We start from the raw sequence: 57,671 nt of genomic DNA on the forward strand, positions 1-57,671 counted from the left end.
CATCGATTGGCGGCACGGCCCAGAATTCGCTCCTCCCCACTTTGTTGGAGCTTGCAAAAACCCAGCGTCTTTCGCTGGTGGACCTGCTGAAATTCGCAGAAACGTTGACGGCGCAAGGCAAACGCCAGGAGGCGGCAGAGCTCTACAAGAGCTGGCTCGCCTTCAACGATCCCCATCCCGGCCAGCACATGGTCTGCTTCAACTTCTCCGTTCTGTTGCGGCAGATGAACGATCTTGCCGGTGCCGTGACTGCCATGCAGGCGGCGTTGAAGCATGATCCGATGTTCGGCCCCGCCCACATCAATCTCGGCCTGGCCTATGAGGATGCCGGAATGGCGACGCTTGCCATTCAGCAGTGGCAGGGCTTTGCAGAGAAAACATCTGAAACGACGCCGGATCAGCTGCTCTATCGTCATCTGGCGCTCCAGCATATCGGTCGTGTCATGGAAAATGCCGGACTGATGGAGGAGGCGGAGGCAGCCCTTTGGCAGGCCATGGAGCTTCGCCCGCACAAGCTGGAATCCGGACAGCATTGGAGCGCTTTGCGCCAGCGCCAATGCAAATGGCCGATCCTGGTGCCCTCCAATCACGTCACCCAGCGCCAGATGATCGACGCCATGCCGCCGCTCACGCTTGGCTGCTATGCCGACGATCCGATCTTTCAGCTGGCCAACGCCCATCAATACGGCAAGACGCTCATTGGGAGACCGGATATCCGAAACGTCCCCCGCGCCACCGTCCGGCAGAAAACGGGCACCGGCCAGAGGCTGCGTGTTGGTTACGTGTCGTCAGACCTGCGCGATCACGCCGTTGGCTTTGCGCTGAGGGAAGTGCTGGAACTGCATGACAAGGCACGCGTCGAAATCTACGCGTATTACTGCGGAGAAGCCGTTGCCAACGATCCGACACAAACGCGGATGAAGGCGGTCGTGGATTGCTGGCGAGATGTCGCCGCGCTCTCCGACGAAGCAGCCGCGCGGCAGATCGCAAGCGACGAGATCGATATTCTGATCGACGTGAATGGTTACACCAAGCACGCCCGTACCAAGATTTTCGCCTATCGCCCCGCGCCCGTCATCGTCAATTTCTGTGGCTACCCGGGCTCCATGGCGACACCTTTCCACCAGTACATGATCGCCGACGAGGTGATCGTGCCTGAGGAAAGCGAGATCTACTATTCGGAAAAGGTGTTGCGGATTGCCTGCAATCAGCCGCTCGACCGAAAGCGCGTTATTGCCGAGCGCCCGTCTCGCCAGGAAGCGGGCTTGCCGGAAGACACGTTTGTCTTCGCCTGCTTCAACGGCATGCAGAAGATCACACCATCCACATTCGCGCAGTGGATGCGCATTTTGAATGAAACGCCGGGCAGCATCCTGTGGCTTTTGACCGGTAGCGATAAGACCGATCAGCGCCTGCGCGATCTGGCAGAGGCCGCCGGGATTGCGCCGGAGCGTCTGCTCTTCGCGCCGAAAGCCCCGAACGCGATGCACCTCGCCCGCATCGCGGTGGCAGATCTCTTCCTCGATACGTTCCCTTATGGTGCTCACTCGACCGCAGCGGATGCGTTGACCGTCGGTCTTCCGGTTCTGACATTCCCCGGCAAGTCTTTCCCGGCGCGCTTCTGCAGCAGCGTCGTCGCCGCGACGGGATGTTCCGAGCTTATCTGCACTGACCCCGAGGATTACGTTGCCAAGGCCATCGCCTTCGCAAAGAAGCCGGCGAGCTTGAAGGCCGTCAGGAAGAAGCTGGGCGCGGAACGGGAAAAGAGTGTTCTGCGCGATATTCCCGCCACCGCGCGAAGGCTCGAAGACCTTTATTGGCAGATGCAGGGCGAAGCCGAACGGGGCGAAACACCTGTCCCCGATCTTCGCAATCTCGATGTCTACTACGAGATCGGCAGCGAGCTTGTGTCGGAAAATCTCGACTTCGTCGATGAGGCTTCGTACCGCGATCGCTACCTTCAAAAGCTGCGGGAGTGGGACGCTTTCTCGCCCATCCAGCATGACAACCGCTTGTGGACCACGCAAGCATCCGCCACCGCTTGAACAGAGGCAGAGCCGCCGTGTCCCGACAGAAGATTGCAATCGTAGGCGCCGGGCTCTCCGGTGCGGTCATCGGCCGTGAGTTGGCGGAAGCAGGGCACGAGGTCGTAATTTTCGACCGGCGGGATCACATTGCGGGCAACTGCCATACCGAGCGCGATGCAGAGACCGGCGTGATGGTCCACGTCTACGGTCCGCATATTTTCCATACCGACGATGCCGAAGTCTGGGATTACGTCAATCGCTTCCAGACCTTCAAGCCCTACAAGAACCGGGTGAAGACCACGAGCCGCGACCAGGTTTTTTCCCTGCCGGTCAACCTGCACACGATCAACCAGTTTTTCGGCAAGACCCTGCGCCCGGATGAGGCGAAGGCCTTCATCGAGGAGCAGGCCGATACGTCGATTACCGATCCGCAGACCTTCGAGGAGCAGGCGCTGCGCTTTGTGGGCCGCGACCTCTATGAGGCCTTCTTCGAAGGCTACACGCAAAAGCAGTGGGGTTGCTCACCGAAGGATTTGCCAGCCTCCATTCTCAAGCGGCTGCCGGTCCGCTTCAACTATGACGACGACTATTTCTTCCACAAATTCCAAGGCATGCCGGAAAACGGCTACACCGAAATGGTGGACGGCATCCTCGATCATCCGGACATCACCGTCAGGCTGAAGACCAGCTTCGATCGGGCGGACACGGGCGACTATGACCACACCTTCTATTCGGGTGCGCTGGACGGCTACTTCGACTATGCGAAAGGCCGCCTCGGCTATCGAACGCTGGACTTCGAACGTTTCACCTACGACGGCGACTATCAGGGCTGCGCGGTGATGAATTACGGGGAAACCTCCGTCCCCTACACCCGCATCACCGAACACAAGCATTTCTCGCCATGGGAAAAGCATGACGGATCGGTGTGCTACCGTGAATACGCTCGCGAATGCGGACCGGACGACACACCATACTACCCCATCAGGCTGGTGAAGGAAAAAGAACAGCTAGCCGACTACGTCGCTCTCGCGAACGCCGAAGAGGGCATCAGCTTCGTGGGACGTCTGGGAACCTATCGATATCTCGACATGGACGTGACGATCCGTGAAGCGCTGGATACTGCAAGGCTTTTCCTCGACCTCCACGACAAGCAAGAGAGGATGCCGGCCTTCCTGAACCCACCGCTGTAATGGAAGTCGTGCTTCGGAAAGCTGACAGTTTCGCACAAGGAACTACACCTAGGATTGTCACAGCCGGACGTATTCCGTCGATGGGATGTATCCGAGGTAGAAAAGAGGGCATGCTGCCCGTTTGAGCTTTGGTCAGGTTTATCAATGACATCGATCGTATCTTCGCTGAGCGTCAACCAGATCAGAAGTCTTACGACAAAAGCAATCGAGGACTGGAACACCGAAGACATCTCCTTTCTTACCTCCCAGCAGATACGAGCGCTGTCGTCCGAGCAGGTTGCAGCACTGGAGACGGTGGATCTAAAGGCCTTCAAGCCTGACCAGCTTGCCGCTGTCTCGACCAACGCCATTATCGGTCTGACGCTTACGCAACTTGCGGTCCTCGATAGCATCTCGATTGCAAGCCTTACCGGACGGCAAGTCGGCGCCCTGACAACCGAGCAAGTGGAAGGGCTGACGAGCGCGCAGGCCGAAGCTTTGACCGCATCTCAAGTCGCATCGATGACGTCCGATCAATTGGCGGCGATGAGCCCGGACGACATCAAGACATTCTCCATCGAGGATATCGCGGCAATCTCCAGCCGTGCGATTCCGGGGCTGAAACCTGAATTGCTGAAGGTCTTATCTCCAGAGAAGATCGCGGCAATCAGTCAGAAGGCTATTCCGCGTCTGGCGATCGAACAACTCGAAGCCCTGAGCGAGTCTCAGGTGAAGGCTCTTACATCGCTACAGCTGGGGGCACTGAGGCCCACGCAGCTTGCGGCATTCGATGCCGATGATATCGTCAATCTGACGTCCGGTGCCATCCAGGGCCTCTCTACGACCGCCATAGCGTCGTTGTCGACGGAGCAGATCGGTGCTCTCTCCACCGCTCAGCTGGCAGCTCTAACCTCATCGCAAGTCAAGGCTCTGACCTCTACTCAGGTGGCGGCCTTAAGCGCGAACTCTGTCGCCGCCTTCACCACTGGACAGATTCCAGCGCTATCCTCCCGCGCGATGACTGGACTGACCGCCGAACAGCTTGAAAAACTTTCAACGGCGCAGGTCGAGGCCTTCGCGTCGCTTCAGGTCAAGGCATTAAATTCCGATCAGATTGCGGCGCTCACATCGGCGCAGATCAACACTTTCTCGGCTGCCGACATGGCCGCCATCAACGGTGCCGCAGTTGCCGGCCTCAGCCCGACCATTCTTGAAAATCTCACGAAAGAGAATATTGCCGCGTTGAGTAGCGCGGCATTTTCCAAGCTCAGCACCGATCAGATCGATGCACTGACGTCAACGCAACTGGGGGCCATCACCAGCAGCCAGCTTGGGGCGATGTCCTCCGCTCAGGTTGCCGTGCTCGGATCGGCCAAGATCCAGTCGCTCCAAGCGACTGCCATCGGTTCGCTTTCCGCCAAGGCCATGCCAGGACTGAGCATTGAAGTCATCAAGGCTTTGACGACGGCACAAATCGGAGGTTTGAGCACGACGATTATATCGCGCCTGTCCTCCGACCAGATTGGCGCGCTTTCGACCGACCAGGTCGAAGCCTTGACCGCGCTGCAGATCAAGGTCCTCAGCTCCAGCCAAATGACGGCGCTTCACGCCGATGATATTCAGACATTCACCCCCGATGAGATCGCTGTAATTTCCTCAAGAGGGATACTCGGCGTCAGCACCGCAGCCATTGGAGCTTTGACTCCAGAACAGGTCGCGAAGCTGTCAAGCTCAGCCTTTTCAGCCTTATCGACCGACCAGCTCAAGGCGTTGACATCGACGCAGCTCCAAGCACTCACTGCCGTCCAGCTCAATGCTCTGAAGGCGGCTCAGATCAAGTCGCTTGCGGCTGAAGACATCGCGGCTCTTACCACCGCGCAGGTCGCCGCGCTCAGCACAGAAGCCGTTGCAAATCTGACCACCGATCAGGTTGCCAACCTGGAGACGGCGCAGCTTGAGGCGCTTACGTCCGTTCAGGTCAGGGCTATGACCTCTGCCCAGCTTTCGGTTCTGGATGGAGCGAGTATCAATGCCTTCTCCACGGCGGATATCAACGCGATCAGTGCCCGGACCATTCTAGGGTTGCGCCCTGACGCCATCGCCCTGTTGACGCCGGACCGCGTGGCCGCTCTGGCAACCGCCGCCGTGGCGGCGCTAACGACGGAACAGGTCGAAGCACTGTCCGCCACGCAACTCTTCAAACTCTCGTCATCTCAAGTCGCCGTCCTGAGCTCTGCACAAGTCGAGGCATTGAAACCGGACCAGGTCAAAGATGTCTGGTTGCCCGCCGAAGGCGCAGGAAAGCCGGTTCAGATCGCCGGCCTCTCCACCGCAGCCCTCGCCGCCTTGAGCACCAAGGCAGTGCCGGGCCTGTCTACCGACTTGATTGCGGCGCTGACGACAAACCAGATAGCGGGCCTGAACCCGAGCGCGGTTGCAAAACTGACGCCCGAACAAATGACCAGCTTGTCGAGCGCCCAAATCGCTGCCCTTTCGAAAGAGCAGATGAGCGCCCTGGGGTCGGGCCAACTCGGAGCTTTGACGCCTGCATTCATCGCAAAGCTGACCACCGACCAGATCACATCACTGACCGGCACGGCGCTGAAGGGATTGAGCTCCGAGCAGATCGTCGCGTGGTCGCCGGCTCAGGTGTCTGCGCTGTCACCGGGGCAGATTGCGGCATTGACATCCACCCAACTGGCAGGTCTTGGTACGGAAGATATCGCCGCCATCTCGACCGCGGGCATACAGGCTTTCGGGGCAGGGGCAATCGCCGGTCTTTCGAAAGAGGTGATTGCCGCTCTGTCCACAGAGAAGCTGGCATTGCTGAGCACCGGGGCTATCGCGACATTGACGGCACAGCAGGTCGCCACGCTCTCGACCGCGCAGTTAGACGCCTTGACGACGCGGCAGATCTCCGCACTTGGTTCAGAGCAGACTGCGGCGTTGGGACTTGATGACATTGCCACATTTTCTACGGGCGACATGGCCGCATTGTCGGCGTCTGGCCTTTCCGGGCTGTCGAGCGCTCTGATCGCCTCGCTGACAAGCGACAAGATCGCCGCCCTCTCGACAGGCGCTATCGCGGCACTGACCGCTGGCCAAGTCGAAGCACTTAAAACGAGCCAGCTGGCAGCGCTGACCATCAACCAGGTTTCCGCGTTAAGTTCCGTTCAAACTGCTGCGTTGAGTTCTGCAGGCCTTGCGGCACTTTCCACCGATCAGATTGCAGCGTTGAAAACGAGCGCCGTCACCAATCTCCCTGGCGATCATATCTCTGCGTTGACAACCGCGCAGCTTGCGGTTCTCACAACATCCCAGATATCTGCCTTCACGTCGTCGCATATTGCGGCGTTAGGGACGGCCCAGGTCGCATCTCTCTCGGAAGCCCAAATCGCGGCGATCAATACGGCTGCCATCGCCGCCCTTTCCGCAAGGCAGGTCGCCGCTCTCAAACCCAATCAGGCGGAAGCACTGACGACCCGTCAGGTCGCAGCCCTTTCTGCCGACCAGCTTGAAGCATTCGGCGCAGATGACATCGCCAAGTTTTCGACAGGCGATATTGCGGCCATCGGATCGAGCGCGATCAGCAGTCTCTCTACAGCTGTCGTCGCAGCGCTGACCACGGCCCAGGTGACGGCATTGAACGCCAGCGCTTTCGGCAATCTGACGACGAAGCAGGTTTCGGTGCTGACGACAGCCCAGACCGGCGCGTTGACGACAAAGCAAATCGCATCGCTTTCGGCTGACCAGATTAAAGTTCTGAGCACCGACCACATCGCGTCGCTGTCGGCAGCGCAGGTGACGGCTTTGAGCACCAATGGTGTATCGGGGCTCACGGCCACGCAAATGGCTAAACTGACCACACTTCAGGCGGAAGCGCTGACCGCTGTTCAGGTCGGCGCGTTGACGTCGGCGCAACTGGCCGTTCTCGGCAAGGAGGCCATGGCCAAGTTCTCGACGGCCGATATCGGTGCCATCGCACCCGGCACGATCGGTGGGCTTTCGACCGCCATTATCGCCGAACTGACGACTGGTCAGATCGCAGCGCTGGGAACCGCGGCGGTGTCGTCTCTCACCACTGGCCAGATCGGCGCGCTGACGACCGGCCAAGTTGCCGCCTTGTCCACGAGGCAGGTCGCGGCATTGACGTCACAGCAGATCGCAGCACTCGGATCGGACGATATCAGTGCGCTGTCCGCCGCCGCCCTTGGGGCAATCAATGGGTCGGCGGTTGCTGGTCTCTCCACCGATGCGATGTCGAAACTGCCAACCGAAGATCTGGCGGCGATCAGCCCTGCCGGGATATCCGGATTGACGACGGGCCAGATCGCTGCGTTGTCCTCCGACCAACTGAAGTCGCTGACCACCCGGCAGGTGGCAGCCTTGTCTTCCCGGCAGGTTGCGGCATTGGGTACAGCGGGTATTGCTCTCCTCGATGCTTACCAGATCGCCTCCATCAACAAGGATGCTGTACCTGGCCTTTCCTCCGCTCAGGTCGAAAAGCTGACTGCCGTCCAGGCCGAAGCGCTGACGAGCCTGCAGGTGAGTGCGCTCAGTTCCTCGCAAGTTGCGGCGCTGTCTGTTGATAACATCAAAGCGTTTTCGTTGAGAGACATCGCGGCTTTCTCTGCAGCCGCCATTGTGGGCCTGCCACCGGCAACCCTTGCCGCGTTGCCAGCTGGAACCATCGCTGCTTTGTCCACTGCCAGCGTCTCAGGTTTGACCACAGCCCAGGTTGCGGCGCTCAGCGTGGCCCAGGTTGGCAGCCTGACGGCGTCGCAGGTCGGCGCTCTCGGATCGCGCCAAATCGGCGTTCTTGGCACGGCCAGCATTGCAGCGCTCAGCACATCACAGATCGCCGCATTGAACGACGCCAGCGTCTCGGGTTTAACCGCAGCGCAGATTTCAAGCTTCACCACGGAGCAAGTCGAAGCGCTCAAAACATCACAGGTGGCACAGTTTAGCTCGACGCAGGTCGCGGCTCTCGGAACGGATGACTTGGCCGTTCTCTCAACCGCAGAGCTTGCGGCACTGAGTTCGAGTGCAATCCTGGGCCTCTCGACCACGGCACTTGCCAGCCTGTCCGCCGACCGCATTGCCGTTTTAGGAACGACCGGGGGCATTCAGGGCCTCTCCACAGGCCAGATGGCTTCACTGACCTCCGCCCAGCTCGCCGGCTTGACGACGGCGCAGATCGCGTCGCTTGGCTCCAGACAGGTTGCGGCCATCTCCACGGCCAACATGGCAGCGCTAACGACTGCGCAAATCGCGGCTCTGAGCACGACCGGTATCACAGGCCTGTCTTCCGACCAGATTGCCGCCCTGAGCACGAGCCAGGTCGAGGCATTCAACACCGCGCAGGTCGGTGCCTTTAGTTCCCTTCAAGTCGGCGCTCTCGGAACAGACGATATCGGCGTCTTCTCGACCGCAGAATTGGCGGCGTTGACATCGTCGGCTGTTGCTGGCCTCTCCACCGGCACCCTTGCCAGCCTTTCCGCCGATCGCATTGCGACACTCGGAACGGCCAGCGTTGCCGGCCTCTCGACCGCTCAAATAGCAGTCTTGAAGAAAGAGCAACTCGAAGCTCTCACCACGGCTCAGATCGGCGCTCTCGGCTCACGCCAAATCTCCGTTCTCGGCACCGCAAGCATCGGCTCCCTTTCTCGCGAGCAGATAGGCGCATTGAGCACTGCGGCCATCTCGGGTCTTTCTTCGGCAGCCATCGCGGCACTGTCGGCCGACCAGGTTGAAGCGCTCAACCCCGCACAGGTCGGCGCATTGACCTCCACGCAGATCGCAGCCATGGGGACGGACGATATCGCGCGCTTCTCGACCGAAGACCTCGCGGCGCTGACATCCAGTGCCATAGCGGGCTTGTCGACGGACGCGATTGCTCTTCTCTCGCCAGACAGGGTCGGCGCTCTGAGTGCTGGCGGAATTGCCGGACTGACGACGCTTCAGATCAAAGCGATGAGTGTCGATCAGGTCGAGGCTTTCACCCCAACCCAGGTGACCGCTCTCGGATCGCGACAGATTGGTGCTCTGAGCGCTGCCCAGTTGCGCGCCTTCTCGACGGCGGACGTCGGCGCGATAAGTGCGACGGGTATTGCTGGTCTGTCGACGGAAACGATAGCCGGGCTCTCGGCTGAGACCATTGCTGCGCTGAGCACGCTCGGCATTTCCGGCCTGTCTACCACGCAGCTTTCGGCGTTCTCCCACGATCATTTCGTCGGTCTTTCTACCGGCCAGATCGGCGCTTTGTCGTCCAAGCAGATCGCCAGCCTGAAGACGGCGGATCTGTCAGCGCTTTCCACTGCCCAGATTCTGGCACTCAGCACCGGGAGCATCCCGGGGCTCACCAGCGAGCAGGTGGGGGCGCTCAGCCTCGAACAGGTGCACGCACTATCGACAACGCAGATCAACGCCCTGACATCTGGCGCCATTGCCGGATTGACATCCCAGATGCTCGATACCTTTACCCCTGAGAGACTGTCCGCGATCAACGCCTCCGCCATTGCGGGCCTGTCGACCGGCTTTATCGCTTCGCTGTCGACCGGTGAAGTCGCAGGCCTCGCAACGGCGGCGATCGCCGGGCTGACCAGCAAGCAGATCGCTGCCATGGCGCCCGATCAAATCGGTGCCCTCTCGACGGGTCAGATCGCGGCACTGAGCGCCGATGGTCTCGCCGGTATCTCCTCCGCCGGGATGGCGACATTCTCCACCGCTGACATTGCGGCAATCAGCACAGGTGCGATCCGCGGTCTTTCCACGGCGCTTATCGCCTCCCTGACCAGCGCGGACATTGCGGTTCTCAGCCCAAGCCAGATCGGCAATCTCGGCTATAACCAGATCGTGGCGATGAGTACGGGCCAGATTGCTACGCTGACCACCGCGCAGATTGGCGGTCTGAATGCAGTTCAGGCCGCAGCGCTTGGCACCGACGACATCGCACTTCTCTCGACGGAGGAGATCGTCGCCTTGAGCAGCGGCGCGGTGTCTGGCCTGACGACAGGCGCAATCTCATCGCTGACCACCAGCCAGAGCGAGGCTTTGACGCCCGCGCAAGTCGGGGCTTTGACCGCCGCACAGGTCGCGTCGCTTTCCAAGGAGAATATTGCCAAGTTTTCGACCGAGGACATTGCCGCTTTCAGTTCCAGCGGCGTCGCAGGGCTTTCCACCCAGACACTGGTCAGCCTCTCCAGTGCCCAGGTCACGGCACTTCTCAACACGCACATGCGTGCCTTGACATCCGATCAGGTCGCAGCCGTCATCTCCACCTATTTGGCCGCCTAAAAAGGCGCTTTCAGCGGCTTTATTCCCGCCCTCCACCCGGAGGGCGGCATCAGTTACAGCATCGGCCCGGAAATCGGACGCGATTTTCGGAAAGCACGATGCGCAGACTTAAGGAGATAGAGCGTCCTTTGCGCGTCCATCAGGACGCAGGGCGTTCTATGAGAAATCCTCGCGCAAGCTTCGTCCTCTAGGGTGGCATCGGGACCAGAAGGTCTCGAACCCATGAATGACGGTGCGGAACAGAATGAATCTGTTAAATCAACTCCCTCAGGTTTTTAAAAACTTCGCGGCCTTAGGCCAGACGCGGCTTTTGGTGCTGGGTGGTGTGGGCGTTCTGTCCATGGCAATCATTCTCGCTGCAGCTCTTTATGTGAACAAGCCGGCCTATGAGACGCTTTATGTCGGCCTGGAAACCATGGATCTGAACAAGATCAGCATTGCGCTTGCCGAGTCCAATGTCGATTTTCAGGTTGGCTCGGATGGAACGAGCATCCAGGTTCCAGTTGGCATGACGAGCAAGGCTCGTCTGCTTTTGGCCGAACGCGGCCTGCCCGACAGCGCCAATGCCGGTTACGAACTGTTCGACCATGTCGGCTCTCTGGGTCTCACATCCTTCATGCAGGAAGTGACGCGGGTGCGCGCCCTCGAAGGCGAGATCGGTCGCTCGATCCAGCAGATCGACGGGATTGCGGCCGCCCGAGTTCACATCGTCATGCCCGAGGTCGGCAACTTCCGGCGGGGGGAACAGAAGCCCACTGCCTCCGTCATGATCCGGGCGAGCGCGTCCGCGGGCCGAAAGGCCTCCGCTTCCATTCGGCACCTCGTTGCATCCGCAGTGCCCGGCCTTGAAGTCGATGACGTGACCCTTCTTGACTCCACCGGCCAGCTTCTGGCATCGGGCGACGATGTCAGCAACGGCGCGATGAGCCGGTCGTTGACGCTGGCGCAGAACGTTCAGCAGGAACTCGAGACAAAGATCGACAAGGCGCTTGCGCCCTTCCTCGGCATGGACAATTTCCGCTCGAGCGTGACCGCGTCGCTTAACACCGACAGCCAGCAGATCCAGGAAACCGTCTACGATCCGAACTCGCGTGTCGAGCGTTCCGTTCGCTCCACGAAGGAAGATCAGAAATCCCAGGAAACTCAGCAGGATTCCGCAGCCACGGTCGAGCAGAACGTACCACAGGCGGCTCCACAGAGCGGTGGCGCCGGTCCGAAGTCGTCCGATGAGACGGCCAAGAAGGAAGAGCAGACCAACTACGAAATCAACTCCAAAACCGTGGCCACCGTTCGCAACGGCTATTCGATCGACAAGATTTCCGTCGCGGTCGTGGTCAACAAGGGCCGCCTTGCGAAGATGATCGGCGATCCGGCCGACCAGGCCAAGATCGACGCCTATCTTGCGGAGATGCAGAAGATCGTTACCTCTGCTGCCGGTACCTCGACCGAGCGTGGTGACGTGGTGACGATCACTGCCATGGACTTCCTTGAGACGCAGCTTCTGGACGAGGCTGTTGCCGGCCCAGGCTTCACCGAAGTGTTGAGCCGCAACTCCGCTGGCATCATCAACTCACTCGCCTTCGTCGCGGTCGCCTTCCTAGTCGTCTGGCTTGGTGTCCGTCCGGTCGTCCGCTCCATGTCGGCCGGTGGGGCTCCTGCCTCCGCGGAACTGGCGCAGGATTCGGCCGGGCTCGAACTGCCGGACTTCTCTCCTGCCATGGGTGGTGGCGCTGCCGGGGGCCTCATGGAAGGCTTCGGAGCGGACTTCGGCTTCGACAGTACCGACGATCTTCTTGGTGGGGACACGGGCGAGGGCGACTTCAACCGCCGGGTCCGCGAAGGGCCGGAACGCAGACTTTCGCGCATGGTGGAAATCAGCGAAGAACGCGCTGCCAAGATCCTCCGCAAATGGGCAGTGGAAAAAGCAGCATGATAAGAATAAAGGCTGGATCAACTCCGGCCTTTTTCGTTTATTCGAAAATTCTTGCTGTAGGCGTATGGCGGATGTGATTTAGTATTTGTTCATCAAATCGCCGATTTCAGGTGGGGTATGTTGAAAAGGCGGATGTGCGCAAATTCGAACAGGTATATGTTCAGGGTTGTAGTGCACGCGAAAAAGAGTGGATAGGTCGTTACAGACGGGTACATTTCTTCAAGCGTCTCCTAGACTACAACGATTCGGTCGCCAGGGGTGTTCGTCAAAAGCGGCGCTTCTGAATGGAAATGAGTTCCATCCCGTTTAGGCATCCCCGTCCGGGGAACGAGAGGGCGTAGGCTATTGAAAGTGGATGTCGATATTCGCAGGCTGTCTGCCGCGCCAGCTGAAACGATTGCGAGGCCCTTGCCACGCAACCAGCTCATTCGCAAGATTGCAGCCGCAGCGGCGGAAAGTGACATCATTGGTGCGATGGAGCATCTGACATCCTATGTCGGCGCTTCGCACTATCTGTTGTCGCGTGAAGACCTCCTGCAGGAGGCAAGCCTCAGCTTCATCGTCACTTCCGACTGGCCCTTCGATCTGGTGCGCAAGCTTGCCAACGAATTGACCGGGACACAGAGCCGATCCAGTGAAATGGAGAAATGCCTTTCCCTGCTCAAGCCACGCGTGCTGTCTCTTCCCGACGATGCGGTCGCGCCAGCAGGGATCGATCGCCAGTACTGGACGATTACCTTTTGCGTTGGACGCATCCGCTTCTCGCTGCTTTTGATGTTTGCCGAAGGCGTTCTGCCGGCAGAAGATCGGCTTCGTGAAGCTGGAATGCTGGCCGGTTACTTTGCAAGCTTCGGCATCGTCGAAGGCACGAAGACCGAGCGCGATATCGATCTGACAGAAAGAGAGCTTGAATGCCTCTTCTGGATTGCCGAAGGCAAGACCAGCGATGAAATGGCCATGATCCTTGGCATCTCGCGCAACACCATCAACAACTACATCACCAGCGTCATGCGCAAGACAGCAACCAAGACCCGCTCGGAGGCCATTGCCTACGCGGTCCGTAACAACCTTGTCTAAAGGGCGCATCATGGGTTTCGTCAAGGATTTGAGCAATGAGGGATCGGGTCAGCCGATAGCGTCGAAGACCATTCCCTCCGTGACGCGCTCCGACCTCTTCCCCAAGCTGGTTGCCATGCAGAGAAGTCTTGGCGCCAAAAACTTCATCGTTCTGCGTGCCGTTGCAGCCGGATTCCCCAACAAAAGGAAGCTCTCCTGCGAACTTGAAAATCTTGGTCTGGCTGCCGGCGAACAAAGCGCTCAGCTGGTTAAGATCCTCGGCGAACGTCTGCTCGATCATCTTGAATCGTCCCTGCTCCCCGTCGCCTGGACGAGCGAGCAAGAATCGGGCTTCGCCGATCTGCCGGACGTTCCCGCCCTTCTCATTCGCCTCGACAACGAGAATCTCGGATATTCCGGTGTCGGCTTTCCCGTGCGGCTTGGCACGATGGGCAACGGCTTCGTGATTTTTTGCGGTGGCAACCTGTTGCTCGACAATGAACTCATGCTGGAGCAGCACGTCAAATCCACGCAGATCATGATTGATCTCCTGGCCATGGATGAGCGTCGCGTCTCGCCGTCGGAGGCACTCAGCGAGCGCGAAGTCGCATGCCTGCAACTGGCAGGCGATGGCAGGATCAGCGAAGAAATAGCAACCAAGCTTGGTCTGTCCGTTCACACGGTCAATGCCTACCTCGGCTCCGCGACCATCAAGCTGGATTCCGTCAATCGCATCCAGGCGATCGCCAAGGCTATCCGGCTTGGTTTTATTCACTGATACGCGTCGCAGTGTGCCGTCGAGGCTAAGTCTCGTTCCGTTGGTACAGTCAACTGAGCGCCCGACACGTCTGCAGACATGGCTTGAAAAGCCGTTGGTGCTGTGCTTTGCGTGAAACACGCGCACCGCGCGGAATCATAATTTTTTGACGATAGTCATTCTTTTTCGCATCACGCGTTGGTGCGTTCGAAGACATTTAGACGTGAAATCAGCCCGTTAGAGTTGATCCAAAATCGCGTTCGCTTAGCCTAGGCTGTTGTAGAATTCCCTGAAAATTAATCCTTTTGCTTCAAATTGCCTAAACTCGTTAAGATTGGGGTTTAGCAATGGGGCGTTTCGTTTCGAGATCCATCGTGGTGCAGATTGTATGTCTGGCCATCGGTCTCATCTTCCTTGGTATCGTTGCCGTCGGTGCTTCGACCTATGTGCGGTTGAAAGAAGACGTCATGCAGACGGCTTTGATGGATACGGAACGTGCCGTCCGCAGCATGGCCATCCTCTATGAGATGAAGGTCGGCGGAACCACGCTCGCGATCGAAAACGGTGAGTTGAAATCGGTCAGCCGTCCCAGCATCGGCACCTTGCTCGACTTTGACCTGGTGGATCGTGTCGGTATGGCAAATGGTGGCGTGGCAACCGTTTTCCAGGCGCAGGGCACGGATTTCCTTCGTGTCTCGACCAGCCTGAAGAATGAAAAGGGCGAGCGCGCCGTTGGCACCAAGCTTGCCGTCGACGGTGCTGCTTATGCGAAGATCACCAAGGGTGAGTCCTACTTCGGTCCCGCAACTCTGTTCGGCCGCGACTACATGTCGGGCTATATGCCGGTTTTGTCCAAAAAGGGAGCACCGGTCGGTATTCTTTTCGTCGGCGTGCCCTTGGAGTTCTACCAGGGCCATATTGACGGTTTGCGCAACATGATCCTCGTCGTCGGTGCGGCTGTCATGCTTGCTTTCAGCATTCTCGGCTACTTCGTGATCAAGCGCAGCATGCGCCCTCTCGGTAACCTGACGGATGCGATCAGATCCCTGTCTCAGGGCAAGCTCGATACCGACATTCCTTACATGGAGCGGAAGAACGAGTTCGGCGATATTGCTCGGGCCTTGGAAGTCTTCCGCGACAATGCACGCGAGAAGCTTCGAATCGAAGGCCAGAGCGTGGAAGAGCGTGCTCAGGCGGAAGCCGAACGGTCTCGCAACGATGCCGAGAAGCTAGACACCGATCGCCAGATCGAATTTGCTGTCGGCCAGCTGGCAGCCGGTCTCGCGCGCCTGTCCGATGGCGATCTCACCCAGACGCTCGACGTACCTTTCTCCGGTCGTCTCGAACAGCTTCGGGTGGACTTCAACACTTCGCTCGCCAACCTGAAGGATGTGCTTCAGCAGGTGCGTGAGCGCACCTTCATCATTCAGAACAATGGCGCCGAGATGCGCAAATCATCGGATGATCTGTCGCGCCGCACCGAATCGCAAGCCGCGTCGCTGGAACAGACCGCCGCCGCCGTCGAGGAAATCACGGTCACCGTGAAATCCTCCGCTGAACGTGCCCGGGAAGCCAACAAGGCCGTTCGCATCACGCAGGAAAGCGCCGACAACTCCGGCTCGGTCGTCAAGAACGCTGTCGATGCCATGGGTCGCATCGAGGAAGCGTCGCAGAAGATCGAACAGATCATCGAAGTCATCGACGACATTGCCTTCCAGACCAACCTTCTCGCGCTGAATGCCGGCATCGAAGCTGCGCGTGCAGGCGAAGCGGGCAAGGGCTTCGCCGTCGTCGCGCAGGAAGTGCGTGAACTCGCCCAGCGTTCGGCAGACGCCGCTCACGAAATCAAGGCGCTGATCAACCAGTCGACGCAGGAGGTCAATTCCGGTTCGCTGCTGGTGCAGGAAGCAGGTCAGGTTCTCTCCTCGATCAGCCAGCAGATCGTGACCGTCAGCAAGCATGTCGAAACCATTGCCACGGCCACCAATGACCAGGCGTCTGCGCTTCAGGAGGTCAACAGCTCCGTCAACCAGATGGATCAGATGACCCAGCAAAACGCTGCCATGGCGGAAGAGTCGAGCGCGGCAAGCCAGATGCTCGCCGATGAAGTCGAAGCACTGCTTGGTCTCCTCCAGCGGTTCCGCATGGAGCAGTCTCACGCCGGCGCTGCGCGACATAGCCAGTATGGCCGGGCAGCCTGAACAAACGTGAGACCTTAACAATAGGAGCCGCCCTTCGTCTGCAGGGCGGTTTTTTTGTGAGCGCGTGCCGGTGCAGTGATCATTTGCGCGCCGGGATAGTCTACTCCGCTGCGGCTCGGCGGGTATTGAAGACCTGGGTGACGTAAGCACGTAGCGCCGCGGGGCGCACTGGCTTGTGCTGAACGCCGATACCGTGCTTCTCGGCCTCCGCGCGGACCTCCGGGGTACGGTCGGCCGTTATCAGCAGGGCAGGGATCTGCGCCTTCAGCCTTTCGCGCAGATGCAGGATGAGATCGATACCGGTGCCTTCAGCCAGATGATAGTCGGCGACGACCAGATCGGGAATGCCCACTTTGCCGAGAACGGCATCGAGATCTTCCTCTGAGGCCGCTTGCGAGACTTCGCAGCCCCAACCGCTCAGCAGCACCGACATGCCCTCGAGGATCTTTGGCTCATTATCGATGCAGAGAATATGAAAGCCGGAGAGTTGTGTCTGTTGAGGGGACGCGGTCGCAACGCCCGCCTCCTTGCCCCGTTTGGTGCTCTGCGCTTCGCGCGGCAACTGCACCTGGAACGAGGTGCCTCTGCCGACGACTGAGGACAGCTGGACGGGGTGATGCAGCACCCGCGAAAGTCGATCGACGATCGAAAGGCCGAGACCGAGACCCGCCGCCGCCTTCATGCCTCCATCAAGCCGGGTGAACTCCTTGAAGATCGTCCGGAACTTCGAGGCGGGAATGCCCATGCCCGAATCCATCACCTGGATCACCACATCGCCTCCGCGACGGCGCGCGCCGACCAGCACCTTGCCTGACATCGTGTATTTGATGGCATTGGAAACCAGGTTCTGGATGAGGCGGCGCAGCAGATTGATGTCTGAGCGCACCATCAAGGACGTTGGCATCACCACGAATTCGAGGTTCTTCTCGCGCGCCATGGGCGCAAAATCGGTTTCGATACGCTTTAAGAGGTCGTTCAGCGGCACGCTTGCCATGCGCGGTTTCATCGAGCCGGTATCGAGGCGAGAAATATCCAGTACTGCGCCCAGGATCGTCTCGACCGATTCCAGCGCGGAGTCGATATTCTGTACCAGATTGGTATTTTCCGAATGGCCGATACGCTCCACGAGCGCCGAGGAATAAAGCCGTGCGGCGTTAAGCGGCTGCAGGATATCGTGACCCGCTGCCGCGAAGAACCGCGTTTTGCCGATATTGGCCTCATCGGCAGCCGCGCGCGCCTCCGCCAGCTCGCGATTGACCCGCGTAAGTTCGCCGGTGCGTTCCGCCACGCGTTGCTCCAGCGTCTCGTTGGCCTGTTTGAGCGCTTGGTCACTTGCAACACGCTGCGTGATATCGGTGAAGGTCGCAACCACGCCCTTGTCCGGCATGGCGTTGGAGCGCACCTCAATAATGCGTGCGCCGCCACTCAGCACCAGGGAGAAGGGGCGATCCATTGTCAGGAACTGATTGATACGTTCGCCATGATCGCCAGGCTCGATATCCCCACGCTCTTCCAAAAGCGCGACGATCTCCCCAAGCGGCAGGCCGACGCGGCCGAAATGCTCCGGCAGGTCGAGAAGGGTGCGAAAGCGTCTGTTCCAGATCGTCAACTGCTGCGAGGCGTCGAAGACCGCGATCCCCTGATCCATCTGCGCCAGGGCGGTTTGCAGCATATCCTGATTATATTGCAGGGCCTCGCTCGCCTGGTCCAGCAGCCAAGCCGTGTCGGCGCTGGTGTCCTCTGCCTTTTGCAGGATGAGGGACAGCACCAGACGCGCTGAGGAGGAGCCGATGGCGCTTCCCAACAGTTGCTCGGAAAAATGGATCAGCGCCATATCGGCCGGCTGCTCATCCTCCAGCTTTCGACCGGCAGTCTTCTCGTAGGCGGAGAGCGAGCGGAGCATCCGCTCTTCGCCAAGATAACGGGCGACCGCGCTTTTCAAGTCCCCGACGCTGACGCGCGTCTTCCACCCGCGCGTGGCAAATTGCGATTTTGAGTGGCGCTTGACGAAGATGCCGGACTGGATGCGCTCGACGGGACGAGGGTTTCGCGAAAGCGAGCCGAGCACGAAGGCGAGCGTATTGATAAGCAGGCTGAGCGTCACGGCATTGACGAGCGGATCGGCGCCGGGCCCGCTGAACATCTCGGTTCCGGGAAAAATGAAGCTCAAAACGCCCGCAGCGACGTAGGAGTAATCGGGGCCACCAAGGCTCGGCAGAAAGAGAAGATAGGCCCAGACGAGGAAGCCGGAGCTGAGGCCGGCGATCGCGCCGCGCGCATTGGCCCGCCGCCAGAGCAATCCGCCGAAAAGCGATGGCGCCATCTGCGCGATAGCCGCGAAGGCCAGCAATCCGATGGAGGCGAGACCCGATGTGCTGTCTGCTGCCCGGTAGTAGAAATAGCCAAGCAGCAGCACGACGAAGATCGCGGTGCGGCGGATATTGAGGAGCGTCTTGGCGAAGTCGTCGCTGTGGGGCGAACGGGTCAGCAGCTTCTGTCGCAGGAAGATCGGCATCAGGATATCGTTGGACACCATGATCGACAGCGCCACCGAAGCGACGATCACCATTGCCGTGGCCGCAGAGAAACCGCCGATGAAGGTGATCAGCGAAACGACCGGCATGCCGTTAAACAGCGGCAGTTGCAGGACATAAAGGTCGGCATTGCCATTATTTCCGATCGTCAGGAGGCCGGCGACCGCAATCGGGAGGACGAAAATGTTGATGGCAATCAGATAGAGCGGCAGCAGAAAACCTGCGGTACGCAGTTCCTTCGGTGTGCGGTTTTCCACCACCGTGACATGGAATTGCCGCGGCAAGAGGATGATGGCAAAGCCAGAGAGAAGCGTCAGAACAATCCAGCGGCTGATCGGCGTCTGGTAGGAGACCGCTTCCATCACTTGGGTATTTTCGGCAGCAAGCCGCCAGAGCTCCGCCGGCCCGTCGAAAAGAAAGAAGACGACGTAGACGCCCGCGGTGCAGATAGCCAACAGCTTGACGACCGATTCCATCGAGATCGCCAGGATCAACCCGTCCTGATGTTCCGTCGCATCGGTATGGCGCGTGCCGAACATGATGGCGAAGCCTGCCATCACCACCGTCACGATGAGGGGAAGGTCGAGGAAATGGAGATTGCCGCTGCCGATGCCATAATCGCGCGGGTCCACCATGGTCGCGACCGAACTCGAGACCGCCTTCAGCTGAAGCGCGATATAGGGGACGGCGCCGACCAGCGCGATGATCGATACGATCATGGCAACGGTCGGGTTCTTGCCATAGCGCGCCGCGATGAAGTCCGCGACCGAGGTCAGTTTCTCGGCCTTCGCCAGTTCCACGATACGCCGGATGATGGGCATTCCCAGCGTGAAGGCCAGGATCGGGCCGGTATAGATGCCGAGAAATTCAAGCCCGCGTTCGGAGGCAAGACCCACGCCACCGAAATAGGTCCAGGACGTGCAATAGATCGCAAGGCTGAGCGCATAGACGATAGGCCGCCCCTTGTTGGGAGCGGTCTTGCGTCGTCCCTTGCGGTCGCCGTAACTCGCTACTGCAAAGAGCAGCAGAATATAGGCGAAAGCCGAGACGAATATGATCCACCCAGGCAGCAATGCAGTGTCCCCTCCACACAATCCCAAGAAGCTTATGACACTTCCAGTGAAATGAGAATTGGCACCGCATTGGCATAAAGTTCAACAGACAGGCACAGGGTAGGAAATCAACCGGCAGATGCATGGAACGAAATACACGGATCGCGCGTCATAATACCTGCACAATGGCAACCGGACTGCTATTGTGAGAGCGTCGGTGGCGTCTCGTCCCGGCAGGCAAGAGGGCTTCAAGAGGGACATCTTCATGCTCAACGAATTCAAGACATTCATCGCGCGCGGCAACGTCATGGACCTGGCCGTCGGCGTCATCATCGGTGCGGCGTTCAGCAAGATCGTCGATTCCGTCGTCAACGACCTGATCATGCCGCTCGTCGGCGCTATTTTCGGCGGTTTCGATTTCTCGAACTACTTCATTCCGCTGAGTTCTTCCGTAACCGCCACATCGCTGGCCGCCGCGCGTGAGCAGGGCGCGGTTATCGCTTACGGCAACTTCATCACCATCGTCATCAACTTCCTTATCCTGGCCTGGATCATCTTTCTCATGGTCAAGGGCGTGAACAAGATCCGCGCCTCCGTCGAGCGTGACAAGCTGGAAGAGAAGAAGGCGCCGGCCCCGCCGCCGGAGGATATCAAGCTGCTGAGCGAGATTCGCGATCTGTTGAAGACGCAGCAAGGCTCGGCCAGCTAGCCTCCATCCATCAGCAAAATCCGTGGTTTCTTCACGGAATATCATGCAAAGGGTGCAAGCGATGCGTTAAGAAGGCACTCGAACGGAGTGCCTTCTATGTCGGTTTTGAACAGTCTCAGTGTCCGCTCTCTGGCAGCGCCGGAAAGTGGTATCGTCGAGGTCAAGAAATACGCCCATGCCCGCGAAAATCTTCTGCCCCTGTGGGTGGGTGAGGGCGATCTTCCCACGCCGGACTTCATCTCGAAGGCCGCCGTTGATGCGCTGAATGCCGGTGAGACATTTTACACCTGGCAGCGCGGCATTCCGGAGCTTCGCGACGCGCTTGGCCGCTATTATCAGCGGCATTTCGGCGCTTTGCTGTCGCCTGAGCACTTCTACGTCACCGGATCTGGGATGCAGGCCATCGTGCTGGCGGTTCAGGCCCTGACCTCGCCTGGCGATGAAATGATCTACCTGACGCCGACATGGCCGAACATCGTATCCGCGATCGGGATCGCCGGTGCCAAGGCCGTGCCGGTCGGGATCGACTTCACCCAGGGCAAATGGGACATCGATCTCGGCAAACTCGAAAGCGCCATCACCCCGAAGACCAAGGCGCTGTTCATCAATACGCCATCCAATCCGACCGGCTGGACGGCAACCGATAATAATCTGCGCGATATTCTGGCACTGGCGAGAAAGCATGGTCTATGGATCGTGGCTGACGAGATCTATGCGCTCTATCACTATGCAGGTGGCCGCGCGCCATCCTTCCTCGACATCATGGAAGAGGGCGACCGAATCATCTTCGCAAATTCCTTTTCCAAGAACTGGTCGATGACCGGCTGGCGCGTCGGGTGGCTGGTGGCCCCGCCGGAAATCGGTCAGGTAATCGAAAACCTGATCCAGTATTCCACGTCGGGTGTTGCGCAGTTCATGCAGCGCGGCGCAATTGCAGCACTTGACCATGGCGATGAGTTCCTGGCGAAGAATTTTGCTCGCGCTGCGCAGTCTCGCGACATTCTCTGCGACGCGCTGATTGCCACCAATCGGGTCGAAACCCTCAAGCCGGATGGCGCGCTTTACGCATTCCTGAAGATCGATGGCGTGACGGATACGCGCGCGGCGGCCTTTGACATCGTCGATAAGGTCGGCGTTGGACTGGCGCCGGGCAACGCATTTGGCGCGGGCGGAGAACTCTTCCTGCGCGCCTGCTTCCTGCGTGATCCGGCGCAGATTGCCGATGCCGCAGAGAGACTGTCGGACTACATCTTGAAGAAGTCAGCGTGAGGTTTTCACACCTGAGTTAACGACCCGCAACCACGATTACAGCATCGTCCCGGACATCGAAATCGATGTTCGGGACGATGTTTAGAATCAAAAAGCGAGATTCATCCTTTGTGCGGTCGAAGGACACACAACGCTCTATCGCACAGGACAAAAGAGGCGCATCGTCCCATGCACCTCGTCTGTCGTCTGAGGATGAAAATACTATACGGGTGTAACGGTCAGGATTTTAGTGCGCTGCATTCATCGCAGCGGAGTCCGCATTCTTGTAGAAGGTGGCGTAGCGCAGGCTATCGGCCAGGAAAGCGGTATTCTCGTTCGGATCGGTGGAGGGATTCTGGAAGTTGATGTAGTTGATATTGACGCCGGCATGGTCCTTGCCGAGCATCAACTGCGCATAGATCGTGACACCTTTCGGCTTGATCTCGAGATCGAGCGTGATCTCAGGATAGGTGTCCCAGTCAAGCGTGTAGTCGCCCCCGATGCCGAAGTGAACAGTACCCGGGTGGAAGTAGAGTTCGGCCGCCGAATCCACGAGATCCGACAAGCTATTGTAATATTCAAACTTTAAAAGAGATATCAGATCAGCAGCGTCAATCAGACGAAGCTCGGCCGCTACGGGACCGATTGCGCGTGCAACTATCTCTTCTCGTTGAGCCGAATATGGGCATTTTTTCATATCGATCAGTTTACCCGTCTTTTGTTCTGACGTGCGGCGTAAACCTTGTGAATGAGTTCCGCCACAGCCTTATAAAATACTGACGGAATGACGCTATCGACCGAGACTTGCGCAAACATGGAGCGAGCGAGCGGCGGGTCCTCAAAAATTGGTATATTGTGTTCCGTGGCGATCTCTCTGATGCGTAGAGCAATCAGATCCTGGCCCTTTGCGACGACGATCGGTGCATCGCTCTCTTCCTTGACGTAGCGCAATGCCACGGCATAGTGGGTCGGGTTGGTGATGATGAGCGTGGCTCTTGGAACGCTGTCGATCATGCGGCGGCGGGCGCGATCGCGCGCAATTGAGCGCTGGCGGGCCTTGACGACCGGATCGCCCTGCGACTGCTTGTGCTCGTCCTTGACTTCTTGCTTGGTCATTCTGAGGTTGCTGTACCAGCGATGATTGGTCCAGAAATAGTCGGCGACCGCGAGGATGCCCGTCGAAAAGAGAATGACGATCATCATCTTCTTCAACGCTTCGTAGCCTGTCGGAACGATCATTTGAGGGTCGGTGTTGAGCGCGTTGAGAAGCCGGAAATAATCCCCCTTCAACACCATTGTCATGATGATGGCGACGATGGCGACCTTGAACAGCGATTTGCCGAACATCACCAGACCGTCGACGCTGTAGATTCGCTTGAAGCCTTTAACGGGCGAGATCCGCTCGGCCTTCGGGGTGATTCGATCGAGAACGAATTGCGGAAGGTTCTGAGCAAAAGACTGGCCGAGGCCGAAAATGATGAACATGATCGCCGCCGGCAGAAGCAGCGAGCCTGCTTCCTTTGCGAGATGGAGGCCGAGGGACACGAGATCGCCGGCCGTATTCAGGCGCCACTGTTCCGGCCGCTCGATCACGTCCTTCAGGGATTCGCCGAGGCGCCTTGCGCCATCCGGCGCAAAGAAAACGAGATAGACGTAGAAAGCGAGCGAAGACGCAAACAGAGACGCTTCTGTTGACGCGGGGACGTTACCCTTCTCGACCGCGTCGCGTAGTTTTTTCTCTGATGGTTCTTCTGTTTTGCTGTCTTTGTCGTCGTCTGCCAAGGCAAGACCTCCCTAAGGCATATCGCGCAAAATCTTCAGCGGTTTTGCGATAACGGAATGCGTTAAGACAAAGACTTGACCGTCAGACGCGAACATAAAGATCGCGGGACGCTCAAACTGAAAAAACCCGCCTTGTCCTGGCAGGTCTATGAAAGAAGGTACAGTTTTGGAAGACGACCTGCAAGACGGCAGCGTCCTGCAGCAAGTGTTATCAACTGGGAAGCTTATGCTGCTGCTGGCTCACCCTCGGCTGGAGCAGCTTCCTTGAGGACGATCTGACCGGAATTGGCCATGCGAATGGCTTCCTGCGCCACGGTGCGGCGTGCCACTGCAACTTCGCGGGTGTTGATGTTCGGACCGCCGGCAGAAAGGTCGGACTCGATCATGCGGCGCTGGCGTGGGCTGATGCTCGACAGCACACATTCCTTGATTTCCGTCGTGGCGCCGCGCAGCGCCATGGTGAGGACATCGCTGGTAATATCGCTGAGAAGCGTAACACGGCTGCGCTGCGGCATGTACATGAGGTCTTCGAAGAGGAAGATCTTCGGCTTGACCTTGTTCGCCGATTCTCGGCTGAGGGTTTCGAGCGAGCTGAGAAGGGTATCGACCTGGGGTTTTTCCAGTTCGTTCATCAGGTCTGCGACCTTGATGGAGCCGGTCGCGTTGCGTTCTGCCTCGACCTCGGCGATCAGCGCCAAGACGCGCTTTTCGATGATCTGCGCGGCAGTCGGGCTGACTTCCTTCATGTTCACCGTACGGTTCATAATGTCCGCACGCTGTTCGTCAGGAATGGTCAGCAGAACCTTGGCACCGAAGGAGGACGGCAGCATCGAAAGGATATAGGCGATTGTCTGCGGATGCTCGCGCATCACATACTTGCCGATGAATTGCGGATCGGAATCCTGCAGCTGATCCCAGATGGATGTCTCGAATGCCTGGAACGCCGCACGACGGCCAAGAAGGCCGTCCACTTCGTCTGGCGTGAGCCCTTCTTCGAGGATGGCTTCGATCGCCTTGGCATTGTCCATGAGACCGGTTCCCTCGGTGAAGAGGTCCTCGAACTCGGCAACGATCTGGGCAAGTTCGTCCGGAGGGATGACACGAAGAGTCTGAGCGGAATTGATGATGGTCTGAAGCTCGGCCTGGGTGAAAAACTTCAACAGTTTTCCAGCCACGCCCTTGCCCATTGCCAGGAGCACGGCGGCAGCCTTTTCAGCCTGAGACAACGGTTTCCCTAAGACCGGGTTACCGAAATCCTCAAAGTCCATCATGGTCTTTCCTCTCCGTCCCCACAGGGATCAGGTCTTCTTAGTACTCAGCACTTCGATCAGCTTCACACCGAAACGTGTATCGTCGTCTTCCAGAACGGTAATCTCGCCGCGTGCAATGCAACGACCGTTCACCATGATCTCAACAGGTTCGCCGATTCGTCGATCGAGCGCAATTGTTGCTCCCTCTTCCAGGCCCATCAGACCTGATACCAGCATGCGGCTGGTTCCCAAAACGATCTGGACATCGATCGGGATGTCCATGATCAGGTCCAGATTATCCGCCAGTCCGCTGCCAAGCGGCGCTGCGGAAGCGGTTGCGCCCGCGTCAAAGCCAAACGCGTCGAGGTCATCGCCCAGCGGGCTTGCAGCGGCGCCATCAAAGTCGCCGAAATCGCCGAAGCTGGAGAGCGAACCATCCGCGTCGCTTTTCAAGACGTCGCGCAGCCCACCGATAGCTTGATCCAGCTCGCCCGTGTCATCGAGCGAAGGCATCAGGTCGTCGTCGGTTACAGGGGTCTTTTTCGTAGCCATGCGATAATTATTCCTTTTGAAACTTGCGTCAGCCTGCCTAAAACCTAAGGTAGTATTGAGCGATCTCAACCCATCAGGTGTCTTAGGATTTCGTCATCCGTAGAGACGTTGTTCTTGACCCGAACCGTGTAGCGGTCCCCGGCTCGCCCAAACTCGCAATTGTACATTTTTGCTCCGTTTGCGCTTACTTCGACGCAGATATCATCCTGCTTCGCGTCCCGGAAAGGAATGACGTCTCCTTCCACGAGTCGTGATATCGTCTTCAGTGTCAGTGTCTGCAGTCTGATCTTCGCCTCAAGCGTCACCTGGGACCGCTTGACCTGCTCGGAAATCATCTCCATCCACTCTTCTTGCTTCTTCAAGGCTCCAGCCGAAGGCTTCGGCGTGACGATCTTCGTCTTGAGAAGGGTGCGCTGAGGAATAATCAGCGCAAATTCAGAGGTCACCTTGCCGATTGTGATCGTCGACCGGATCAGCATGCCGAATTGGCCGAACATGGCCTCCTCATAGGTGCTCTTTCCGGTTGCATTGAAGGGTGGCTCGATCGTCACTTCGAAGCCACCGGGCGCGTTGACCGCAGAGCGCAGCACGCCAGCGATTCGGTCGAGGATCAGAGCTGCAAGATCAAGCTCGATCGCCGACAGCGCGCGGACTTCTGGTTCCATGATCGTATCGGGAGCAGCCCCCAGCATGCGCTCCATCAAAGCCATGACGAATGCGTTGCCGACACCCAGCATGAAGTTGTTGCACCAGTTGCGAAGCGAACAATCCGCGACAGCATAATCCTTGCCGAGCTTCGCAATGAGATCGGTCATGAGGCCGGATTCGCAAGCCTCATAATCCACCTCGATGGTGATGCCGGTCTGGCTGTGAAAAACATCGGGAAGGAATGTGCCATAGACCTGGCCAATCTCGTTGCCGATCTTGGTGACGGTCTTGCTGTCACCAAGCCCACCGGTGAGCTTGGCAAGCAAGGAGGGTTCCATTCCCAAGGAAGAGCTGTGGTCCGCAGCAATCGCCATATCAAGCCGCCTTCTGGTCGCCGCCAGGGTTCATCATTTCCTGCTCGACCGCGTCGATGGACGGACGCTCGTAACCGGAAATCGTCTTTCGTCCATATTCCAGCGCGACCTGCGGAACCGAGCCGTTCATATAGGCGATCAGGGTCTGCTTCACGATGACATACAGTCTGTGCTGCTTCGAGCGCACGATTTTCACCTGAGAAGCGAGAGGGTTACAGATCGAATAGGAAAGCAGAATCCCGAGCATGGTGCCCACGAGCGCGGCACCGATCAGGCCACCGAGAACCGCAGGCGGCTCGTTGATCTTACCCATCGCCTTGATAACACCGAGAACGGCCGCGACGATACCGATGGCCGGAAAGGAGTCGCCCATCGCGGTGATCGCGTTGTATGGCTTTAGCTTGTCGTAGAGGATCGTTTCGATTTCCTCGTCCATCAGCGCTTCGATCTCATGGCTGCGGGCGTTGCCGATGATGATCAGGCGGACATAGTCGCAGATGAAGGCTGTCAGTTCCTTGTTCTTGAGAACCGACGGAGCCGTCTGGAAAATGGAGGATTCTTCCGGATTGTCGATATGGGCTTCGATCTCGTTGCGCGACTTCGTGCGCAGATCGCGCATCAGCCCGTAGAGAACGCCCAGCACGTCGAGATAGTGACGTTCCTTCGGCACCGCGAATTTAAAGGCTTCGCCAAGCGCCTTGCCTGAATCCTTCACCACCTTCATCGGGTTGGACATGATGAAGCCGCCGAGACCCGCACCGCCGATGATCACGAGCTCGAACGGCTGAACAAGGACGTCCAGATGGCCGCCCATGGCCATGAAGCCGCCGAGAATACAGCCGAAAGTAATAACCAGTCCAATAACGATATTCATCTGACGCTCACACCTGCAGCCAATTTTCCTCCTGAATGGTTAGGCATCATGCCTTGCGCGAGGCTGGCTTTGAGGTGTTTCGCGGCATGGACCACATTGTCTGAAACGTCATCGCGTCATGTTGTGGCGCTCTGGCGTCGTTGGCGCTGCTCATTCTTTGCAGGCTGGTCGCAGAGCCGAACCCAAAAGTTTCGCGCAAGCAAACCCCTCTAGGTCTTGAAGCCATGATGCGCCGAGTTTGGCCGCACGTCCTTGGCTGGAAGTCCGAACAGGAGAACGACATGCAATCTGGTATCTATGTTGGTATTTCGTCCCAGATCGCCTTGGAACGCCGCCTGACGACCATCGCGGATAACATCGCCAATATGAATACGGTCGGCTTTCGTGGCACCGAGGTGAAGTTCAACCAGGTCATGGCGGAGACGAAGAACGATTTGCGTGCCAATATCGCCTTCGTGACGCAGGGCAACGACTATCTGTCGACCGTCAATGGCGAAGTCGAGCGGACAGGAAACCCCTTCGATTTTGCCGTCAAGGGCGATGCATGGTTCGCCATCAACACGCCGTCCGGTCAGGTCCTCACACGTGATGGCCGCTTCTCCATGTCGACGACGGGCGAACTGATTTCGACCAAGGGCTATCCGGTTCTCGATCCGGGCGGTGCGCCGATCCAGCTCAATCTCGCTGCAGGTGAGCCAACGGTCGGCTCGGACGGTCGTATTACCCAGAATGGCAGGACGATGGGCCAAATCGGCTTGTTCACCGCTGATGCGAAAAAGGGTTTTGTTCGCTATGAAAACAGCGGCGTGATCTTCTCTCAGGCGCCACAGCCCGTCGTGGATGCAGATAGAGCCGGCGTCGTGCAGGGCTTTCTGGAATCCTCCAACATCAACGGCGTCTCGCAGATGACGCAGCTTATTCAGGTCAATCGGGCGTTTGAAGGCATTTCGTCGATGATGAAATCGACCGAGGAGAACCTGTCCCAGGCGTTGCGCACGCTGGGCGGCGGTCAGTAATCGGCATGAACCCCAATGGATAGCCAACCGCAGCCTTCGCCGTTTCACAAACTGGATGCCCTCGCGCAGATCGCGGCCGCTCAACTGGCCTCTGGCGCGCCCGTTTCGCACGGTGGGCGTGTGCGCACAATCGCTGCCGGGCACTACACGGTCAATGGGCTTTCGGAACATGTAAGGCTTGGCGAGTTTGTCGTACACAAAAGCGCGACGGGCCTGCATCTGGGCGAGGTGGTGCGCGTCGAACCGGACCTCATCTATGTCTGCCCCATCGAACCTGGCGAGCCGATCGGCGTCAACGACGTCGTGCTGAGAGAGGGCGAATTTCGTGTTCAGCCCGACGATAGCTGGTGCGGTCGCACCATCAATTCGCTGTGCAAACCGATCGATGGTAAGGGCCCCCTGATGAAAGGTGCGCGCAAGCGCTCCGTCATGGCCTTGCCGCCACCGTCCATGAGCCGAAGCCGCGTCATTTCCGGCTTCCGGACCGGGGTGAAGGCGATCGATATTTTCACTCCGCTGTGTTTGGGCCAGCGTCTAGGTGTCTTTGCCGGATCGGGCGTGGGTAAATCCACCTTGCTCTCCATGCTCGCCAAGGCGGATGCCTTCGACAAGGTGGTCATCGCACTGGTCGGCGAACGCGGTCGTGAAGTTCGGGAATTCATTGAAGACACGCTCGGCGACAATATGAGGAAGTCGATTGCCGTTGTCGCCACCAGCGATGAAAGCCCCATGCTGCGAAAGATGGCACCGCTCGTGGCAATGACCATTGCCGAGCATTTTCGCGACAAGGGCGAGAATGTCCTCTTCATTGCCGACAGCATCACCCGTTTTGCCCATGCCATCCGCGAGGTGGCGATCGCTGCCGGCGAACCGCCGATCGCGCGTGGATATCCGGCTTCTGTCTTCACCGAACTTCCAAAGCTTCTGGAACGGGCAGGGCCAGGCGAGGAGGGGACAGGAACGGTTACCGCCATCATCTCAATCCTGGTGGACGGCGACAATCACAACGATCCGATTGCGGACTCCACACGCGGCATTCTCGACGGTCACATCGTGCTTGATCGCTCGCTCGCCGATGAGGGGCGTTATCCGCCGATCAATCCGCTGGCATCCATCTCGCGTCTTTCCCACAAGGCCTGGACGCCCGATCAGCAGAAGCTGGTCTCGCGGCTGAAATCGCTCATTCACAATTTCGAGGAAACAAAGGATCTGCGCCTCATCGGCGGATATCGGCCGGGCGTCGATGCCGAACTCGATATGGCGGTCAAGCAGGTACCCTTTGTCTATGAAGTTCTCAAGCAGTCTCCGGGCGATCCGACGGTGATCGACGCCTACGCAGAACTGGCAAATGCGCTGAGAAATGCGCCCGTTAACAACCAGGCGGCTGCACAGCGGCGAGGACCCTGATCATGAAGTTCAAAAAGCGCGACAAGACCACCACCGCGGCCGATGCCGCCAGACAATTCGATCGGGTGCTGACGGGCGGGCTTATTGCCGTTGCGGCAGCCGCAGCGGCGCTCCCCTGGTACGTTTTCCTCAATCCGGAGAAATTCGGCATGAGCGGCCGGGGTTGGGAAGCGTTGATGAACGTCCCACAACGCGGCGGCGGCGATGGGGAGGCGGTCATTCCCCATGGCGACGACTCCGCCGCCATCGAACCGAAGGATGCGGTCGTTGATAACGTCATTACCGCGACGGTTCCCGCTATCGACAAGGATATCATTTCAGACAGTTCAGCGGTGCAGCAGCCCTTCCCGGGTGGCGTGAACTTCAAGCTCTTGCATGTCTCGAACGGACGGGCGCTGATCGAGGACAAGTCAGGCATGTTCCTGGTGCAGATTGGCTCGATCCTGCCAGATGAGAGCAAGCTTCTCTCAATGACCAAAGTGGACGGACGATGGAAGATCGTGACGTCTGCCGGCGAGCTTTACTCCGAATAACGTCGGAGGCGACGGACGACAAAGATCGTCCGACCACATCGGAGCGCAAATAGCCCGATCGCCGGAAAGTACAACTCGTAAATCTACAGAAGATGGAGCGCCGTTAACACCGACCGCCTATTCGCATAAGAGAAGACGGGTCTTTTAAGATCACATGAAAAAAGGCCGCTTCTTCGAGGCGGCCTTTTTCGTGTTCGGCGTTATCGTTCGAGGAAAGGGCCGTCGCGCTTTGGAAGCGCGGGGACGTCGAAATGATCCGGTTCGGCCCCCTGCTTGGCGCGCTCGACCATCATCTCATACGCACTCTCAAGGTGACGGCAGAAGCGCTCCGCATCGAAGAGGGGCGTGACAAAGCGATTTGTCGCGACCCGCTCGCGGACCTCTTTGAGGCGATCGGGATTCTGGGCATAGAACACCGCCTGGTTAACATAGTCCTCTTCGTCCTCAGCCACGAGTTCCGGAGTGCCGATGGCATTCAACAGACTTTCGCTGACGCGTGAAGCGAAGTTCGTTCCCTTGACGGTGAGGACAGGCAGGCCCGACCAGAGCTGTTCCGAGGTCGTCGTATGGCCATTCACCGGGAAGGTATCGAGACCGAGATCGGCGGCTGTGATACGATTGAGGTGAAGCTCGAAGTCCAACTTGCCCATCAGGAAGACGCGCTTGGCGGGGATGCCGTTCTCATTGAACTTCTTCATGATGTTCACGGCGCTGACCTGGCTGTTATGCAGCACCCAGATGACGCTGTCTGGCACCTTTTTCAGGATATCGCACCACAAATCCATCACGCGCGGCGTGATTTTGCGGTTGGCGTTGAAAGAGGCAAAGACGAAGGCGTCTTCAGGCAGCCCGACTTCTGCGCGCGTCACCTGTTTTGCCAGGGGGCGATTGACAGGATCGTTCGGCTGATAGGTCTCGGGTAAGCGCACGAACTTCTCGTGATAGAAGGGCTTCGAGCTGTCCGGCAGCACATAGTGGTCGCCGACGGCATAATCCAGATCGATATTGACGACCGAGCCCGGGAAGCCGATCCATGCCACCTGAAGGGGGGCGGCGCCCATGTTCAGGATTGCCGTGCGGTTGCCTGCAGTGTGACCCTTCAGGTCCACCATGATGTCGATGTTGCGTGACCGCATCTCCGCATGCGCCTGTTCATCCGTCATGTCGCGGATGGTGACGACATCGCCCCAGAGGCTGCGATCGGCCTCGTTCGTACCAAGAAGCTTAGGATCGGAGTGGCAGAAGAGCGTGACTTCGAAACGATCGCGGTCATGCAATTCCAGGACCCGGCGGATCAGCTTCATCGTCGCGTGCTTGTCGAAGAAGTCCGAGGAAAGATAACCGATGCGGATCTTCTTGCCCCATTCATGCGGCATCGCGCGACGGCGCTCTTTTATGTCGGGGGTGAAGACCGGCGTGTTCGAGCGCGCCAGCTGATTGATGTACTCGTCGCCGCTCCAGTGAAGATTGAAGAAGGTGCCGTCGAGCGAAACGAAGGACGTATCGCCTGCCGCAACAGCGGCATCGATGATCGGCTGATGTTTCTCGATATTGTCGAACTTGCTGTGTTCACGGCTGAACACCAGATACATGAGACGAACCGGGTTGTTGCGCGGCAGTTTGGACAACAGAACGCGCGCCGTTTCGATGTCGCTTGGATCGAAAAGATCCCATGTCGTGATGGCGATACGCGCACCGAGTTTGATGTGCTCGATATCCTCGCTTTTCATCAGGATGCTTTTTAGCGTGCGGGCGATACGATTTTCGCCACGTTCGATCAACAGCGAACCGACGATATAGGCAATATCCGGATGTTTGTGAAAACGGTGAATGAGCTTGTTGGAAAGGGCGAGTGCCCTGTCCTTCTGGTCGCACTCGTAGAAGAGCTTGATGCTTTCAACCAGGTAGGTCTCTGCATCCAGCCCGTTTTGCTGATAGGCAAGTTCGTAGGACGTTGCGGCCTGTTCTTTCAGTCCGAGTTGCAGCAGCGTTTTGGCAAGCAGGGCATAGGTGCGCGCATCACGGTTGATGTCGATCAGCCGGTTCAACGTCCTCAGCGCGTCTGTGTAGCGCCCTGTCTTGAAGTGCTTGGAGGCGGCTGAATAGCTGATTTCGTTTAACATGGATACGTTGCGTCCTCTTGCTCGGCAGGTCTTTTTGGGGCGCGGCCGATCTGCGGCGATAGAAAAATTCACCAAACGCTACAGGATGAACCTTGCTCGAAACGGGACACCTTCACGTGGCTTTCCCAGTCTGAGGAAGGGCTTTCACACGGGGTTAACCATAGGTCCGGGAAGGGGGGATTCGATCGTTCAAATTAAGAAGTTGGCAATCGTTGAGGGTCATTTTCATCCTCACGTGACGGGTTTGGTGTCCTTCAGAAAATGGACCCGAGTGGCATGAGGCCGAACCGTTTACGCCGGTGGAATCCGGCATGTCCCTCTCATGTATCTCGTTAAAAGGGGCAATCATGTCTAGCATTAACTTCAACTCCAGCGCGACGAACGCTCTCCAGACTCTGCGCGACGTCAACAGCAAGCTGCAGAACACACAGAACACCGTTTCTACCGGTCTGAAAGTTTCGTCCGCCAAGGATAACGTTGCCTACTGGTCGATCTCCACCACCATGAAGTCCGACAACAAGGCGCTCGGCGCTGCGACGGACGCTCTGGGCGTCGGCGCTGCAAAGGTCGACACGGCGTATGCCGCAATGGATAGCGCGATCGACGTCGTCAACGAGATCAAGTCCAAGCTGGTCACAGCGAGCGAAAGCTCTGTCGACAAGGATCAGGTCAACCTTGAAATCGGTAAGCTGCAGGAGCAGCTAACGGCGATTGGCCAGGCTGCATCCTTCAACGGCGAAAACTGGATGGTCACCTCGACCAAGACGACCGTTGTCGATGGCTTCATTCGCAAGGAAGACGGCACCGTCAAGATCAACACGGCCGAGTTCCAGGCTGGAAGCTACGCCATGTTCTCGACGATCGCCAGCGGCGTTGGCAGCGGCGGTATTCTGAGCGCCGTCATGACCATCGAACTCACCAGCGCGGCGACACAGGGCAAGATCGACACCTACCTCTCTACCGTCGAAACCGCTCTGAAGGAACTGACGAAGGGTGCGGCGGCCCTTGGCGCGATGTCCACGCGTATCGATCTCCAGGACAAGTTCGCCAGCAAGATCAGCGATGCCATGAAGGCTGGCGTCAGCAAGCTGGTAGACGCCGACATGGAAGAAGAGTCCGCTCGTCTGGCGTCCTTGCAGACTCAGCAGCAGCTCGCAGTGCAGTCGCTCTCGATTGCCAACAACAGCTCGCAGAGCATTCTGTCGCTCTTCCGTTAAGCCAAGCGGTAAAGAAAATGTTAAAGAGGCCAGGTCGAGAGACCTGGCCTTTTCTTTTTATTAACTTCAGTTAATGAGTATTAACGAATTAATTTCAAATTTTACTATCTGTTAATTCAATATTATATCGGTGTTAACCTTAATGGCTTTAGATCAATCCATCAAAACGACGGCTGCAGCGTTAATGGATTGGCTCAGCGAGCATGAGGCTATACGTCGTTTAACCGGTGAAACCGGAATGTCCCTTCCCTATACTTGCCAAAGGGGCAGTTTATGACCAGCATTCTGACCAATACTTCCGCAATGTCCGCATTGCAGACGCTGCGTTCGATCAACTCGAATATGAAGGATACTCAAAGCAGCGTTTCCTCTGGCCTTCGCGTAGGACAGGCATCTGACAACGTCGCCTACTGGTCCATTTCCACGACCATGAAGTCCGACAACAAGGCTCTCGGCGCCGCCACGGACGCTCTCGGCGTCGGCGCTGCAAAGGTCGATACCGCCTATGCTGCAATGGATAGCGCGATCGACGTCGTCAATGAAATCAAGGCAAAGCTCACGACCGCAAGCGAAAGCTCCGTCGACAAGAAGCAGGTCCAGCTTGAAATCGACAAGCTTCAGGAACAGCTGACGGCGATCGGCCAGGCTGCCTCCTTCAACGGCGAAAACTGGATGGTCAACGACACCAAGACGACGGTTGTCGATGGCTTCATCCGTAAAGAGGACGGTACGGTCAAGGTCAACACGGCCGAGTTCCAGGCTGGAAGCTACGCCATGTTCTCGACCATCGCGAGCGGTGTTGGTAGCGGCGGTATTCTGGGCGCCATCATGACCATCGAACTGACCAGCGTAACGACGCAGGGCCAGATCGACACCTTCCTGAACACGGTTCAGACCTCTCTCGACAGCCTCACGGACGGTGCTGCAGCACTTGGTGCACTGAAGACCCGCATCGACATGCAGGACAGCTTCTCCAGCAAGCTCTCCGACGCCATCAAGTCCGGCGTCAGCCGCCTGGTCGATGCAGACATGGAAGAAGAATCTGCCCGTCTCTCGGCACTTCAGACCCAGCAGCAGCTGGCCGTCCAGTCGCTGTCGATTGCGAACTCCGGTTCTCAGCAGCTGCTTTCGCTCTTCAGAGGCTAATCGCTTCCGCTTCAACGATAAAAGCCGCGCTCCAGCGCGGCTTTTTTTGTTTGTTTCGACAACAAAATTTCGCCGTGACAAAACCAAAAATATCATTTATTATCAATTTGTTAGTCAATGTTAACGGGCGGCATCTCCGCTAATACGGCGTTCATTCAAGTAAAAATTTCCCTAAATTTAAGGCTTTATTAACCATAAAGCGGTTTTCTGCGGCCATCGAAACAGCGCACCGGACCAACCATTCGGTAAGCATGAAGCTAACTGCCGCGTTTCCCGGTACGACCGGAATGTCCCTTCTTCCAGAGATTGCCAAAGGGGCCAATTCAGATGACAAGTATTTTGACCAATACATCCGCTATGTCCGCTCTGCAGACATTGCGTTCGATCAATACCAGCCTGTCCGACACTCAAAACCGGGTTTCTTCCGGCTACAAGGTTTCTCAGGCCAGCGATAACGTTGCATATTGGTCAATTTCCACCACGATGAACTCCGACAAAAAGGCCTTGAACGCCGCTGCTGACGCACTTGGCGTCGGTGCAGCCAAGGTTGACACCGCTTACGCCGCGATGGAAAGCGCGATCGGTGCTGTCAACGAGATCAAGGCGAAGCTTGTGACGGCAAGCGAAAAATCCACCGATAAGGGCCAGATTCAGCTCGAAATCAGCAAGTTGCAGGAACAGCTTTCGGCGATCGCCCAGGGCGCCTCCTTCTCGGGCGAAAACTGGCTGGTCACCCAAAGCTCGCAAGCCAATGTCGTGGATGGATTTGTTCGCCAGGCCGATGGCACGGTCAAGGTTACCGTGGCGACTTTCAATGTCGGGACCTACGCCCTATTCTCGACGATCGGCGCCAACGGCCTCGGAAGCGGTGGTGTTCTCGGTTCGATCATGTCGGTTGCGCTGACCAGCATCTCGACCCAGGGCGAAATCGATGGCTTCATGAATATCGTCGAAAAGGCACTGAGCAAGATGACCGATTCCGCTGCGGCGATCGGTGCTCTCCAGATCCGCGTCGAACTTCAGGACAAATATTCCAGCAAGCTCTCCGATGCGATCGAGGCTGGTGTCAGCCGTCTGATCGATGCGGACATGGAAGAAGAATCGGCCAAGCTTTCCGCTGTCCAGACGCAACAGCAGCTCGCCATCCAGTCGCTGTCGATTGCGAACTCCAGCTCGCAGAACCTCCTCTCGCTCTTCCGCCAGTAAGGTTTCGCTTCAATCTATGGCAAAGGCCGCGTTTTCTGGAAGCGCGGCCTTCGTCATTCAAGGCATGTGACGATCAAAGAGGTTTTTCTCCAGTTTCGCGCAAGCTTGCCCATGGTTTGATCGCCTGTCTGGCTGCTTTGATTCCCATGACCTTCGCCTCTTCATGACGATGAGGCCGCGACCGCCAAAAATGGCATGTTCTTCCCTCGCCTTGAGATTGCTGACATGACAAAAATCATGACCTCTAGCTACGTGCAGAGCGCCCTTCAAACGCTGCTGTTCAGCAATGAAAACCTGGATAAGACCCAGCAGATCACAAGTAGCGGCTTGAAGATTGGCAAGGCTGCGGACAATGCCGGATACTGGTCCACCGCCAAGAACCTGACATCTGAAGGCAACGTTCTGAGCAGCGTTGGCGATGCGCTGAGCCTCGGGGCCTCCAAAGTCGACACGACCTACGAAGGCGTTTCCTCGGCAATCGACATTCTCGACAAGATCAACACCGAGCTGATCACCGGTTACGAGGAAAGCACGGACCGCGACACCATCAATGCGTCGATCGCAGCGCTGAAGAAGAACCTGGCGTCGGTCGCCCAGGCGGCATCCTTTTCCGGCGATAACTGGCTCCTGAATACCACCCCGCAACTGCCAGACAGCAAGTCCATCCCTTTCTCTTACAAAAAGGGAGCAGACGGTGCGGTCAGCCTGCAGTATCTGAGCATCAAGACCTCCGACACCGTCCTCATCGATTCCAGCGACCCGAGCCGTGGTCTGTTCACCAAGGCGACTGATGCTGACACGCTCAACCCCAATGGTTCCGGCACGCCCCGCGAGTACTACTTGATGAGCCCCGACGGGGCGACGCCCCCGGGCGGTCAGGAAATCGCCATTTCGTCGAGCACGACGAAGGAAGAACTTGACGACATGGTGGCAGTCGTCGGCCAGCTTTCCGCCAAGTTGAAGGGGCTCGGCAGCTCTCTCGGGACCATGTCGAACCGCATCGATCAGCAGCAATCCTTCGTGGGTGCGCTTGGCGATTCCTTGAACAAAAGCGTCAGCCGTCTTGTTGACGCGGACATGGAAGAGGAATCGACCAAGCTTGCCGCCTATAAATCGCAGCGTGATTTGGCGGTCGAGGTCGTTTCGATGGCCAATAGCTTCCGAAAGAGCCTTGCAAGTCTGTTCCAAGGCTAAGGTTTGGATCACGAGAAGGCACTTGGGGGTTCGATCCCACGAGTGGCGTGACGGCAGTCCAAAGACCGCGTAGCCCAGCGGCGTGCTTGCCTTAACGGTGTTGATCTCGCGGGCGAACGTCCGCTCGAATTCTGCGCCTGACGCATGTCGTTGTCACAAGAAGAGCCACGTCGTTCTGCCTGAAATGCCACAGCATATCATGGTCATTGCCCCATTCGTCTGCCGCAGTAGACCTATCCTCTCCCCTAATGGTGGAGAGGTTCACCCTCGCACAAGTTTGGCTCTTTACCCTGCCGGATGAAAAGCTGTCATGGCAGGACTCTTCCTCCTTCGCTGAGGCAGTTGCGAATACCTTGCGGTTTTTCCGTAAGGCTTCCCGGATTGAAAAAGACAGATGTGATGTCTGTCATCAGGTGCGTCGATGAGTGCAGCGCTGACAAAATATTTGAAGGATTTCAGCCAGTTCGTGCCGGCTGAAGAACCTGTGGCAATCGATATCGAGTTGCCGGCGGTGACCTTTGAAAGTGATTGGGCGGCGGCTCCCGAGCCTTTGGTCGATCTTGAGGAAGAGAAGCGGAAGGCTTTCGAGGATGGCGAGCAATCCGCAAGACAGACTCTCGAAGAAAGCCATCAGGCCGAACTCGACGCGTTGAAGCTGCGCCATGAGGAAGAGCTCGAGGCCCAACGCGTCCGGTTCGAGGAAGAGATTGCCGGTCACCTTGCGACCTCGGTCATCACCATGAAGCAGGTCATGAATGAGCACGTCGAGGCCGCCTGTCTCAAGGTTCTCAGCCAGTTTGTCGAGCAGGAGCTTGCACAGAAGACGGCAGCCGAAATGGCGGCTCAAGTTCTTCGCGAAATCCGCGACGGCTACGCTGGCACGGTCAAGATCAGCGGGCCGGAGCAACTGCTTTCCAAGATGCGCAAAGGCCTGGAAGAAATTGACCATCCTGTCGATTACGAGGTGTCGGACGACATCGATATTCAGGTTCAAATGGATAATTCAGTTCTAATGACGAGACTGTCGGAGTTTTTCCAAGGTTTGAGGGGCTTGTCGGATGAGTGAGAGCGAAAATCACCATCACGGCAAGAATGAAATCATCATCGTCAAGCGTCACAAGGGTGGGCATGACGGTGCGCATGGTGGTGCCTGGAAGATCGCCTTTGCTGACTTCATGACCGCGATGATGGCCTTCTTTCTCGTCATGTGGCTCGTCAACGCTTCCAATGAGAAGACGACCGCCTCGGTTGCCAGCTATTTCAATCCCATCAAGCTGACGGATGAGCAGCCGGCCGAGCGTGGGTTGAAGCAGCCCGCCAAGAAGGAGCAAGGCGAGGAGAACAGCGCAAAGTCCGACACCAAGTCGACCAAATCGACGGAAGGCAGTGCGGCGGCAAGCGGCGAGGATTCGACCACGACGTCCGGCCAGAACGTCAATTTCTCCGAAGCGGCGTTCTTCGAAAACCCCTATGCGGTTCTTGCGGAGATTGCCCAGGAGGTCGGCCAGCAAGCCAATGTCAGCGCCAAGGGTGAGGGCGGTGCAAGCGAATCCGGCCCTTCCACCGGCGCCTCCGGCGGTGAGGCCTATCGCGATCCCTTCGATCCGGATTTCTGGAGCAAGCAGATCGATACCGCTCAGCAGAACCCTTCTGTGGTAGTACAGGACACCAAGCTCCCGGAAAAGGAGCAGACGTCTGAAAGCGCGAAACAAACGCCACCGAACGAAGATGTCGCAGGCATTATCGGCGACCCGAACGAGCTTGGGGCACCGCCTGATGCTAAGACGGCTAAGGCCGAACAGGTTGCCGCAGACGATCTGGATCCGGAGGCTCAAAAGCCCACGGAGGTGGCCATGGCCATTCCCGTGCCCAGCCCCAAGCCCGACCAGGCATCCGGTAAGCAACCAAACAAACAGGATGCTGAGGTGAAGCAGGACTCTGAAAGCGAGCCTGCCACGCCCGTCAAGGTATCGCAGAAGAGCGAGAAGGCCGCCGACGCGCTCCGCGCGGAGATCTCGCAACAGGTTTCCGGCGTGGCCGGCAAGCTTGCCGAGGGCATTGTCGTGACCCCTGCCGAAGGCGGCACGCTGATCACCATTTCGGAAAAGGCAAGCACTGCGATGTTCAGTGTCGGTTCTGCCATACCCCAGCGCGACCTCGTCCTGGCAATGGGCAAGATCGGCGAGGTTCTCAGCAAGCAGAAGGGCGCCGTCGTCATTCGCGGCCATACCGATGGCAGAGCCTATAGTAGCGGCGGCAAGGATAACTGGACGCTGTCGATGGATCGCGCCCATGCGGCCTATTACATGCTGGTGCGCGGCGGACTGGATGAAGGACGGATCAAGCAGCTGTCCGGTTTTGCCGACCGTCGCTTGCAAAGCACCGACGACCCGATGAACGGCGCGAACCGTCGCATCGAGATATTGCTCGAGGACGGTTGAGGCCAGCGGATGATGAGAGCCACTCATATTGCTGGATTGTTGATGGGGGTGTCCTGGCTGCTGGCGGCTGGCCAGGCCGAGGCCCAGAGCGACCTGCCGCCCGCCAAGATCTTGCGGTCTCTGCAGTTCGTGCAGGATTCGGTCGTCATGGGCGATCATTCCGCGCGCGACATGCAGAAATTTCTGCTGAGCGCTTTCGACACCACGTTGCGCACCTCGGACATGTCGGTCTTTTCCGACACGAAGAACGCTGACGCGGCGCTGATCTACATCATGAGTGGCGGAAATCCCGCGACGCTGAACTATCTCGTCGCCAAGGACGTGCAAGGATACTTCGATTCACGCGTGGTCAACGTCCTGCAAAAATATCTGAGCGGTCGTGGCGGCCTGGTGGACAAGGTCGTCTCCGACCTCATTCCGGAATATCGCAACAATCGCCTGGGGCCTTACCTCATGCTGATTGCGGGCAATATCGCCTATACCAAAGACCCGGCTGCAGCCCTGCCATTCTTCGACGATGCCCGGTTGAGCGCGCCAGGCACGATCATCGAGGAAGCCGCACTGCGCCGCTCCATCATGGCGACGATGCAGTTGAAACAGCCCGACAAGGGGATGGTTTACGCGCGCAAATACGCCGTCCGATTTCTGCATTCACCCTATGCGTCGCAGTTTGCCGATCTCTTTGTCAGCCTCGCCATCGATAGCTTTGGCCCGGTGACGACCAAGGACATTGGTGAGATCGCCGAATTGATGGATGCGGAGAGAGCGCAGGAAATCTATCTGCGCATCGCGCGGCAAGCATCCCTGCAAGGCAAGATGGAGCTTGCCCAGTTCGCGGCAGAGAAAGCCAATGGAATTGCTGAGGACACGGGTGACACCACCCGTGAGCCTCTCTCCAAGCTCTATTCGGGGCTGTCCGACATATCAGGACAGGATGTTCTGGCCGCACAGGAAAAGCTGGCGAGCATCCCGGAATCGGAACTTTCGCCGCGTGACCTCGCGCTACGCAACGCGGCAAAAACCATTGCGGAACAGATTATGCAGCCGCCGTCTATAGCAGCCGCGACGACTGTTTCGAGCAGTAGCGGCCCTGCGACCGAGGGTATCAGGGCTCCTGCGCCCGCCGGAAAGACCGAGGAGGCTGCGTCTCAGGCAGCCGATGCGGCGCCGCTAAAGACATTTTTCGACAAGAACCGCGCTCGATTGAACGAGATCGACTCCATGCTGAAGCAGGAAGGGGGATAATATGAACGTCCTGAGCAACTTGGTGCCGAGCCACGCCGAGGCCGTAAAGGTCACAAATGGTCGGGACCGTGGTGGATCCTCCAAACAAGGCGGATCGGGCTTCTCGGATGCGCTTGGCGCTGCGGGTGACCGCACTGCGCGGCAACCTGCAACGGCGAACAGTGCCAACGCCGATTCCAAGGCGCAAGATAGCGATAAGGCCCAGAGCACACCGTCCAGCGCCGCGTCGACCGATACGAAGCAAACGGTCAGCGATCGCCCTGCCGATAAATCTCAGGATGCTGCGCCAGCCCGTTCCACAAGCGTCGACGACAAGCAACCACCCGCTGAAGGCGAGGTTGTCGATGAGGCGGCGCAGAGCAAACCTGCTCTACTGCTGAAGCTCGTCGATACGAGCGTGAGCGTTCAAACTGCGCCTGTTGCCCCCGTCGGCGCGGAAGCCCCGACCGAGACCGAGGAGCCTGCTACGTCACTTGCAGATCTGGTCAAATTCATCGAGACGTTGACGAAGGCCACGAACACGAGTGAAGTGCCGGTTGAAGGCGACAAGGACGATACGGACAGCGACAAACCTGCAGACGATGCAGATCTGACCAACGTTGCCAGCACGAGTGCCGACCTGATGTCGCTTCTCGCAGCCACAACCGCGCCAAAGGAGCAGCCTGTGGTGCCGGTGCATGCCGAGGCAAAGGCCAAGCCTGCTGATGGCGCTGCCTTGCTTTCCGTGGCTCCACCATCCGAAGACGATCTGGCCATGCCCACGACCGTGGTAAGGCTTTCCAAGGGGGATGCCCCGGCGATCGATCTCCAAATCGCATCGCATGAGGATGGGTCGCTGAAGGTCGATGCATCCCTATCCTCTGCTCCGAACGTCGATGTGGTGCAGGTCCTTGACAGCAGGCGCTATCTTGCTCTCTCGCCCACCTCGAATGCCGCCAACGTGACGGCGTCGATGGCAACCGACCCGGATTGGGCAACCGCAATGGCGGCCAAGACCAGCGGAGCGCCTCTGGTGACGTCCACCGGGCAGGTCGTTCACACGCTCAAGATTCAGATGAGCCCGGTCGAACTCGGTCATGTGACGGCCGCCATGAAGCTGGTTGGCGATGAGTTGAGCGTTCACCTGACGGCCCATACGCTGAAAGGCTATGCCGAGCTGCAGAAAGACAGCTCTGCCATTCTGGATGCCCTGAAGTCGCAGGGCTTCAGCGTTGACCAGGTGACCGTTTCGCTTTCCTCCACATCCGACCGTCAGGATAACACCAACAGCAACACCAATCGCCAGCCGAACGATCTGAACCAGCAAGGCGCACAGCAGGGCCAGCGTGGCAACGACGATCGATCGCAGGAGCAATTCTATCGGCAGACGCGCCAGAGCGCGCCCGAAGAGGTCAATGGCAATGATATTTCGGTTCAGCCTGAAACACTTCCTCGCGATACCAGCGCTCGTCCTGACCACGTTTACCTGTGAGGCTTCCCAGCCTACCGCAGCGGTCGAATGCGAGCGGCAGATTCATGATGCCGCTGGCCAGTATAGTATTCCCGAAGGAATATTATATTCGGTGGGGCTGACGGAAACGGGACGCAAAGGCTCGCTCAGCCCCTATGCGATCAACATCGAAGGCAAGGCTTTTTTTCCGGAAAGCAGGGCGGAAGCCTATCGTCTGGTAGAGGAAGCGCGGGCACGTGGCGCGAAGTTGATCGATGTCGGATGCATGCAGATCAACGTCTATTTTCATGGGGCGGAGTTCAGGTCGATTGGCGAGATGTTCGAGCCTGCGAAGAACGTCGCCTATGCTGCGCGCTTCCTGAAGCAGCTCCACGATCGGCATGAGACCTGGACGATGGCGGTCGCAAGATACCATGCCGGCCCCAATAATGACCCCGCGCAACAGCGCTATGTCTGCCGGGTCATCAGCAATCTGGTCGCAACGGGCTACGGTCAATGGACCGCCAACGCTCGCAAATTTTGCCAGGCTTAACCAATCCTAAGTTGCATCACCGAGTTTCATTTTTGCCCGTTTTCGAATTGCGGCAAGAATGGGCCAAATTAGGTGAGTCAATCCCCCTATTATCTTCCACAGGTTTATCCCATGAAAAAATATCCCATTTTTGGTTAACGCATACTAGATATAGTCCAAATCGGCACAGTATGGTTAATCAACTATTAATAATTACCTGTGTTTTCCTGTAATTGTGAGAGATTCGCCCGATTCGTACACCCTAGGACGTAGGTGAGCTACACTGATTCGGAGGCGGACGAATGATCGTGGTAGTTGATGAGCGCAAGCTCGTTAAGGAAGGGTATACAGCCCTGTTTGGACGAGAGGGGATACCCTCGACTGGATTTGATCCAGCAGAATTTGGAGAATGGGTGAACACCGCAGCGGATTCGGACATCGCTGCGATTGAAGCATTTTTGATTGGTCAGGCGGATACAACGTATGAACTGCCAAGAACGATCCGTGATCGTTCCCAGGCACCTGTCATTGCGGTCAGCGATCAGCATTCTCTCGATGCAACACTGGCCTTGTTCGATTGCGGCGTCGACGATGTCGTCCGCAAGCCAGTACATCCACGTGAGATCCTGGCACGGGCGGCAGCAATTCGCCGCAGGCTCAACGTCATCACGCAATTTACCGATGTCGGTCCCATCCGGGTTTTCTCCGATGGTCGCGATCCGGAAGTGACGGGCGAGGTCTTCCCACTGCCGCGTCGTGAACGACGTATCCTGGAATATTTAATCGCGAACCGCGGTCGTCGCGTTTCCAAGGCGCAGATCTTCAACGCGATCTACGGCATCTTCGACGAGGAAGTCGAAGAAAACGTGGTGGAAAGCCACATCAGCAAGCTTCGCAAGAAGCTGCGCAAGAAGCTCGGCTTCGATCCAATCGACTCCAAGCGGTTCCTCGGATACTGCATCGACTGGTCCTGAACGGCATCGCGGGTTCAAAACGCCCGCGATTTTTGTTTATTCATTTCAGCAACATCATTCTCGAAGACCGGCCCGCGCCGGTCTTTTTCGTTTCTGGGCTTCGCTACGTCTCCATGTCCCCCAACCGCGCTGAAATTTTCCGTGGTGGAGAAAACAGACAGCCTCACGCAAGGCCCGCATCCTAACGTCATCAGGAACAGGAATAGAGGATTCGACATGAGCCTTTTTGGAACGATGAAAACTGCTGTATCCGGCATGGGCGCTCAGGCAAACAAGCTCGGGACCGTCGGTGATAACATCGCCAACGCCAGCACCACTGGCTACAAGAGCGCATCGACCTCCTTTTCGACGCTCGTTCTGGGCGCGAACGGCGGCAACTATAATTCCGGCGGCGTGATGACGAAGGTCAATTACTCCATCACGCAGAACGGACCGTTGCAGTCGACACAATCGCCGACCGATATCGCCATCCAGGGCGATGGCTTCTTCGTGGTCGAGGACCCGAGCGGCAACGTCTTCCTGACCCGGGCAGGCCAGTTCGTGCCTGACGACGACGGCTTCCTCGTCAATGCCTCCGGCTTCAAGCTCTTGGGCTACAAATATGATGGCACCACGCCAACCACCGTCGTCAACAGCTATGACGGTCTCGTGCCTGTCAATGCGTCTGCCGACGGCATGCAGGCGACCGCCTCAACGCTTGGTTCCTTGACGGGCAACTTGTCCTCGTCCGCGCCGATTGTGGCTGCTGGCAACCGCCCCAGCGCGAACAACACCTCGGTGGTTGTCGACCAGATCAGTACATTGAAGACGTCCGTGACGGGGTACGATCCGCTCGGCAATTCGGTCAAGTACGACTTCTACTTTACGAAGACGGGCGACAACGAGTGGGACGTTACCGTCTATGACTCCAAGTTCGCGACAGATCCGGGTGGCTTCCCGTACACTCAGCCAGCGCTGCTGACCGAGACATTGACGTATGATGCTGGAAAGCTGGAAAACGATCCTCCGACGATCACCCTCGCCGATGGCGTCAACGACATGGACGTGACATTCGATCTTTCGGGAATGTCTCAGCTTGGTGCAGACAAGTCGACCATCTCTAAGGGTGGCGTGAACGGTAACGCGGCTGAAGCGGTTCAGTCGATCTCTATTACGGCTGACGGCACGGTCTACGCGACCTACGCCAAGTCCTCGCCGCGTCCGCTTTATCGTGTGCCGCTGGCCGATGTGGCAAGCCCGGACAATCTGAAGGTTCTCTCCGGTAACGCGTTCCAGACGACCGCCGAATCGGGCGTGGTCACCTTGGGCTTCGCCGGTCAGACAGGCTACGGCTCCATTGCGTCCAAGCAGCTGGAACAGTCGAACGTCGATATCGCCAACGAACTGACGGAAATGATCCAGGCGCAGCGCAGCTACACCGCCAACTCGAAAGTCTTCCAAACAGGCTCCGATATGATGGACGTCCTCATCAATCTGGCACGATAACGGTTTCTGGAGACGGGTGAATGGCGCTCAGTACGACACTTAACACGGCTAAGGCCACTCTGGGTAACACGTCACTCTCAAGTGCCGTCGTTTCGAATAACATTTCGAACGCAAGCTCAAGCGACTATAACCGCCGCGCCGCTGTCACCACGGTCAATACGCTGACGGGAGCAATTACCGTCAAGATCGAGCGTGCCGAAGATAGCGCTCTTTTGAAGCAGTATCTTTCCGCCGCTTCCGATGATGCGGGCAAGCAGAAGTTCCTGGCAGGTATGAAGTCGCTGAGCGTGGTGATGGGCGGTGAGGAATACACCGCGGCCCCGTCCACCTATCTCGCATCCCTGCAGAATGCCCTGAATACCTACGCCGCATCGCCAACGGACATCACGCTGGCCTCTGCTGTCGTCAGTGCCGCTACCGATACGACCAATGCGTTGAACACCTCCACCAAGGCTGTTCAACAGTTGCGGGTGGATGCCGACAGCGAAATCGATTCGACAATCACGCGGCTAAACCAGTTGCTGAAGGATTTCGGCGACGCCAACGATCAGGTCAAATATGCGACCCAGGTTGGACGCGACCCGAACAACGCGCTCGATAAGCGTGAAGGCCTGCTCAAGGAAATATCCGGGATCATCGGCATTTCCACCGCGACCCGTCCGGGCAATGATGTCGCCATCTACACGACGGACGGCACCACCCTTTTCGAAACGACGCCAAGAAAAATTTCCTTCGAGTCCCGCGCCGCTTATGATGCGGATACGACGGGTTCCGGGATTTTCATCGACGGCGTGATGGTCAAGACCGGCTCTGGCAGCAACACCACGGCGAAGGGTAGCCTTCCGGCACTTCTGCAGCTGCGTGACGAAGTCTATCCAACCTATCAGGCACAGCTTGACGAAATCGCCCGCGGCCTTATGGGGACGTTTGCCGAACAGGATGGGAGTGGAAATCCGGTTGCCGGCCTGTTCACCACCCGTGACGGCTCGACCGTCGATTTCGAAACACCACAGAAAATCCCGGGTCTTGCCGGCCTGATCTCTGTTTCAGCCGATGCGGTTACGATCCCGACGAAGCTGCGCGATGGCGACATTGCGGGCGTCAGCCCGAACGTGGACGGATCGAGCGGTTATTCCAACGTCCTGTACAAATATGCGACCGCAATGAACACGCCGATCGAATTCGATCCGGCGGCAGGCATTTCGAGAAATACGACGTTGCTAAGCTTTGCGACGGATTCGGTCGGCTTTGCTGAAGAGTATCGCAGCAACGCCACGTCGGCGGCGGATAGTACCTCTGCGATGCTGACGAAATCGAAAGAGGCCTACTCGAACGCGACCGGCGTCAATCTTGATGAGGAGTTGATTCAGCTTCTCGACATCGAGCAGTCCTACAAGGCTGCGGCGAAGCTGATGACGACGGTCGATGAACTTCTGAAGACACTGTTGGCGACGGCGAACTGATATGAAAACCACCTCGATCTCATCCCAAAGCGTTAGCACGGCCATGCATTTGACGGTGTCCAATGCGCAGGCTGAAATCAGCAAGTTGCAGAAGGAAGCCGTCACCGGTACCTATTCCGATGTCGGCGTGGAACTTGGCACGCGGACCTCGACGAGCCTGGACTACACGCGTGAAAGCAAACGCCTTCAGTCCATCGTCGACTCGAACTCCGTGGCCGAGCAGCGCATGGATGCTTCGCAGCTGGCGATGAAGAACATGTCGGATTCCGCCCAGACTCTGCTAAATTCGGTCATCGCGCTCAGCGGCAATACCGACGCAAGCAGCCTCGGTGTGGCGAAGACGACCGCGATGTCGGTGCTGGAAAACTTCACGAGCTACGCGAACACCGCAGTCAACGGCGAGTTTCTGTTTTCGGGCATCAACACCGACGCGCAGACGCTGGATGATGGGTTCATCGGCAACATCACGAGCAACTTCAAGTCGGCTTTCGACACTGCCTTTCCAGACCCATCGACGGCCTCTGCCAGCGACGTTGCATCCTTCCTGCAGAACTACCAGGATAATTTCGACTGGCCGTCCTGGACGAACGCTTCCGATACGGCCATGAGCAGCCGGATCAGCACCTCGGAGACCGTCTCGACATCCGCCAGCGCCAATGAATCCGGGTTCAAGAACCTTGTCCTGGCGACGGTCATTTCCTCGCAGCTGGTCGATGCCGGTCTCGGCCCCGACGCGCTTTCGGTGGTCAACGACGCCACGACGAAGCTCGCGGGTTCCGCCATCTCCAACATTGATACCCAGCGCGCAAAAATCGGCTTGTCCCAGGAGCGAGTGGAGAAGGCGAATACCTATATGAGCGCGCAGAAGACGATCATCGATACCCAGCTGACCGGTCTTGTCGGCATCGACACCTACGAGGCGTCGACCCGCCTTACGACCCTTCTGAACCAGGTCGAGACGTCATATACGATTACATCGAAGATTCAGGGGCTTAGCCTCGTCAATTTCATCTAGCAGGAATAATTCCGCCGATGACGGGCGGCACATCGGGCCATGAAGGAAAGATAAATGTTCCAGTTTTCATATGCGGAGATCATGGAGGATGACCCCCATATTGCCCGCAACAGGGAGAGACAGGTCCTTGAGCGATCTATCGAACTCCTGGAGGTCGCCAAGCGACAGGAAAAATATGGCAAGGACGGGATCGAGGCGATTTTCTACACCAGGCGGGTCTGGACACGCTTCGTAGATGATCTCCAGCAGCCAGAAAATGAACTGCCGGTTGAACTCAAAGCCAACCTCATTTCCATCGCCATCTGGATTCTCAAAGAATGCGAGCAGATACGCAAGCGTAATTCGACGAACTACCAAGGCATTATTGACGTGACAACCATCATCAAGGATGGACTTAAATGAAAAGTACACTGCGGATTTCCTTGAAGTCTGGGGAAAAGATCTTCATCAACGGCGCCGTTCTTCGCGTCGACAGGAAGGTTTCCCTGGAATTCCTCAATGATGTGACATTTCTCCTTGAGAACCATGTGTTGCAGCTTGAGGATACGACGACACCTCTGCGGCAGCTGTACTTCATCGTACAGATGATGTTGATCAATCCGGAAGGCAAGGAGCAGTCCCTGACACTCTTCCGCAAGTCGATCACCATGCTGCTTGCGACCTTCAAGAACGAAGAAATCCGTTCTGAGCTGAAGCGCATCGACGCCACCGTCTCGTCGGGCCGTCCCTTCGATGCACTGAAGACCATCCGTGGTCTTTACGCCAAGGAAGAGACCATTCTCAACAGCCATGAAATCACGCCGGCCGTTGTCAACGAATTGCGAAGGGAAATCGCACCATGGTAGACGCTGTAGCGAGTGCCACATCGACACAGACGACCTCTGCATCGAAAACCGACTCCAAAAAGGCGTCGCTGGATTACGACAACTTCCTCAAGCTCTTGATCACGCAGATGAAGAACCAGGATCCGACGAATCCAATGGATCCAAGTGCGCAGGTCGCCCAGTTGGCAACCTTCTCGCAGGTCGAGCAGTCGATCAAGATGAATACCAATCTGGAAAGCCTGATCTCTGCATCGTCGCTGTCGAACGCGTCTTCCTATATCGGCAAGACGATTACCAGCGCAGACGGCCAGACCAGCGGTGTCGTGAAGTCGGTGGAAGTCACCGCCGAGGGCCTCTCCGCTACCACCGTTGCCGGCTCGACGATTGCAATCGGCCAAGGCATCAAAATCTCGCAGACGGCGTCTTAACGCCTTCTGTCGAATCATATAGCATCTTTGATGGTCGCATCATGCGGCCATGCCCACCGTTTCAGGTTCGGCATCCTTTAGCCGAATGAGACGAGCGGACCGAGATGAACGAGGCAGACGCTCTCGATATCATGCAAAATGCGATATGGACCGTGCTCATCGCATCGGGTCCTGCGGTTCTTGCCGCAATGACAGTCGGCATTATCATCGCATTCGTGCAGGCCCTGACCCAGATTCAGGAAATGACGCTGACTTTCGTACCGAAGATCATCGCCGTCATGGTGGCCATCGCCTTTTCAGCGCCGTTTGTTGGTGCACAGATCTCCCTCTTCACCAATCTGGTGTTCTCCCGCATCCAGTCGGGATTCTGATCTGGTCCAAGCGACTGCGTTCGTTGGTGTCTCGATTGGCGTTTCTATCGTGTGATGGGGCAGCGCTGCAGTTTCGGACGCTGAAGGCTGCGTGTTCGTTGAGGCTTCCGTTTCAGGAGGAGGCGGTGCGTTTCCAAGAGTTGTGAGGCGGGACTGCTCATCTTGCTTTTAGATCGATAACGCATATCGTCCCTCTCGTACCACAGCGATAACTTCAGCAGGAATGGGTCGGTCCCCATTCTGTCATGTAGGTGATCGCCCCTGCATACCGCCGCCATAAGCGATAAAGCGCTTGCCTTCGTCAGTCAGAACAAGGCGAGGCGCGCCATTCGAAGCGATTTCTCGCACAAAGGCTTCTCTTTCAAGGCTAGCGACGGTTGAAGTCGAGATGCGCTTGTCACCAACCAGCCACACCCGACCCGAACGCCGTTGATAACGATACTGGTGGATCGCCGACAACGAGCGGATTGCACTTCGTGAAAGCTGTTTTTCACCAGATGTCATTATGACTGCTCCTATGAATGTTCTCTCTACGTTCATGTGATGATGGCTGCATTAGCTTTCAAGTGCGCGTCGCGTCATGTTCAGGCTATGGAAGGAAGGCTTTCGAGGATTCCTGGGTTGCGCTCGTCTCTGCGAGGATGGGCGCGTGAATCTCGTATCGAACCGCCAAGGCACGCGATGACGAGACTTCGGCCACCGGGGTTCCTGCGGGCGTATTGAGCCCGCGTCACACCAGCTTAGCCTAGCCTCAGCGTTCCTCGTCCACCATATACATCCATCACCCGAAGCCGTGGCTCAAATTGAAAGGGAAGACGCTGAATGGCTTACAACGCAAAGCCTGGAGATGTTTGTTTGTTTGAAAACGAAAAAGCTGGGCACGAAACCGCTCCTGACCATCGCGGCTATTTCATCGCAGACCGCGATATCAAGGCAGGAGAGAAAGTCGAGCTCGCACTCTGGGCAGGACGCTCGAACAGCCTACGATCGTTTAGCGGTCGCCTCTCGGCCCACAAGAGTGGAGGTTCTCCACAGCCTGAACCCGTCGATCTTTTCGGCAATCCAGTTAAGCCCAAAGCATAACGACGGTCGCGCGCCACCAGCAACCGAGCGAAAAAATCTTTATAGTGGGAGAAACAAATGGTGCTGCGAAAGAGGATTGAACTCTCGACCTCTCCCTTACCAAGGGAGTGCTCTACCACTGAGCTACCGCAGCATCTGTCGTCGAAGCGCTGCCTCGACATCAAGTGGGCGCCTATTGCCATAGGTTTTTGATGAGCGCAAGCATCAAAGTGCGACTTCACCATACCTTTCTGAAAAAAGCGACGGACACTGTTGGACCGCGCGAAATTCGTTTATGACACCGCTTATGGACGATGATCACGATGAAACCCTGCAAAAGCCGCTGGCATCCGGGCAAACTGGACCCGGCGAAAAGGCAAAGCAGCGAGAGGCGGAGCGCAAGGCGCGGGCTGCAAAGAAGCTGCGTGAAAACCTTGCTCGCCGCAAACAGCAGTTGCGCGCCCGCCGTGCAGGTAACGAAGACGATACAATCGGACTTCCTGCCGCAAAAACGAACGAATCGTGCTGACAAGAACAGACCGGGGAAATTGAAACGGACAGGGGTTTCATCTTTCGCGTCGACTCTTGTCTGAGTGGGCGGCATCAACTCTTTTTCAGCTGTGCTGCCGTTTGTCGGCAGGCCGGCACCAACACATGCCTCGACGGCACCAAGGAAAGGCGAGCGCAAAGCTCGTAAGGGACGAATGGATCGCATCAGAATCACAGGTGGGAACGAGCTGAACGGCATCATCCCGATTTCCGGCGCCAAGAATGCAGCACTGCCGCTGATGATCGCATCGCTGATGACCAGCGATACGCTGACGCTGGAAAACGTGCCGCATCTGGCAGACGTCGAACAGCTGATCCGCATTCTCGGCAACCACGGCGTCGACATTTCCGTCAATGGCCGTCGTGAAAGCCAAGGCGAAAGCTATTCCCGCACCGTGCATTTCACCTGCCGGACGATCGTCGATACGACCGCTCCATACGAGCTGGTCTCCAAGATGCGTGCAAGCTTCTGGGTCATCGGCCCGCTTCTTGCCCGTGAGGGCAGGGCGCGCGTTTCGCTGCCCGGCGGCTGCGCCATCGGCACACGTCCCGTCGACCTCTTCATCGAAGGACTGGAGGCGCTTGGCGCCACCATGGAAATCGATGGCGGTTACATCAACGCGACAGCGCCCGCCGGCGGTCTGATCGGCGCCACCTATACCTTCCCGAAAGTCTCCGTTGGCGCAACGCATGTGATGCTGATGGCGGCAACGCTCGCCCGCGGCACGACGATCATTCACAACGCGGCTCGTGAGCCCGAAGTTGTTGACCTTGCCCAGTGCCTGACTGCCATGGGCGCGAAGATCGAAGGTGCCGGCACCTCCACCATAACCATTGAAGGTGTGACGTCGCTCTCCGGCGCCCGTCACCGGGTCCTTCCAGATCGTATCGAAACAGGCACCTATGCCATGGCGGTTGCGATGACGGGTGGCGACGTTCTTCTGGAAGGCACGCGCGCATCGCTGCTGGACAACGCCATCGATACGTTGCGGCTTGCCGGCGCAACCATCACGGAAACAGAGAGCGGCCTGCGCGTCGTGCGCAACGGCAATGGCATCCGCCCGGTCGATGTCGTTACCGAACCCTTCCCCGGTTTCCCGACGGACTTGCAGGCGCAGTTCATGGCGCTGATGACGCGTGCCGATGGCGTTTCGCACATCACCGAAACCATCTTTGAAAACCGCTTCATGCACGTTCAGGAACTTGCCCGCCTTGGCGCCAAGATTTCTCTGTCAGGCCAGATGGCCCGCATCGAAGGCGTCTCCCGCTTGCGCGGCGCGCCTGTGATGGCGACCGACCTTCGCGCCTCCGTCTCGCTGGTCATTGCCGGACTGGTGGCTGAGGGCGAAACCATGGTGTCGCGCGTCTATCACCTGGATCGCGGCTTTGAGCGTCTCGAAGAGAAGCTGAACCGCTGCGGCGCGAAAGTCGAGCGCGTCAGCGATTGATCGTTCATCGCCGATTCTCGATGAGGGGGCCTTGTCCGTTGAAGAACCGGCCCCGACTGCCTATCTCCAGATCAACCACTTGAACGACGACGCAAATGCCGCGTGCGGCACGCGTCGTGTTTCACACATGTTGAACGCGAGATAGCGGACCTGTCCGCGAGATGAGGACCAAGAGACGATGAGCGGCCTTAAACTCATGGCGCTGGATGGCGAAGACCTTGCCATCATTTCTACCCACATGCAGGACAGCGTCTTCAAGTTGAAAGACGTGTCCTTCGAACCTCGGCCCGGCCAGTTCGTTCTCTCAGCCAACCGGTTCGTCTGGGAACACGGCGCCAAAAAGAACCATCCACCAGAACGCTGCCGCTCTGCCCTGGTTCTCAAACGCGTGTCGGCGGTCCGCTCCAGCGGCATAAACCGCACCGACAAGGAGCAGGTTCATTCCCTCCTCGCCATCCGCTTCATCCAGAAGGGAGAGGGTCCCGATGGAACGATTGAGCTGACGCTTTCCGGCGGCGGCGCGATCGCGCTCGATGTGGAATGCATCGAGGCCCAACTGACGGATCTCAGCGGTGCATGGGAAACCGACTCCCGCCCCTTCCATCCGGCAGACTAAATCTTGAGCTGACGAAGCGGGCAGGGAATTGCCTTGCCCGCATGTTTCGATTTATGCCACATACCCATGTGCCGTCTCATCGTTGGGGCTGCAGAGAATTTTGCCTCGCACGCATCGCGAGGCTCTCGAAAAGGGTGACGTGAAGTGGCAATCTGGCTGGAGCAATCCTCTTCTGATTTCGAACAGGCTTTCGCCGCGTTCCTCACGACGAAGCGCGAGGTTTCGGAAGATGTGAACGCCGTCGTTCGTGACATCATTGAGGATGTTCGAAAGCGTGGCGATGAGGCGTTGGCCCATTACTCGATCAAGTTCGACGGCCTGGATTTCTCTAAAATCTCGATGCGTGTCACGGAAGCGGAAATCGACGCCGCCCTTGCCGAAGTCGATCCTGCCGTTCTCGATGCTTTGAAGTTTGGAGCCCAGCGTATCGAAAAGCACCACGCGCGTCAGATGCCGAAAGACGATATCTACGAAGACGATATCGGGGTCGGCCTCGGTTCCAGATGGACAGCGATCGAGGCTGTCGGTCTTTACGTTCCAGGCGGCACGGCAAGCTATCCAAGCTCGGTGCTGATGAACGCCGTTCCGGCCAAGGTCGCAGGCGTCGAACGCATCGTCATGGTCGTTCCGGCCAATGCCGGCAAGATCAATCCGGCGGTACTGGCTGCAGCGCGCGTCGCAGGCGTTGAGGAAATCTACCGCATCGGTGGTGCACAGGCCATCGCAGCGCTTGCCTACGGCACTCAGACCATTGCACCCGTCGCCAAGATCGTCGGACCGGGCAACGCCTATGTGGCTGCGGCCAAGCGCCATGTGTTTGGGACGGTCGGCATCGACATGATTGCCGGACCCTCCGAAGTCTTGGTGATTGCCGACAGACACAACGATCCGGATTGGCTCGCGGCCGATCTTCTGGCCCAGGCTGAACATGATTCGGGCGCTCAATCCATTTTGATCACCGATGATGCGGAGCTGGGCCGCGCTGTCGAAAAGGCTGTCGAGCGCCAATTGAAGCAGCTTTCCCGTTCGCAGACCGCCACCGCCAGCTGGCGCGATTTCGGCGCGATTATCCTGGTGGATGATCTTGCCGCCTCGATCCCGCTTGCCAACCGCATCGCCGCTGAACACCTGGAACTTGCCGTCGATGACCCCGATGCGCTGATGGCGGGTGTTCGCAATGCGGGCGCCATCTTCGTTGGCCGCCATACGCCTGAAGTGATTGGCGACTATGTCGGAGGATCGAACCACGTCTTGCCCACCGCCCGCTCGGCACGCTTCTCGTCTGGTCTGTCAGTGCTCGATTTCGTCAAGCGCACGTCGATCCTGAGGCTAGGCCCAGATCAGCTGCGTCAGCTTGCACCCGCTGCCATCATGCTTGCCAATTCCGAAGGGCTCGATGCGCATGCGCGATCCGTCGGCATTCGCCTCAATCCGGAAGGGTAGCAGATGGCGGCAGGCGACTTCAGACTCTGCGACGTGGTGCTGGATGAGAGTATCGGTCGATCCACGCCTGATGTGGAGCATGAGCGCGCTGTCGCGATCTTCGATCTGATCGAGGAAAACAGCTTTGAGCCCATTGGGCATGTGGGCGGACCGTACCGGCTGAACATCTCGCTGGTGGATGCAAAGCTCGTCTTCTCCATCACCACGGAGGAGGGGACAGATGTGGCCACGCACATTCTGTCGCTCACGCCCTTCCGCCGCATCATCAAGGATTATTTCCTGATCTGCGAGAGCTACTACGAAGCGATCCGGTCTTCGACGCCCAGCCAGATCGAGGCGATCGATATGGGCAGGCGCGGTATCCACAATGATGGATCGCAAACGCTGATGGATCGTCTTTCGGGCAAGATCAAGATGGACTTCGATACCGCACGCCGCCTCTTTACCCTCGTCTGTGTCCTTTATTGGCGAGGCTAGGCATGGAAGGTCCGGCCGCTCCAGACTTGAAAGACAAGGCCCCGCGCGCCATATTATTCATGTGCGGCATGAACTCCATCCGTTCTCCCATGGCAGAGGTCATCGCCAAGCAGATCGTCGCTCCCGGCATCTATATCCAGTCCGCTGGCGTCAGGGCAGGCGATCGCGACCCCTTTGTCGATGCGGTTCTGGACGAAGCCGGCCTGACGCTTGGCAAGCACAAACCGCGCACCATGGATGAGATCGAGGACGACTTCTTCGATCTGATCATTACCTTGACGCCAGAGGCCCATCACGCCGCACTCGAGTTGACGCGGTATAACGCGCTTGACGTCGTCTATTGGCCGACCATGGATCCGACGGTGGAAACGGGCTCCAGAGAACAGAGGCTGGAAGCCTATCGCGAGGTTCGCGATCACCTGAAAAAGCTCATTTCCGAGCGCCTGCCGCAACGCGCGCAGCCATTTTCGGAAACGCTTTAAAGCGGACGACAATTTAGGTTCACAAATGTGCGGCGATTGTGTAGTTTCCGCGCAATTTTCCCGGGCACTTTACGCCTGGCATCATCAACAGGAAGAAACAAACCTATATGACAAAAGAAGAAGTCCTTGAATTCCCGGGCGTCGTGACCGAACTCCTGCCCAATGCGACGTTCCGTGTGAAGCTGGAAAACGAGCATGAGATCATTGCTCACACGGCGGGACGCATGCGCAAGAACCGTATCCGCGTTCTCGCTGGCGACAAGGTCCTGGTCGAAATGACCCCTTACGACCTCACCAAAGGCCGCATCACCTACCGTTTCAAGTAATCGCCCGATAGATCGGACGGCTGGCAGAGCATGACAGACCCAAAACAAAAGCTGATTCTGGCTTCCGGATCGCCACGCCGTCTTGAGCTCCTGCATCAGGTGGGTATCGAACCCACACGCCTGATGCCGATGGACATCGACGAAACACCCGCACGCCTCGAACACCCCCGCACACTCTGCCGCCGCCTGTCTTTGCAGAAGGCACAGGCCGCTCACAAAGCGGTCAAGGGCGAACTGGCCTGGCGGGATGCCTATATTCTCGGTTCCGATACGGTGGTCGCCGTCGGTCGCAGGATCGTTGGCAAGGCCGAATATATCGAGGACGCTTCGGCGGCGCTCCATCTCCTCTCCGGCAGAAGCCATTGGGTCTATACGGGCATCTGCCTGATCACGCCGAACGGCAAGGTGCGTCAGAAGGTGGCCGAAACCAAGGTCCGCTTCAAGCGTCTGTCGCAGTTCGAAATTGAAAACTACATCGCGTCCGGCCAATGGCGCGGCAAGGCTGGCGCCTACGCTATCCAGGGTATCGCCGGCTGCTTCGTCCAGAAGCTGACGGGCTCCTACACCAATGTCGTGGGACTGCCGCTTTACGAAACGGCCGCACTCCTGGCGGGCGAGGGCTTCGAAGTCACGTCGGGCTGGCAGGAAGGCTGAGAAGCATGACGTCCGATCCCAAAATTACGCCTCTTCGCAAGGCACAGCCATGCCCCGAATGCGGCAGGCCCTCGACCCGCGAAGATTATCCCTTCTGTTCCGATCGCTGCCGGTCGCTTGATCTATCCCGTTGGCTGAACGGCTCCTATGCCATTCCCGTCGCCGATGACGAGGAGCTTGCGGACAACCAGCGCCGCACGGATAACGACAGCGATTATTGAGCGTGGCTTCGGCTGCTACCGCAGCCGCTTTCGCTTTTCGAGGACGCTGACGCAACGCGAGTTCAGCCGGACCCTATCAACCCGCTCTGAGCTGAGCGACCGCCAGAAGCGTATCCGCACTGATGGAGGCCGACCGTCCCAGGAGGCTGAGCGACGTTGAGGTCGGACCGTTCTTCTGCGTATCGTAAAGCGCGGTAAATCGTTTGACGATCTTGTCGACATAGTCCGGATCGCCGAGCTTCCCAACATCGATGTATTTCTTCACCAGATCGGCTTGCTTGGCCACGTCGATATTGCCAATGGCAGTCGGCAGATTGTAGGCGGTCTTGAAAAAGGTGAAGAGCGCCTTGTCGCTGATGATGGAGTAGGGGCTCGTAATTTCGGGTGCCTTGCGCTTGAAATACAGCGCCAGGCGGACGCCGTCATTCTGCTCGCCCTGCTGCACTTCCAGTGTCTGCTGCAAATACTGGTTGGTCGTCTCCAAAATCGCGCCGCGCTGTTGAACGCCTTCGGTCGCCGTTGCATCCAGCTGTCCCTTGGCGCTGAAATTGAAGGACGCGACGATTTCTGCAAACTTGCCGTTGCTCTGTGTGTTGACGAAGCTTTTCGGATCGGAAAGGTCCGACTTGAACATCCTGCGCAGATCGGTGGCCGTGACCTCTTTCGGGTCGAGACCATTGGCTTCCAGCACGAATTTGGTCAGCCGGCTATCCGCCAGGAACTGATCGGCGGTCTTGATCCCGGCAATCGTCGAGGTGTAGTAGGCGATTTCCTTGTCCGCTGCCTTGGACGCATTTTCCTTGGCTGTACCGGTCAAAGCTCGGAGCTTTACGGCTTTGTAGTCTGCAGTCACCTGGGCCACCATGCGCTGCGACTGCGCGG

At 57.8% G+C, this 57,671-nt stretch carries 49 protein-coding genes and 1 tRNA gene (2 of these 50 running past the window's edge); 39 read left to right on the top strand and 11 right to left on the bottom strand.

The window, feature by feature from the left end; translation table 11 throughout:
* The 7 genes from ACTJKV_RS01920 to ACTJKV_RS01950 all read left to right on the top strand — a co-directional run.
* On the top strand, nucleotides 1-2,045 hold the 3' portion of the coding sequence (locus ACTJKV_RS01920; protein WP_274101077.1) for an O-linked N-acetylglucosamine transferase, SPINDLY family protein. It extends 7 nt beyond the left edge of the window; the window shows 2,045 of its 2,052 coding nt (coding positions 8-2,052); the start codon falls outside the window, past its left edge; its stop codon occupies nucleotides 2,043-2,045.
* A gap of 17 nt (nucleotides 2,046-2,062) precedes the next feature.
* Nucleotides 2,063-3,217 (top strand): UDP-galactopyranose mutase, encoded by a 1,155-nt coding sequence (gene glf, locus ACTJKV_RS01925; protein ID WP_274100900.1) that lies wholly within the window; start codon nucleotides 2,063-2,065, stop codon nucleotides 3,215-3,217.
* A 144-nt stretch (nucleotides 3,218-3,361) separates the two neighbouring features.
* A complete protein-coding gene (locus ACTJKV_RS01930; RefSeq protein ID WP_440598420.1) occupies nucleotides 3,362-10,492 on the top strand; it encodes a hypothetical protein in 7,131 nt (2,376 codons plus the stop codon).
* Nucleotides 10,493-10,736: 244 nt separating this feature from the next.
* Nucleotides 10,737-12,425 (top strand): flagellar basal-body MS-ring/collar protein FliF, encoded by a 1,689-nt coding sequence (gene fliF / locus ACTJKV_RS01935; protein ID WP_062425102.1) that lies wholly within the window; start codon nucleotides 10,737-10,739, stop codon nucleotides 12,423-12,425.
* Nucleotides 12,426-12,770: 345 nt separating this feature from the next.
* Nucleotides 12,771-13,502, top strand: a complete 732-nt coding sequence (visN, locus tag ACTJKV_RS01940) for a transcriptional regulator VisN (RefSeq protein ID WP_062425103.1) — start codon at nucleotides 12,771-12,773, stop codon at nucleotides 13,500-13,502.
* A gap of 10 nt (nucleotides 13,503-13,512) precedes the next feature.
* Entirely contained in the window at nucleotides 13,513-14,259 is a 747-nt protein-coding gene (gene visR / locus ACTJKV_RS01945) for a transcriptional regulator VisR (protein ID WP_112955794.1), read from the top strand.
* A 326-nt stretch (nucleotides 14,260-14,585) separates the two neighbouring features.
* Nucleotides 14,586-16,439, top strand: coding sequence for a methyl-accepting chemotaxis protein (locus tag ACTJKV_RS01950; protein ID WP_274100898.1), 1,854 nt, complete (start codon nucleotides 14,586-14,588; stop codon nucleotides 16,437-16,439).
* A gap of 100 nt (nucleotides 16,440-16,539) precedes the next feature.
* Here ACTJKV_RS01950 and ACTJKV_RS01955 read toward each other — a convergent pair whose 3' ends face one another.
* Complete coding sequence (locus ACTJKV_RS01955; RefSeq protein ID WP_274100897.1) at nucleotides 16,540-20,046, bottom strand: PAS domain-containing hybrid sensor histidine kinase/response regulator; 3,507 nt, start codon at nucleotides 20,044-20,046, stop codon at nucleotides 16,540-16,542.
* Nucleotides 20,047-20,290: 244 nt separating this feature from the next.
* Here ACTJKV_RS01955 and mscL point away from each other — a divergent pair, with 244 nt between their 5' ends.
* Nucleotides 20,291-20,734: a large conductance mechanosensitive channel protein MscL gene (gene mscL / locus ACTJKV_RS01960; RefSeq protein WP_113266241.1), complete on the top strand. Its 444-nt coding sequence runs from the start codon at nucleotides 20,291-20,293 to the stop codon at nucleotides 20,732-20,734.
* A gap of 96 nt (nucleotides 20,735-20,830) precedes the next feature.
* The gene (locus ACTJKV_RS01965; RefSeq protein ID WP_274100896.1) at nucleotides 20,831-22,003 is read left to right on the top strand and encodes a pyridoxal phosphate-dependent aminotransferase; all 1,173 of its coding nucleotides are present in this window, start codon (nucleotides 20,831-20,833) and stop codon (nucleotides 22,001-22,003) included.
* Between the two features lie 226 nt (nucleotides 22,004-22,229).
* On the opposite strand, the gene ACTJKV_RS01970 is transcribed toward ACTJKV_RS01965, so the two are convergent.
* From ACTJKV_RS01970 to motA, 6 genes are all read right to left on the bottom strand, one after another.
* The gene (locus ACTJKV_RS01970) at nucleotides 22,230-22,679 is read right to left on the bottom strand and encodes a hypothetical protein (protein WP_062425108.1); all 450 of its coding nucleotides are present in this window, start codon (nucleotides 22,677-22,679) and stop codon (nucleotides 22,230-22,232) included.
* A 5-nt stretch (nucleotides 22,680-22,684) separates the two neighbouring features.
* Complete coding sequence (flhB, locus tag ACTJKV_RS01975; RefSeq protein ID WP_062425109.1) at nucleotides 22,685-23,764, bottom strand: flagellar biosynthesis protein FlhB; 1,080 nt, start codon at nucleotides 23,762-23,764, stop codon at nucleotides 22,685-22,687.
* A gap of 224 nt (nucleotides 23,765-23,988) precedes the next feature.
* Entirely contained in the window at nucleotides 23,989-25,035 is a 1,047-nt protein-coding gene (gene fliG / locus ACTJKV_RS01980; RefSeq protein ID WP_062425110.1) for a flagellar motor switch protein FliG, read from the bottom strand.
* Between the two features lie 27 nt (nucleotides 25,036-25,062).
* The gene (gene fliN / locus ACTJKV_RS01985; RefSeq protein ID WP_062438808.1) at nucleotides 25,063-25,566 is read right to left on the bottom strand and encodes a flagellar motor switch protein FliN; all 504 of its coding nucleotides are present in this window, start codon (nucleotides 25,564-25,566) and stop codon (nucleotides 25,063-25,065) included.
* Nucleotides 25,567-25,631: 65 nt separating this feature from the next.
* Nucleotides 25,632-26,588: a FliM/FliN family flagellar motor switch protein gene (locus ACTJKV_RS01990; RefSeq protein WP_062425112.1), complete on the bottom strand. Its 957-nt coding sequence runs from the start codon at nucleotides 26,586-26,588 to the stop codon at nucleotides 25,632-25,634.
* Between the two features lies 1 nt (nucleotide 26,589).
* Nucleotides 26,590-27,462, bottom strand: coding sequence for a flagellar motor stator protein MotA (gene motA, locus ACTJKV_RS01995; protein WP_062425113.1), 873 nt, complete (start codon nucleotides 27,460-27,462; stop codon nucleotides 26,590-26,592).
* Between the two features lie 281 nt (nucleotides 27,463-27,743).
* Here motA and flgF point away from each other — a divergent pair, with 281 nt between their 5' ends.
* The 3 genes from flgF to ACTJKV_RS02010 are packed head-to-tail and all read left to right on the top strand — an operon-like array spanning nucleotide 27,744 to nucleotide 30,418.
* The gene (gene flgF, locus ACTJKV_RS02000) at nucleotides 27,744-28,478 is read left to right on the top strand and encodes a flagellar basal-body rod protein FlgF (protein WP_062425120.1); all 735 of its coding nucleotides are present in this window, start codon (nucleotides 27,744-27,746) and stop codon (nucleotides 28,476-28,478) included.
* A 15-nt stretch (nucleotides 28,479-28,493) separates the two neighbouring features.
* The gene (fliI, locus tag ACTJKV_RS02005) at nucleotides 28,494-29,885 is read left to right on the top strand and encodes a flagellar protein export ATPase FliI (RefSeq protein WP_082447260.1); all 1,392 of its coding nucleotides are present in this window, start codon (nucleotides 28,494-28,496) and stop codon (nucleotides 29,883-29,885) included.
* 2 nt (nucleotides 29,886-29,887) lie between these two features.
* Nucleotides 29,888-30,418, top strand: coding sequence for a flagellar protein (locus ACTJKV_RS02010; RefSeq protein WP_440598421.1), 531 nt, complete (start codon nucleotides 29,888-29,890; stop codon nucleotides 30,416-30,418).
* A gap of 200 nt (nucleotides 30,419-30,618) precedes the next feature.
* On the opposite strand, the gene ACTJKV_RS02015 is transcribed toward ACTJKV_RS02010, so the two are convergent.
* Entirely contained in the window at nucleotides 30,619-32,541 is a 1,923-nt protein-coding gene (locus ACTJKV_RS02015) for an O-linked N-acetylglucosamine transferase, SPINDLY family protein (protein WP_274100894.1), read from the bottom strand.
* Nucleotides 32,542-32,888: 347 nt separating this feature from the next.
* On the opposite strand from ACTJKV_RS02015, the gene ACTJKV_RS02020 reads away from it, so the two are divergent.
* The 17 genes from ACTJKV_RS02020 to fliQ all read left to right on the top strand — a co-directional run bounded on the left by ACTJKV_RS02020 (nucleotide 32,889) and on the right by fliQ (nucleotide 49,511).
* Nucleotides 32,889-33,758: a flagellin N-terminal helical domain-containing protein gene (locus ACTJKV_RS02020; protein WP_274100893.1), complete on the top strand. Its 870-nt coding sequence runs from the start codon at nucleotides 32,889-32,891 to the stop codon at nucleotides 33,756-33,758.
* A gap of 273 nt (nucleotides 33,759-34,031) precedes the next feature.
* Nucleotides 34,032-34,904: a flagellin N-terminal helical domain-containing protein gene (locus tag ACTJKV_RS02025; protein ID WP_062426088.1), complete on the top strand. Its 873-nt coding sequence runs from the start codon at nucleotides 34,032-34,034 to the stop codon at nucleotides 34,902-34,904.
* Between the two features lie 327 nt (nucleotides 34,905-35,231).
* Nucleotides 35,232-36,110, top strand: coding sequence for a flagellin N-terminal helical domain-containing protein (locus ACTJKV_RS02030; RefSeq protein WP_062426087.1), 879 nt, complete (start codon nucleotides 35,232-35,234; stop codon nucleotides 36,108-36,110).
* 237 nt (nucleotides 36,111-36,347) lie between these two features.
* Complete coding sequence (locus ACTJKV_RS02035) at nucleotides 36,348-37,304, top strand: flagellin N-terminal helical domain-containing protein (protein ID WP_194286759.1); 957 nt, start codon at nucleotides 36,348-36,350, stop codon at nucleotides 37,302-37,304.
* A gap of 421 nt (nucleotides 37,305-37,725) precedes the next feature.
* Nucleotides 37,726-38,370 (top strand): hypothetical protein, encoded by a 645-nt coding sequence (locus ACTJKV_RS02040; protein ID WP_112519930.1) that lies wholly within the window; start codon nucleotides 37,726-37,728, stop codon nucleotides 38,368-38,370.
* On the top strand, nucleotides 38,363-39,745 hold the full coding sequence (locus tag ACTJKV_RS02045; protein ID WP_274100892.1) for a MotB family protein: 1,383 nt from the start codon (nucleotides 38,363-38,365) through the stop codon (nucleotides 39,743-39,745). Before ACTJKV_RS02040 ends, ACTJKV_RS02045 begins: the two co-directional genes overlap by 8 nt.
* Nucleotides 39,746-39,754: 9 nt before the next feature.
* The gene (locus ACTJKV_RS02050) at nucleotides 39,755-40,990 is read left to right on the top strand and encodes a chemotaxis protein (protein WP_274100891.1); all 1,236 of its coding nucleotides are present in this window, start codon (nucleotides 39,755-39,757) and stop codon (nucleotides 40,988-40,990) included.
* Nucleotide 40,991: 1 nt separating this feature from the next.
* On the top strand, nucleotides 40,992-42,461 hold the full coding sequence (locus ACTJKV_RS02055) for a flagellar hook-length control protein FliK (protein ID WP_274100890.1): 1,470 nt from the start codon (nucleotides 40,992-40,994) through the stop codon (nucleotides 42,459-42,461).
* A complete protein-coding gene (locus ACTJKV_RS02060) occupies nucleotides 42,391-42,972 on the top strand; it encodes a transglycosylase SLT domain-containing protein (protein ID WP_112955827.1) in 582 nt (193 codons plus the stop codon). The genes ACTJKV_RS02055 and ACTJKV_RS02060 overlap by 71 nt, the downstream gene beginning before the upstream one ends.
* Nucleotides 42,973-43,253: 281 nt before the next feature.
* A complete protein-coding gene (locus ACTJKV_RS02065) occupies nucleotides 43,254-43,925 on the top strand; it encodes a response regulator transcription factor (RefSeq protein ID WP_062426080.1) in 672 nt (223 codons plus the stop codon).
* Nucleotides 43,926-44,141: 216 nt separating this feature from the next.
* A complete protein-coding gene (locus ACTJKV_RS02070) occupies nucleotides 44,142-45,410 on the top strand; it encodes a flagellar hook protein FlgE (protein ID WP_062599320.1) in 1,269 nt (422 codons plus the stop codon).
* Between the two features lie 20 nt (nucleotides 45,411-45,430).
* Nucleotides 45,431-46,873: a flagellar hook-associated protein FlgK gene (flgK, locus tag ACTJKV_RS02075; RefSeq protein ID WP_274100889.1), complete on the top strand. Its 1,443-nt coding sequence runs from the start codon at nucleotides 45,431-45,433 to the stop codon at nucleotides 46,871-46,873.
* Nucleotide 46,874: 1 nt separating this feature from the next.
* Nucleotides 46,875-47,888: a flagellar hook-associated family protein gene (locus ACTJKV_RS02080; RefSeq protein ID WP_274100888.1), complete on the top strand. Its 1,014-nt coding sequence runs from the start codon at nucleotides 46,875-46,877 to the stop codon at nucleotides 47,886-47,888.
* A gap of 54 nt (nucleotides 47,889-47,942) precedes the next feature.
* On the top strand, nucleotides 47,943-48,290 hold the full coding sequence (gene flaF / locus ACTJKV_RS02085; protein WP_062426076.1) for a flagellar biosynthesis regulator FlaF: 348 nt from the start codon (nucleotides 47,943-47,945) through the stop codon (nucleotides 48,288-48,290).
* Entirely contained in the window at nucleotides 48,287-48,733 is a 447-nt protein-coding gene (gene flbT / locus ACTJKV_RS02090) for a flagellar biosynthesis repressor FlbT (RefSeq protein WP_062426075.1), read from the top strand. Before flaF ends, flbT begins: the two co-directional genes overlap by 4 nt.
* Nucleotides 48,727-49,140 (top strand): flagellar hook assembly protein FlgD, encoded by a 414-nt coding sequence (flgD, locus tag ACTJKV_RS02095; protein ID WP_062426074.1) that lies wholly within the window; start codon nucleotides 48,727-48,729, stop codon nucleotides 49,138-49,140. Before flbT ends, flgD begins: the two co-directional genes overlap by 7 nt.
* 104 nt (nucleotides 49,141-49,244) lie before the next feature.
* Nucleotides 49,245-49,511 carry a flagellar biosynthesis protein FliQ gene (fliQ, locus tag ACTJKV_RS02100; RefSeq protein WP_062426073.1) on the top strand — a complete coding sequence of 89 codons (267 nt, stop codon included), beginning with the start codon at nucleotides 49,245-49,247 and terminating at the stop codon, nucleotides 49,509-49,511.
* 243 nt (nucleotides 49,512-49,754) lie between these two features.
* On the opposite strand, the gene ACTJKV_RS02105 is transcribed toward fliQ, so the two are convergent.
* Entirely contained in the window at nucleotides 49,755-50,015 is a 261-nt protein-coding gene (locus ACTJKV_RS02105; RefSeq protein ID WP_274100887.1) for a hypothetical protein, read from the bottom strand.
* Nucleotides 50,016-50,333: 318 nt separating this feature from the next.
* Between ACTJKV_RS02105 and ACTJKV_RS02110 the strand changes: the two genes are divergently transcribed.
* Nucleotides 50,334-50,594 (top strand): hypothetical protein, encoded by a 261-nt coding sequence (locus ACTJKV_RS02110; RefSeq protein WP_274100886.1) that lies wholly within the window; start codon nucleotides 50,334-50,336, stop codon nucleotides 50,592-50,594.
* A 58-nt stretch (nucleotides 50,595-50,652) separates the two neighbouring features.
* On the opposite strand, the gene ACTJKV_RS02115 is transcribed toward ACTJKV_RS02110, so the two are convergent.
* Nucleotides 50,653-50,727: transfer RNA gene (locus tag ACTJKV_RS02115), tRNA-Thr, on the bottom strand.
* Between the two features lie 153 nt (nucleotides 50,728-50,880).
* Between ACTJKV_RS02115 and ACTJKV_RS02120 the strand changes: the two genes are divergently transcribed.
* From ACTJKV_RS02120 to yacG, 9 genes are all read left to right on the top strand, one after another.
* Nucleotides 50,881-51,102 (top strand): hypothetical protein, encoded by a 222-nt coding sequence (locus ACTJKV_RS02120; protein WP_274100885.1) that lies wholly within the window; start codon nucleotides 50,881-50,883, stop codon nucleotides 51,100-51,102.
* Nucleotides 51,103-51,277: 175 nt separating this feature from the next.
* Nucleotides 51,278-52,570 carry a UDP-N-acetylglucosamine 1-carboxyvinyltransferase gene (gene murA, locus ACTJKV_RS02125; RefSeq protein WP_062599324.1) on the top strand — a complete coding sequence of 431 codons (1,293 nt, stop codon included), beginning with the start codon at nucleotides 51,278-51,280 and terminating at the stop codon, nucleotides 52,568-52,570.
* 178 nt (nucleotides 52,571-52,748) lie between these two features.
* Nucleotides 52,749-53,186, top strand: a complete 438-nt coding sequence (locus tag ACTJKV_RS02130) for a DUF2948 family protein (RefSeq protein ID WP_274100884.1) — start codon at nucleotides 52,749-52,751, stop codon at nucleotides 53,184-53,186.
* 144 nt (nucleotides 53,187-53,330) lie between these two features.
* Complete coding sequence (gene hisD / locus ACTJKV_RS02135; protein WP_274100883.1) at nucleotides 53,331-54,629, top strand: histidinol dehydrogenase; 1,299 nt, start codon at nucleotides 53,331-53,333, stop codon at nucleotides 54,627-54,629.
* Nucleotides 54,630-54,632: 3 nt separating this feature from the next.
* On the top strand, nucleotides 54,633-55,106 hold the full coding sequence (locus tag ACTJKV_RS02140; RefSeq protein ID WP_062426066.1) for a UPF0262 family protein: 474 nt from the start codon (nucleotides 54,633-54,635) through the stop codon (nucleotides 55,104-55,106).
* Nucleotides 55,107-55,108: 2 nt separating this feature from the next.
* Nucleotides 55,109-55,588 (top strand): arsenate-mycothiol transferase ArsC, encoded by a 480-nt coding sequence (locus ACTJKV_RS02145; protein ID WP_062426065.1) that lies wholly within the window; start codon nucleotides 55,109-55,111, stop codon nucleotides 55,586-55,588.
* Between the two features lie 107 nt (nucleotides 55,589-55,695).
* Complete coding sequence (infA, locus tag ACTJKV_RS02150) at nucleotides 55,696-55,914, top strand: translation initiation factor IF-1 (RefSeq protein WP_027673809.1); 219 nt, start codon at nucleotides 55,696-55,698, stop codon at nucleotides 55,912-55,914.
* A gap of 30 nt (nucleotides 55,915-55,944) precedes the next feature.
* Complete coding sequence (locus tag ACTJKV_RS02155) at nucleotides 55,945-56,568, top strand: Maf-like protein (RefSeq protein ID WP_062426064.1); 624 nt, start codon at nucleotides 55,945-55,947, stop codon at nucleotides 56,566-56,568.
* A 5-nt stretch (nucleotides 56,569-56,573) separates the two neighbouring features.
* Entirely contained in the window at nucleotides 56,574-56,789 is a 216-nt protein-coding gene (gene yacG, locus ACTJKV_RS02160) for a DNA gyrase inhibitor YacG (RefSeq protein ID WP_144621707.1), read from the top strand.
* Nucleotides 56,790-56,865: 76 nt separating this feature from the next.
* Here yacG and ACTJKV_RS02165 read toward each other — a convergent pair whose 3' ends face one another.
* Nucleotides 56,866-57,671, bottom strand: the 3' portion of a protein-coding gene (locus ACTJKV_RS02165; protein ID WP_144621706.1) for a DUF1217 domain-containing protein. 1,375 nt of this gene lie beyond the right edge of the window; 806 of the gene's 2,181 nt are visible here — the last part of the coding sequence; its start codon lies beyond the right edge, outside the window — the gene reads right to left on this strand; the stop codon is at nucleotides 56,866-56,868.

The sequence above is a fragment of the Agrobacterium sp. 22117 genome, assembly GCF_052045735.1.
Classification (GTDB): domain Bacteria; phylum Pseudomonadota; class Alphaproteobacteria; order Rhizobiales; family Rhizobiaceae; genus Agrobacterium; species Agrobacterium cavarae.

Coding starts and splice junctions, on each gene's coding strand:
- flgK (WP_274100889.1), top strand. CDS start 45,431: ATGGCGCTCAGTACGACACTTAACACGGCTAAGGCCACTCTGGGTAAC.
- ACTJKV_RS01990 (WP_062425112.1), bottom strand. CDS start 26,588: ATGGCGATTGCTGCGGACCACAGCTCTTCCTTGGGAATGGAACCCTCC.
- fliF (WP_062425102.1), top strand. CDS start 10,737: ATGAATCTGTTAAATCAACTCCCTCAGGTTTTTAAAAACTTCGCGGCC.
- ACTJKV_RS01930 (WP_440598420.1), top strand. CDS start 3,362: ATGACATCGATCGTATCTTCGCTGAGCGTCAACCAGATCAGAAGTCTT.
- ACTJKV_RS02070 (WP_062599320.1), top strand. CDS start 44,142: ATGAGCCTTTTTGGAACGATGAAAACTGCTGTATCCGGCATGGGCGCT.
- ACTJKV_RS02060 (WP_112955827.1), top strand. CDS start 42,391: ATGATATTTCGGTTCAGCCTGAAACACTTCCTCGCGATACCAGCGCTC.
- fliI (WP_082447260.1), top strand. CDS start 28,494: ATGGATAGCCAACCGCAGCCTTCGCCGTTTCACAAACTGGATGCCCTC.
- ACTJKV_RS02015 (WP_274100894.1), bottom strand. CDS start 32,541: ATGTTAAACGAAATCAGCTATTCAGCCGCCTCCAAGCACTTCAAGACA.
- fliQ (WP_062426073.1), top strand. CDS start 49,245: ATGAACGAGGCAGACGCTCTCGATATCATGCAAAATGCGATATGGACC.
- murA (WP_062599324.1), top strand. CDS start 51,278: ATGGATCGCATCAGAATCACAGGTGGGAACGAGCTGAACGGCATCATC.
- ACTJKV_RS02025 (WP_062426088.1), top strand. CDS start 34,032: ATGACCAGCATTCTGACCAATACTTCCGCAATGTCCGCATTGCAGACG.
- fliG (WP_062425110.1), bottom strand. CDS start 25,035: ATGATGGACTTTGAGGATTTCGGTAACCCGGTCTTAGGGAAACCGTTG.
- flbT (WP_062426075.1), top strand. CDS start 48,287: ATGAAAAGTACACTGCGGATTTCCTTGAAGTCTGGGGAAAAGATCTTC.
- ACTJKV_RS02065 (WP_062426080.1), top strand. CDS start 43,254: ATGATCGTGGTAGTTGATGAGCGCAAGCTCGTTAAGGAAGGGTATACA.
- infA (WP_027673809.1), top strand. CDS start 55,696: ATGACAAAAGAAGAAGTCCTTGAATTCCCGGGCGTCGTGACCGAACTC.
- ACTJKV_RS02035 (WP_194286759.1), top strand. CDS start 36,348: ATGACCTCTAGCTACGTGCAGAGCGCCCTTCAAACGCTGCTGTTCAGC.
- ACTJKV_RS02040 (WP_112519930.1), top strand. CDS start 37,726: ATGAGTGCAGCGCTGACAAAATATTTGAAGGATTTCAGCCAGTTCGTG.
- fliN (WP_062438808.1), bottom strand. CDS start 25,566: ATGGCTACGAAAAAGACCCCTGTAACCGACGACGACCTGATGCCTTCG.
- ACTJKV_RS02145 (WP_062426065.1), top strand. CDS start 55,109: ATGGAAGGTCCGGCCGCTCCAGACTTGAAAGACAAGGCCCCGCGCGCC.
- ACTJKV_RS02140 (WP_062426066.1), top strand. CDS start 54,633: ATGGCGGCAGGCGACTTCAGACTCTGCGACGTGGTGCTGGATGAGAGT.
- ACTJKV_RS02120 (WP_274100885.1), top strand. CDS start 50,881: ATGGACGATGATCACGATGAAACCCTGCAAAAGCCGCTGGCATCCGGG.
- ACTJKV_RS01965 (WP_274100896.1), top strand. CDS start 20,831: ATGTCGGTTTTGAACAGTCTCAGTGTCCGCTCTCTGGCAGCGCCGGAA.
- mscL (WP_113266241.1), top strand. CDS start 20,291: ATGCTCAACGAATTCAAGACATTCATCGCGCGCGGCAACGTCATGGAC.
- ACTJKV_RS02080 (WP_274100888.1), top strand. CDS start 46,875: ATGAAAACCACCTCGATCTCATCCCAAAGCGTTAGCACGGCCATGCAT.
- visR (WP_112955794.1), top strand. CDS start 13,513: ATGGGTTTCGTCAAGGATTTGAGCAATGAGGGATCGGGTCAGCCGATA.
- ACTJKV_RS02130 (WP_274100884.1), top strand. CDS start 52,749: ATGAGCGGCCTTAAACTCATGGCGCTGGATGGCGAAGACCTTGCCATC.
- ACTJKV_RS02030 (WP_062426087.1), top strand. CDS start 35,232: ATGACAAGTATTTTGACCAATACATCCGCTATGTCCGCTCTGCAGACA.
- ACTJKV_RS01950 (WP_274100898.1), top strand. CDS start 14,586: ATGGGGCGTTTCGTTTCGAGATCCATCGTGGTGCAGATTGTATGTCTG.
- ACTJKV_RS02050 (WP_274100891.1), top strand. CDS start 39,755: ATGATGAGAGCCACTCATATTGCTGGATTGTTGATGGGGGTGTCCTGG.
- ACTJKV_RS02155 (WP_062426064.1), top strand. CDS start 55,945: ATGACAGACCCAAAACAAAAGCTGATTCTGGCTTCCGGATCGCCACGC.
- ACTJKV_RS02055 (WP_274100890.1), top strand. CDS start 40,992: ATGAACGTCCTGAGCAACTTGGTGCCGAGCCACGCCGAGGCCGTAAAG.
- yacG (WP_144621707.1), top strand. CDS start 56,574: ATGACGTCCGATCCCAAAATTACGCCTCTTCGCAAGGCACAGCCATGC.
- ACTJKV_RS02110 (WP_274100886.1), top strand. CDS start 50,334: ATGGCTTACAACGCAAAGCCTGGAGATGTTTGTTTGTTTGAAAACGAA.
- ACTJKV_RS02020 (WP_274100893.1), top strand. CDS start 32,889: ATGTCTAGCATTAACTTCAACTCCAGCGCGACGAACGCTCTCCAGACT.
- motA (WP_062425113.1), bottom strand. CDS start 27,462: ATGAATATCGTTATTGGACTGGTTATTACTTTCGGCTGTATTCTCGGC.
- ACTJKV_RS02105 (WP_274100887.1), bottom strand. CDS start 50,015: ATGACATCTGGTGAAAAACAGCTTTCACGAAGTGCAATCCGCTCGTTG.
- flaF (WP_062426076.1), top strand. CDS start 47,943: ATGTTCCAGTTTTCATATGCGGAGATCATGGAGGATGACCCCCATATT.
- flgF (WP_062425120.1), top strand. CDS start 27,744: ATGCAATCTGGTATCTATGTTGGTATTTCGTCCCAGATCGCCTTGGAA.
- flgD (WP_062426074.1), top strand. CDS start 48,727: ATGGTAGACGCTGTAGCGAGTGCCACATCGACACAGACGACCTCTGCA.
- ACTJKV_RS02010 (WP_440598421.1), top strand. CDS start 29,888: ATGAAGTTCAAAAAGCGCGACAAGACCACCACCGCGGCCGATGCCGCC.
- ACTJKV_RS01970 (WP_062425108.1), bottom strand. CDS start 22,679: ATGAAAAAATGCCCATATTCGGCTCAACGAGAAGAGATAGTTGCACGC.
- ACTJKV_RS02045 (WP_274100892.1), top strand. CDS start 38,363: ATGAGTGAGAGCGAAAATCACCATCACGGCAAGAATGAAATCATCATC.